The following is a 56,601-nucleotide window of genomic DNA, read 5'->3' as shown; positions in this document are numbered from 1 at the left end:
CACGCTGGAGGGCCTCGGCGAGCTGAAGCCCTCGTTCGCGGGCATCGGCGAGATGGGCGGCTTCGACGCGGTGGCGCTGCAGAAGTACCACTGGGTGGAGCGCATCAACCACGTGCACACCGCCGGCAACTCCTCGGGCATCGTGGACGGCGCGGCGCTGGTGGCGATCGGCAGCGAGCAGATCGGCAAGGACTTCGGCCTCACGCCGAGGGCCCGCATCGTGGCCACGGCGGTCAGCGGCGCGGACCCGACGATCATGCTGACCGGCCCGGCCCCGGCCTGCCGCAAGGCGCTGGCCAAGGCCGGGCTGACGGTGGACGACATCGACCTGGTCGAGATGAACGAGGCGTTCGCGGCGGTGGTGCTGCGCTTCATGCGGGACATGGACATCCCGTGGGAGAAGGTCAACGTCAACGGCGGCGCGATCGCGCTGGGCCACCCGCTGGGCGCGACCGGCGCGATGATCCTGAGCACGGTCGTGGACGAGCTGGAGCGCCGCGAGCTGCGGTACGGAATGGTCACCCTGTGCATCGGCGGCGGCATGGGCCTCGCCACCATCGTCGAGCGCATCTGAGGGACGAGGTCATGAGCGAGTACTTCCAGTGGGACAAGGACTCTGACGGCATCGTCACGCTGACGATGGACGCGCCGGGCCAGTCGGCCAACACCATGAACCCGGAGTTCACGGCGGCGGTCACCAAGGTCGTGGAGCGGCTGCGCCGCGAGCGTGACGACATCACGGGCGTGGTGGTGGCCTCGGCCAAGAAGACCTTCTTCGCCGGCGGCGACCTGAACGACCTGCGCCGCGTGACGCCGGCCGACGGCGACACCTTCATGGCCACGCTGACCAGCACCAAGGCCGCCCTGCGCGGCCTGGAGACGCTCGGCCGGCCGGTCGTGGCGGCGCTGAACGGCTCGGCGCTGGGCGGCGGCCTGGAGATCGCGCTGTCCTGCCACCACCGGGTGGCGCTGGACAACCCCAAGTCCCGCTTCGGTTTCCCCGAGGTGACGCTGGGCCTGCTGCCCGGCGCGGGGGGCGTGGTGCGCACGGTCCGCATGCTCGGCATCGCCGACGCGCTGCTGAAGCTGCTGTTGCAGGGCCAGCAGTTGGCCCCGGCAGCGGCCAAGGAGACCGGCATCGTCGACGAGATCGTGGCGACGCCGGAGGAGATGGTCGCCCGGGCCAAGCAGTGGATCAAGGACAACCCGGACGCCGTGCAGCCGTGGGACGTCAAGGGCTACCGGATTCCCGGCGGCACGCCGTCGGTGCCGAAGTTCGCGGCCAACCTGCCGGCCTTCCCGGCCAACCTGCGCAAGCAGCTCAAGGGCGCGCCGATGCCGGCGCCGAAGGCGATCCTGTCGGCCGCGGTCGAGGGCAGCCAGGTCGACTTCGAGTCGGCCCTGCGCATCGAGTCCCGCTACATGCTCCAGCTGTCGGCCGGCCAGGTCTCGAAGAACATGATCAAGGCGTTCTTCTTCGACCTCCAGACGATCAACAAGGGCGGCAGCCGCCCGCAGGGCGTGCCGCAGTACACGGCCCGCAAGGTCGCCGTGCTGGGCGCCGGCATGATGGGCGCGGGCATCGCCTACTCCGCGGCCCGCTCGGGCATGCAGGTCGTGCTCAAGGACGTCTCCGCGGAGGCGGCGGAGAAGGGCAAGAACTACTCGGTCGGCCTGCTGGACAAGGCGATCAGCCGCGGCAAGATGACCCAGGAGAAGCGGGACGAGATCCTGGCCCGCATCACGCCCACCGCGGACGCCGCCGACCTGGCCGGCTGCGACCTGGTGATCGAGGCGGTCTTCGAGAACACCGAGCTCAAGCACAAGGTGTTCGCCGAGATCGAGAACGTCGTCGAGCCGGACGCCCTGCTGTGCTCCAACACCTCCACGCTGCCGATCACCGGCCTGGCCGAGGGCGTCAAGCGGCAGGCCGACTTCGTGGGCCTGCACTTCTTCTCGCCGGTGGACAAGATGCCGCTGGTGGAGATCATCCGCGGCGCCAACACGAGCGACGAGGCCCTGGCCAAGGCGTTCGACGTGGTGCTGCAGCTGAAGAAGACGCCGATCGTGGTCAACGACAGCCGCGGCTTCTTCACCAGCCGCGTCATCGGCACGTTCATCAACGAGGGCGTGGCCATGCTCGGCGAGGGCCTGCCGGCTCCGTCCATCGAGCAGGCCAGCATGCAGGCCGGCTACCCGGCCCCGGTGCTGTCGCTGATGGACGAGCTGACGCTGACCCTGCCGCGCAAGATCCGCGACGAGTCCCGCAAGGCGGTGGAGGCGGCCGGCGGCACGTGGGTGTCACACCCGGCCGAGCAGGTCATCGACCGCATGGTGGTGGACTTCGACCGCGGCGGCCGCGCCTACGGCAAGGGCTTCTACGACTACGCCGACGGCAAGCGCGCCGGCCTGTGGTCGGGTCTGGTCGAGAACTTCGGCAAGCCCGGCATCATCCGTGAAGGCGATGACATTCCCTTCAAGGACATGCAGGAGCGCATGCTGTTCGCCGAGGCCATCGAGACGGTGAAGTGCGTCGAGGAGGGCGTGATCACCGCCGTCGCCGACGCCAACATCGGCTCCATCTTCGGCATCGGCTTCCCGGCCTGGACCGGCGGCGTGCTCCAGTACATCAACGGCTACGAGGGCGGCCTGAACGGCTTCGTCGCCCGGGCCGAGGAGCTGGCCCAGCGCTACGGCGACCGGTTCGCCCCGCCGGAGCTGCTGCGCAAGAAGGCCGCCGCCGGCGAGACCTTCGAATAACGCTGCCCGAACCTGTAACTCGCACTGCCGGAGAGCGTGACTCATCGCAATGCGGACGATATCGCCAGTTACGCCGGTTTTGCCAACGGGCGCGCTTCCGAGTTTACCTAAGGGTGGCAATCTATATGCCACTTAGTCTGCACTGAGACGAAATCTTAGACGGAGGGCAGACGCCACTATCATCAACTCTAGCGTTACCATCGCGTCTGCGTGGCGGGCTCCGGTCGAGTAGAGTGCCCTGATAGAGAGAATCGCCTTCCGCTGATACAGCGGATAACAGCACTGGACGCTAGGTGCTACCCATCTTCAATGAACTGCAAGTCAGATTTTCCACACAAGAACGACTTTAAAGTCTCCGCACGCCTGGTGATGCGGGCGCGGCACGTTTCAAGGCTCTCACCTTGCGATAGCGTCTGCGCGGCCATACGGCATCTGGCGCCAGTAATGCCTTACAAACGGTTGGAGATTTACTTATTTCACCTCGACGCTAATTGTCTGAGTCCGGCCCGCGTATCACTCAACTTATATCACAGGGATTCGAACCTTCAGTCGAACATCTCGACATAAGTCAACGCCCGCTCGGGTTGGCGTTGCTCCTAAAAAGGCTTAATCTCTGAGACAAAGCTAGGAGTATCTAAGAACGTGCCTTGATGCGTAGCTGTGGGTCTTATTCCTATATGGTGAAATCGAAAAGGGCACAACTCGGCCTAACAGGAGCCAGACAGGAACGTCAGCTCCCCCGGCGCGACGCCGATCTTGCCGGCGATCGCCTCGTACGAAGCGACTTCGCGCTTCGGGCCGGCGGTCACGGTGTCGAAGTGCCCGGCGAAGTGCCCCAACAGGTCCCCGTGCTGGGTGTGCCGGAACCACAACCGTTGCGCCAGCTCGGATCCCGACGAGTACACGTACACCGGCACCCCGGCCGCCGACCACCGCGCGAGCACCGGCGGCACGTCGTCGTACACGTGCGCGGTGAGCTCCCCCGACGCGTAACCCTCGGCCCAGATCAAGCCCTGCAACGTCTTCAGCGGCGTGGCCTTGACGTCGGCGTCGATCCACCCGACCAGCACGGAGGCCGCCTCGTCCGGGTCGGCCGCCACCTCACGCACGACGGCCGCCGCCTCGGGGCGCCGCACCCACGAGGAGATGCGCGCCCGCGAGTACGGGAACAGCACGTCGTGCACGTGGGCGATGGAGCTGGTGGTGCCCTCGATGTCGGTGACGATCACACCAGCTCGTCCAGGGTCGGCATGCGCGTGGAGATGCCGTCACCGGTGAAGCCGGCGACCCAGCCGTCCTCCTCCTGGAAGAACCGGATGGCGCAGAACTCCGGGTTCGAGCCCATGTCGAACCAGTGCGTGGTGCCGGCCGGCACCGACATCAGGTCGCCGCGCTCGCACACCACGGCGTACACCTTGCCGTCCAGGTGCAGGTAGAAGCAGCCCTTGCCCTCGACGAAAAAGCGGACCTCGTCCTCGTCGTGGGTGTGCTCGTTGAGGAACTTCTCCCTGGCGCCCTTGGCCAACGCCTTCCACTCCGGGTCGTCCGACGGCTTCATCCGGACGACGTCGACCAGCCGGAAGTCGCCCTCCTTGGACACCTTCTCCACGTCCGCCCTGTACGCCTCCAGGACCTCGTCCTGCCCGGCGCTGTCGGACAGCTCGACGGTGTCCCACTGCTCCAGGGTGATGTCGAACGGCGCCAGCTCGGCGGCGATGGTCGCGAGGTCGGTGGTGCGCAGCAACACCTCGTCGCGGTCGCCGTCGGCCATGACCTGCAACAGCGTCATCAGGATTCTCCTAGTTCGTGAGCAGGTGCAGCCGGCAGAGGGCCTCGATGCACTCCACGCGGTTGCGGGCGATCTCCAGCGTAGGTCCCCAGGCTGTGACGCCGTGATGGCCGATCAGCAGCACGGGCACCGATCCGTCGAGACGCTTGCCCACTTCGGCGGCGATGCGGGGCACGTCCGACCAGTTGGTGAAGACGGGCACGTCCAGCGCGCTCGGGTCGGCGACGCCGAAGCCCTTGATGATCTCGAAGTCGGTGAAGCGCACGGAGTCCTGCCCGGCCGCCATGGCCTTGGCCGCGACAGCAGTGGCATACGGCGGGTGTGCGTGCACAACCGCGCCGCAGTCCGGGAATGCCTGGTAGATCGCGGCGTGGATGGACGTCTCGGCCGACGGCTTGGGGCCCGAGATCCGCACCCCGGTCTCCGCCTCCACCAGCACCACATCGGCGTTGGTGAGCTCGCCTTTGCTGCGCCCGCTGGCCGTGATCAGCGCCTGGGCCCCGATGCGCACGGACAGGTTGCCGGCGGTGCCGTCCAGCCAACCGCGCTGGTACAGGCCCCGCGCGACCTCGGCCAGATGCCCGGCCGGCCGCTGCGGCCACACGCGGTCCTCGGTGACGATCGCCGTCACGAGGTCGTTCGGCGTGACGTCGAAGGCCGGGTTGAACACCGGCGTCTCCGCCGGCGCCACCGGGTGCCCGTGGAAGGCGATCACCTCGTCGGCGTGCCGCTGCTCGATGACGATCTGTGAACCGTCGGCAATGGACACGTCCACAGTGGACTCAGGGGCGACGACGACAAAGGGAATCCCGCTGCGGTGCGCGGCAACGGCCAGCGAGTAGGTGCCGACCTTGTTGGCCACGTCGCCGTTGGCGGTGATCCGATCCGCGCCGACCATCACCACGTCGACCAGGCCGGCGGCGATGGCCGCGGGACCGGCGGAGTCGACGCACAGCCGGAACGGAATCCCCGCCTGCGTCAGCTCCCACGCCGTCAGCCGTGCGCCTTGCAGCAACGGCCGCGTCTCGCCGGCGAGCACGGACTCGACCAGTCCACGCTCGGCCAATTCCTTGATACCGCCCAAAGCCGTGCCCACCGCCACCGCGGCCAGGGCCCCGGTGTTGCAGTGGGTCAGGATCCGCAGCGGGCGCCGGCTCGTGAGCCCGAGCACGGCATCGGCGGCGCGGGCGGCCATGGCGCGATTGGTCTGCTCGTCCTCCTCCAGCATCGCGAGGCCTCGTCCAGCACGCCCCGCGCCGCCGGGCAGTTTTGTCAGGACTCTGCGCACCGCCCAGCTCAGGTTCACCGCGGTCGGTCCGGGGCGTGCTGCGCTCGGCGTCCTCAACGGGCCTGCTCGTCGCCGTCGCTGAGCTGTGCCGACAGCGCGACCGCCAGCGCCCCGGCCACCCCGATCGCGGGTGCCCCGCGAATGGCCAGGCGCTTGATCGCGTCGATGACCTCGTCCGGTGTCGTCAGGCGTAGCACGGTCCGCTCGTGCGGCAGCGCGCACTGGTCCACGGCCACGACGGCGGCCCCGTCCCAGGCCAGTGTCCGCTCCAATGGTCCTCCAGCCGACGGTGGGCAGAGCAGTCCCCAGTCTGCATGCTCACCCGCCCGGGCGTTAGCCGTCTTCCAGTGGACGAGAACACTTGACAGTGACATGGCGCCGCCTTCGGCGTCGCGGCTCGGCCCCCGGGTAGCCGACGCCTCGCCCTTGCCGGATTTAGCCCGCCGCATCGGCCCAGGTGGGTGCGCGCGTCAGGTGGCGGCGGCCGAAATCCGCCAACCGGGCGAAGCATCGGCGGGGCCTCGCATCAGTGTGCGGCCTGACCAGCGCGGATCGCCCGTGTGTCAGGGACGACCCTCGGTCAACCCGGCCAAGGCTCGCCACTCGGCGCGCGGCAGCGGGTCGTTGAGCACCTGGATGGCCACGTGGTCGGCGCCGGCGTCGAGGTGCCGCTGCACCCACTCGTCGACGACGTTCTCGTCGCCGATGGCCACGGTCCCGTTCACGAACCGGTCGCTGCCACCGTCGGTGAGGTCGGCCTCGTCGAAGCCGAGGGTGCGCAGGTTGTTCACGTAGTTCGGCAGCTTCAGATAGATCGACAGGTGCTCGCGGGCGATCTCGCGACCCTCGGCCGGGTCGTTGGTCAGCGCCACCTTCAGCTCGGGCACCAGCAGGGGACCGGCGCCGAGAATGTCGCGGGCCCGGGCGGTGTGCTCGGGCGTGGTCAGGTACGGCACGGCCCCGGCGGCTTCAGTGGCCGACAGCTCCAGCATCTTCGGCCCGAGGGCCGCCAGCACGCGCTTCTCCCTGGGGTGCCCGGCCGCCTCCAGGCCGGCCAGGAACTCGCGCATCTTGGACAGCGGCTTGGCGTAGTTGGCCACCGCCGGCCCGTGGCTGGCGCCGAGGCCCAGCACGAAGCGGTCGTTGTACTTCTCGTTGGCGGCCTGGGACTGCGCCGCCACGTCGGCCGGCTCGTGCTGCCAGATGTTGAGGATGGACGTGCCGACGACGATCCGTTCGGTGGCGGCGAGCACGTTCTCGGCCATGGACACCGGCGGGCTGCCGCCGATCCACACCGCGCCGTACCCGAGCTCCTCCAGCTCGGCGGCGGCCTCGGCCGAGTCCGGCCGCCCCTCCGCGACCACCCGGTTCCAGATGCCTACCCGACCCAGCTCCACGCCGACCTCCCGTTGGCACGACCGTCACCGCACATTGGTACGACGCACATCGTACAACCGCCGGACGGCGTCCGCCATGAGGACGGCCAGCGCCAGCCAGACCAGGCCGAATCCGACCCACCGGGTCACGGTCATCTGCTCGTGGTTGATCACCACACCGACCAGGAACTGGAGCACCGGACCCAGGTACTGCACCAGGCCCAGCGTCGACAGCGGCAGCCGGGTGGCCGACGCGCCGAAGCAGACGAGCGGGACGACCGTGAGCAGACCGGTCAGGACGAGCAGCAGCGAGTGGCCGGCGCCATGACCGAGGAACGTGCCGACGCCGATCGCCTCCAGCACGACCAGGTACACCAGCGCCGGCACGGTCAGCACCGCCGTCTCGGCCGCCAGGCCTTCGAGCGCGGGCAGGTTGACCTGCTTCTTGACGAAGCCGTAGATCGCGAAGGCGACGGCCAGGACGAGGGCGATCCACGGCGGCCGGCCGTAACCGAACGTGAGCACCAGCACGGCGACCAGGCCGATGCCGACCGCGATCCACTGGGCCGCCCCGAGCCGCTCACGCAGCACCACCACGCCGAGCGCGATCGTCAGCAGCGGGTTGATGAAGTAGCCGAGCGAGGTCTCCACCACGTCGCCGGAGTTCACGCCGTAGATGTAGGTGCCCCAGTTGACCGCGATCATCACCGCGGCCAGCGACAGCATGCCGAGCTGGCGGGGTTGGCGCAGGAGCCGGCCGGCCCACGCCCAACGGCGGCGAATCAGCAGGATCACGAGGATCAGGGCCAGCGACCAGACGATGCGCTGGGCCAGGATCTCGACCGCGCCGGCCGGTTCGAGCAGCGGGAAGTAGAGCGGGAACACGCCCCACATGCCGTACGCGGCGATCGCGAGCCACAGGCCCTCCCGGGACCGGTCGGCGGTGATGGGCGTTTCGACCTGAGTTGACCGGGATGTGACCACGCAGTCAGCTAACCTCGGTCGACTGCGAACCTCTATTAATAATTTCTGCACGGTTCTTGAAGTTCGGCTTCACGATCTCACGGCGTGTGACCGAGGCGCTCACTCCAACAGGCTAGTGACGATCGCCGCCCGCCACCGGATCCTGGGCCGATGGCCGACACCATTGAGCTTTCCGCCGAGTTCACCGACCGGCTCGGTCCGACCGAGCAGGTGCGTGCCGTTCTGTCCGGCCCCGGCATCACGCTGGTGGCCACCGACTTCCGTGTGCTGGCCGAAGGCATGCACATTCCGTTGACCGAGGTCGTGTCCGTGGCCACGGCCGGCAATTCGCTGTCCGGCGGCGCGCTGTCGATCCGGGCCGAGCACACCGAACTCCGCTGCACCGGCGTGCCCTTCGAGCAGGCCCAGCGCTTCGCCGCCGCCGTACGCAGCGGCCTGGCCCGAGTGCAGGCCGCCGCCTGGATGCCTGTTCAGCGCAGCAACTGACGCCGGTAGCCCACCGGCGACGTGCCGTAGGCCGCCCGGAACAGGCGGCTCACGTGCGTCGGATCCAGCACGCCCCAGCGTGCGGCGATGACCGCGACCGGGACGGTCATCTGCCCCGGGTCGGCCAGGTCGTCGCGAATCCGTTGCAGGCGGCGGGTTCTGATCAGGGCGGCGATGGTGGTGCCGGTGCCGGCGAACACCTTGTGCAGGTACCGCGCGGAAACCCCGTGTGCCTGGGCGATGCTCTCCACGGACAGGCCGGGATCGCCGAGATTGGCCTCGCAGTAGGCCAGAACCCGTTCGCGCGTGGACGTTCGGGGATCCGTCAGCTCGACGTCGCCGGTGAAAACCTTTCCCAGCAAGGAAAGCAAGGCGTCGGCCAGCTGCGTGCCGCCCTCGGCCACCGTGCCGTCAAGGTCCTCGGCCAGGCCGTTGAGCATGCCGGCGACCACTCGCCGCAGGCCGCCGTCGGTGCGGGTCGGCCTCGCGATGGCTTGGCGCAACGCCGATGCCTGGCCGGCCAGGCGTTCCCGTGGCACGCCGACGACCACCGTGCGATAAGCGGTGCCGTAGACGAGGCCGTACGGTCGGGTCGTGTCGTAGACCACGAGATCGCCGGGGTTGATCGCCGCGTGCCGGCCGTCCTGTCCCAGCGCGCAGGATCCGCTCAGGTGCAAGGAGAACTTGTACAGCTCGCTGTCGGTGGACGTGATCAGCCGCTGAGGCCGCCACACCCCGCCCGGGTTGCCGGTGATGTCCGCGACCAGCAGCCCGCCCGCGCTCGCGTACCGGATAGACCCGTCGAAGTCGAAGTCCTCTGTGGTCAGTCGAAGCGGCGCGAAGGCCACCGATGCGGCTTCCTGCATGGCTTCCAGGCGCTCATTGCGCTGCACAGGCGTGACGCTAGCGATCCGTGCGTGCGATGGCGAGGTGACGTGCGCCCGATGGCGAAACGAGGCCCCGCCGTGCTTTTAGCCTCGGCGGCATGACCGGTCCGTTCATCTGGTGGCACAGCCGCTACGACGACCAGGTGCACGCCTTTCCCCTGGCCCAGATCACCCAGGTCGGAAGCCGCACTCTCGCCGCCCGCTGCTCCCACTCCGCCCACCGCGACCTCATCCTCGACACGGCCGACGGCATGCGCTGCTTCCGCTGCGTGCTCCTGGTCAACTGCCCCGAATCCCCCGCCCGGGCTACCCCCATCTGGTGAATCCCCACCACCACCCCCACTCTCTGCCACCAGGTTTTGCCACATGTGGTCCACATGTGGGCCCCAGAGTCGAATGTGGTCCACATGTGGAAAAACCGTTGGGCCGAAAGGGTGACGGTCAGGGGCGAAGGAGGGTGCGCGGAGCCGATGGAGCTGAAGGAGCCGACGGGGCGGCCAGGGAGCGGGCGGCCGTCGAGCGGGAGGCCGTGGGGTTGGGCTGGGGGTGGCCGGCGCAGTTGACGTCGGCGGCGGGGACGGTGCCGTTGAGCCAGTACGCGGTGGCGTAGCCGTCGATGCAGGTGTTGCCGACCCACGGGGAGTTGTACAGGCCGTGGGAGCCGCCGCCCTGCTCGATGATCATCCGCGAGCTGGGCAGGAGCTGGTGGGTGCGCAGCGCGCCCTGGTACGGGGTGGCGGCGTCCTGGGTGCCCTGGAGCATCAGGATGGGCGGCAGGCCGGCGCCGGTGATGCGCATGGCGGAGGACTGCGACGAGGTCCAGAAGGCGCAGGGCAGGTTCATCCAGGCGTTGGACCAAGTCTCCAAAGGAGCCTGCCGGGCCACGGCGATGTTGTCGTGGTTCCACACCGACCAACTGCGCGGCCACCGGGCGTCGTTGCACTCGACGGCGGTGTAGACGGCGTTGCCGTTCTCACTGTCGGCGGTGGCGGGGTCGTTGGCCCGCGTATACGACACGAGACCGGAAGCGTCGCCCTTGGTCACGAAGGCGCTCAGGGCCTTGGCGTTGCTGACCCAGTTGATGTCGTAGTACCCGGAGTTCACGACGATCGAGTCCAGCTCGGCCGGACCTACCGGCCCGGCGGCCTTGGCGGCGAGCCCGGAACGGGCCTTGAGATAGGTGGCGTACACGGCCTGTCCGCCGACACCGAGGTGGAAAACGCTGTCGTAGCGCCCGATCCAGTCGAACCAGATGTCGGTCCGCTTCTGGAACGCCACGTCCTGGTCGAGGTTGTCCTGGTACCAGACGGAGGCGGGATCGGCGTTGACGCTGCTGTCGAGCATCATCCGCCGCACGCTGCCCGGGAACATCTGCCCGTACACGGCGCCGAGATAGGTCCCGTACGAAACGCCGAAGTACGAGATCCGGGTCTCGCCGATGGCCTTGCGGATCTCGTCGATGTCGCGAGCGGTGTTGGCGGTGTTGATGTACGGCAGCTCCGCGCCGGAGCGGGCGGCGCAACCGTCCGCATAGGACCGTGCCCGCTTGACGAACGGGACCTTGGCGGCCTCGGTCGCCGGCGTGGGATCGGCCGCGGGGGTGGCGAAGAAGGACGGGTCGACGCAGCTGATGGGGCTGCTCTCGCCGACGCCGCGCGGGTCGAAGCCGATGAAGTCGTAGGCGGCACGCACGCTGGCCGGCACCGCGCCGGCGTCGAACAGACCGCTGCCGCCGGGACCGCCGGGGTTGAACACGATCACGCCCTGGCGCGCACTGCCAGTGGCCTTGAACCGGGACACCGCGATGGTCAGTTTGAGACCGGACGGCCGCGAGTAGTCCATCGGCACGGTGATCGTGCCGCAGTCGTACCGCGGGTACTTCTCGCAGCGATGCGTGAACACCTTGTCGGAGGCGGCGGGGCGGGGTGTGGACGGTGTGTCGGCCGATGCCGGCACGGCCCCGACCAACGAGCCCAACAGGACAACGACCAGCGCCAAGGTCGATTTCACAGTGAGGTCCCCTCGCTTTCCCGCAACCGACGCCAGAGTTGATCGCGAACCCCGGCCGAGCCCCCAGCGCGACGGGCCGCGCGTTACGAAAGCGTTATCCCCGATCGGGTCCTTTTCGTGCTGGGGTGCAGTCATGCCCGATCCGCTGGTGATCCACTGCTCGCCGACCAATCCGCGTGTGTTGTCCGTGATCGTCCTGATGGGACTGTTGTCCCTGGCCACCCTGATCGCCGGACTCACCACGGTCACCACGCTCGGCCCGCTCCAGATCGTGATCTGGCTGCTGATCGTCGCCGTCTTCGCCCTGATCCCGGTGGCCTACCTGCGCCGGACCCGGCTCGAACTGGACGACCGCCAGCTGCGTGTGCACGTGCTGATCGGCCCCACCAGCAAGATCGACCGGGAGCGGATCGGGGCGATCACCATGGCCCGCCGCGGCACGCACTTCGTGCTCGACACCGACGGCCGCCGGCTCACCGCGTTCCGGGACCTGTGGTCCTACCGGCAACTGGAGGCGCTGCGCGAGGAACTTCGCGCGGACCTGATCGAGTGACGGGGATAATCGACGCCGTGACCGACGACGGGCTCGGCTGGTACGGGGTGCGCTGCGTGTTCCGCTGGAACGACCGCGAGCACCGACCGTACGAGGAGCGGATCACCCTGTGGCGCGCGGCATCCGCCGCCCAGGCGATCGAGCTCGCCGAGCGCGAGGGCCGCGACTACGCCCGGGACAACCGCTTCGAGCAGCTGAACTTCGCGCAGGCCTACTCGCTCTCGGAGGACCGGATCACCCAGGGCACCGAGGTGTTCTCGCTGTTACGGGACAGCGAGCTCAAACCGGACGCGTATCTGGACAACTACTTCGACACCGGCGGCGAGCACCAAGCCCGGTGATGAGTTCATGACGGTGATGGTCTGGCCGGCCGGAAGCGCGGACCGGCTTAATTCACGCAGGTCACGCCATCTGCCGTGATCGTGTCACTGGCCGGCGCGGCGGGGGTGGTCGTCGGGGCGAGGGCGTAGGCGTGGGGGCCGGTGAAGCCCTGGGCGCCGGGGCCGTCGTAGGCCGTGGACACGAAGAGCCGCACGTGGCCGGGCTCGATGCCGTCGGCGTCGTCCTGCTCGGTGTCGTAGCCACCGCCCAGCGCCGCGGACACCTTCTCAGCATCGGCGGCGCCGCCCTTGGGGTACCGGATGACCGACTTGGACCGCTTGGTGGCGTTGCCGGTGTCGCCCTGGGTGAAGCCCTTGGCCACCAGCGCCGACATCACGGCGTCGGCCAGGCCGGGGGTGCCGTTGGCGTTGCGCACCTCGACGGTGATGCCGTTGCCCGTGGTGGAGCCGCTGGTCGGGGCGCCGGCGGAGCCGGTGGGCTTGGTCCCGGTCAGCTGCTGCACGAAGGCCTTGACCTCCGACGGCGTCACCTCGACGGCCTGGCCGTCGTTGGGGGTGGGCAGGTCGGGCCGTCCGGTGGGAATGGTCTGGAAGTGCAGGCCACCGCCGGTCATGCCCTTGAGCTGGGTGGCGAAACCGAGCAGGTCCCAGCCCTGGTCCAGCACCACGGCGTTCTTGATGGCGTTGATCAGGCCGGCCAGCTTGCCGGGGTTGGTCAGCGTGCCGCCGGACAGCACGGTGCTGGCCAGGCCGGCCATGAACACCTGCTGGCGCTTGATCCGGTCCAGGTCGCCGTTGGGCAGCTCGTGGCGCTGGCGCACGAACTTCAGCGCGTTGACGCCGGAGACGGTCTGCACGCCGGCCGGGAAGTCGGCGCCGGAGAAGCTGTCCTTGGTGGCCGCCTTGAGGCACACCTTGACGCCGCCGATGGCCTGGGTGATCTCGCTGAAGCCGAACAGGTTGATCTCGGCGTAGTGGTCGATGCTGGCCCCGGTGAGCTGCTCGATGGTGGCGATCAGCTCCTTGCGCCCGGCCGACTGGGACTGCTGGGCGATCTGCTTGGTGTCGGTCACGCCCTTGTTGCGCAGGTCGGAGGCCTCGTCGTTCATGGCGCGGGCGTAGGCCGAGTTGATCTTGTGCTTGCCGTAGCCGCCGGGGATGTCGACGTAGGAGTCGCGCGGGATGGACAGCAGCGCGGCCGGCTTGCTGGTGTCGTTGGGGATGTGCACCAGGATCAGCGTGTCGGTGTTCAGCTCGCCGTCGTCGCCGCCGGCGTTGAGCTGGGCCAGCAGCTTGGGGTCCAGCGGGTTGCCGTGCGCGTCGGTCCGGCTGTCCAGGCCGACCAGCAGCACGTCGATGGCGCCGTCGGCCGGCTTCTCGGCCTTGATCACGTTGTCGGTGGCCAGGCCGGAGGTGAGGCTGTCCAGGGTCGCGTAGCCGTAGCCGGTGACCAATAACACCACCGTGGACACGACGGCGAGCGTGACCAGGCCGGCCCGCTTGGCCACGGTGCCCCCGCCCAGCGTGGGGCGCGACGGGGCTTGCTTACGAGCGAGCGGCTTCTCGGCAGCGGACTTGGCCGGGGCCGACTTCGGCTGCGGCTTGGCGGCCGGGGGCTTCTGAGCGGCGGCCTTCGGACCGGCCGGCTGCTGAGCGGAAGCCTTCGGCACCTGGGCATTCCGGCCGGGAGACTTCTGGGCCGGCGGCTTCGGGGGCGAGGCCTGCGGGGCCGGCGGCTTCTGAGCAGCACTCGGCGGTGCCGGCTTGCGGGCCGGCGGCTGCTGCCCCGCCGCACGCGGAGGCTGCGGGGGCTGCGGCCGGCCGCCGGGCTGGCGCGGCGGTTGCGGGCGTCCACCCGCGCCCGCCGGAGGTCCGGGGCGTCGGGGCGGCTGGCTCCCGAAATTGCTGTCCACAGGCGTCCACCTCCCGGCGATCTCAGCGTCCACCCGCGTGCCCACAGCAGGTAGTCACGCGGGATTTGTCGATGCCGGAACTCCCCAGCCCAGCGATTTTCCGGCCGTACCGTAGCCCAGTTCGCCGACGCGACCGGACACCAGGGGGCACGAACGGCGGTTGATGACCTAGCGTGCCGGCCTTAGCATCCTGCGTGACGACGGCTGGTCCCACCCGGGAACGCGCACCCAGCACCCGCGTCTAAGGAGTGCCGATGCGCAGATTCGCTAGTGTGTTCGTCGTCCTGCTGGCCGCTTTGTCGGTCTTCACCCTGCCGGCCGCGGCCGCGCCGGACGGCGGCTGGCACCGGAAGTCGCCGCCGCTGTCGACGCCGTGGACCAACCAGGTCGGCCCGGACAACGCGCTGCCGGAGTACCCGCGGCCGCAGCTGGTCCGCCACGACTGGCGCAGCCTCAACGGGGTCTGGCAGTTCGGGACCACACCGCCGGACGGACATTCCCTGCCGGAACGGATTCTCGTGCCGTACCCGGTGGAATCCGCCCTCTCCGGCATCATGCGACACGAAAGCACCATGTGGTACCGGCGCACCTTCACCGTGCCGCAGGCCTGGCGCGGACAGCGCGTGGTGCTCAACTTCGGCGCCGTCGACTACCAGGCCACGGTCTCGGTCAACGGCCACGAGCTGGCCACGCACAAGGGCGGCTACGACGCGTTCAGCGTGGATGTGACGGATGCGCTGAACCGGCACGGCGACCAGGAGCTCGTGGTCGGCGTGGTGGATCCCACCGAGGCCGGCGGCCAGCCGATCGGCAAGCAGCGGGTGAATCCGGTCAACAGCATCGTGTACACGCCGAGCTCCGGTATCTGGCAGTCGGTGTGGATGGAGCCCGTGCCGACGACCCACGTCACCGCGCTGGACGCCGTGCCGGATCTGGCCACGAACTCGCTGAAGCTGACCGTGCACACCGCCGGCACGCCGGGGCAGCCGGTCCAGGTCGAGGCCAGTGATCACGGCCGAACCGTGGCCCGCGCCACCGGCACGGCCGACACGCAGCTGACCATCCCGATCAAGCGCCCGCACCTGTGGAGCCCGGACGACCCGTTCCTCTACGACCTGTCCGTCCGCGTCGGCGGCGACCGCGTGACCAGCTACTTCGGCATGCGCTCGGTGTCCATCGGCAAGGGCCCCGACGGCAAGCTGCGCACGCTGCTCAACGGCCAGTTCACGTTCAGCCTGGGCACGCTGGACCAGGGCTTCTGGCCGGACGGGATCTACACCGCCCCAACGGATTCCGCGCTGCGCTTCGACCTGGCCGAGCAGAAGTCGTTGGGCTTCAACACGGTCCGCAAGCACATCAAGGTGGAGCCGGACCGCTGGTACTACTGGGCCGACAAGCTGGGCCTGATGGTGTGGCAGGACATGCCGTCGATGAACGCCGACTTCGGGCCGACGGTGCCCAGCACGCCGCGCCCGACGCCCGAGGCCCAGCAGCAGTTCACCGTCGAGCTGCACAGCATGATCACCCAGCACCTGAGCCACCCGTCGATCGTGGAGTGGGTGCCGTTCAACGAGGGCTGGGGCGAGTTCTCCCCGGCGGCCATCGCCGACCAGGTCAAGGCCTGGGACCCGAGCCGCCTCGTCAACAACAACAGCGGCCTGAACTGCTGCTACTCGTTCGACGGCGGCAACGGCGACGTCTACGACAACCACGCCTACGTCGGCCCCGGCAGCCCCGTACCGACCGACACGCGGGCCGCGGTGGACGGCGAGTTCGGCGGCCTCGGCCTGATCGAGCCCGGCCACGAGTGGCAGCCGGGCAAGGGCGGCAGCTACGAGATGGAACCGGACAAGGCCACGCTGACCAGCCGTTATGTGCAGATCCTCAACCAGGTCAAGGACTGCGAGGTCAAGTGCGGGCTGTCGGCGGCCATCTACACCCAGGCCACCGACGTGGAGAACGAGGTCAACGGCCTGTTCACCTACGACCGCAAGGTGCTCAAGCCCGACCTGGCCCAGGTCCGGGCGGTCAACCGGGCCGTGATCGCCGCCTCCGGGCAGGCCACGCAGCCGCCGCCCCCGCCGCAGTGAAGGAGTAACGCTCGTTGCCGTGATACTGCCTCACGGAGGCAAAGGTCAAGGTAGGCACTCTGGTTACTGACTACCGCGGCAACATTCTCCAATGTTTAGCATAACCGGTATTCAAAACTCGTCGCACAATGCTGCAAAGTACTCGTCGAATTTACCAGCACTCAGTAGTGCTAACGTGAATTTGTATTGCTTACAGAAATTGGTGTCGGCGCACTTCTGTACGAGGTGTTCGCACATGGCTAGTCGGGCACCCTCAGAGCAATCAACTGTCCTTAACGGGGTTTTCTCCGGCGCTGCACTAGATGAATGGGAGCTCGTGACACTCACGCGCCCCATCAGTTATCGGGACAAGAGCCGGTTCAAGCCCGCTCAAACGGTGATTGTCAATGTTTTTCAAGGGGTGGTAAGTGGTCAGGATGTGCGGAAGCGCTAACGACGGCCAAGAGCCCTAAAGGAGACCCACGGAGTGAATACACCTCGGGCCACGGCCACTCGGTCGCGCTGCAGAACGGTCCGTTGTGGACACCCGGCCACAGCGGGCAGGCGCTGGAGTTCAACGGCGTCAACCAGTGGGCCGACACCAATGCGTCCATTCTGGACACGACCACGGACTACTCGGTGGCGGCCTGGGTGCGGCTGGACCAGCTCGGCCGGTTCGCGACGGCGGTCAGCCAGGACCGCTCCGACGGCGTGAGCGAGTTCTTCCTCCAGTACTCGGCCCAGGACAACCGGTTCGCCTTCAGCACGCCGACGGTGCGGGCGGTGGGGCCGATCCCGCAGACCGGGGTCTGGTACCACCTGGTCGGCGAGTACGACTCGGTGCACTCGCAGATCAGGCTGTACGTGAACGGCCAGGCCGCGGGCACCGCGCCGTACTGTCCGGGCCGCGCCGCCGCCGGGCACACGGTGCTCGGGCGCGCCCTCTACAACAAGGCGCAGGTGGATTTCTGGCACGGCTCGCTGGACTCCGTGCACGTGTACGACCGGGCGCTGTCACCGGCGGAGATCGATCAGCTGTACCGGTCGGACACCTGATCGGACAAACATTGCGTGACCGCTTGACAGCGAAACGAAGTTTTCCGTTAGTTTGGTGCGAAGCGGGTAGGAGGGTGTTGACGATGAAGTCTTCCCTTGGGGCGGCCGTCGCGGTAGCCGCGTTGCTGGTGGTCAGCGGGTGTGCCAACCCGGAGGGCAGCGGTAGCGGCGGGCCGGGGAGCACATCCGGCGGCGGGCAGCAGACCGCGTCCAACGCGGCCGGACCCACCTGCACGATCGACGCCTACGGCGCGACCAAGGTGGACTTCAGCAAGGCGATCGTGGGCTTCTCGCAGTCCGAGGCCGAGGCCAACCCGTTCCGGATCACCGAGACCCAGTCGATCACCGACGAGGCCCAGAAGCAGGGCGTGCAGCTGCTCAAGCGCAACGCCAACTCCAACCTGAGCCAGCAGATCTCCGACATCCAGGGCCTGCTGGCGCAGGGCGCGAACCTGCTCATCGTGGCCCCGCTGAACTCGGAGGGGCTGGAGCCGGCGCTGCAGGCGGCCCGGGACAAGCACGTGCCGGTGGTGACCATCGACCGCAAGCTGTCCTCGGCCACGGCCTGCAAGGACTACCTCACGTTCATCGGCTCGGACTTCGTGACCCAGGGCAAGCGGGCCGCGACCCAGCTGGTGAAGGCCACCAACGGCACGGCCAAGGTGGCGATCCTGCTCGGCGCCACCGGCAACAACGTGACCACGGACCGCACCAGCGGCTTCACCGACTACCTCAAGGCCAACGCCCCGAACGTGCAGGTCGTCGCCCAGCAGACCGGCGACTTCACCCGGGAGAAGGGCCAGTCGGTGACCGAGCAGCTGCTGCAGGCCCACCCGGAGATCACCGCGATCTACGCCGAGAACGACGAGATGGCCCTGGGCGCGGTGACCGCGATCAACGGCGCCGGCAAGAAGGCCGGCACCGACATCAAGGTGTTCTCGGTGGACGGCACCAAGAACGTGGTGCAGGACATCGTCAGCGGCACGATCAACGGGGACGTGGAGTCCAACCCGCGGTTCGGCCCGCTGGCCCTGTCCACGCTGAAGGACTTCCTCGACGGCAAGGCCATCCCGCAGACGATCACCATCCAGGACAAGGAGTACGACAGCTCCAACGCCGCCGCCCAGGTCGGCAACGCGTATTGAATGGCGCCGCCTTCGGCGTCGCGGCTCGACCGCTCGTGACCGGTGCCTTCCCTGGCCGCATTTCGATCGCCCGCGTCAGCTCACGCAGTGCGCGCGTCGGGTGGCGGGCGATCGAAATGCGGCGACGGTCCAGGCACCGGCGCGGCCTCGCACTCTGGGGGTTGGCGGTCGTTCAGTGGCTACTACAGGGAGGTCCGATTGCTGCAGGCAGTCGGGGTGAGCAAGCACTTCGCGGGCGTGCAGGCGCTGCGGGAGGTGGATTTCGAGCTGCGCCCCGGCCAGGTGCACACCCTGGTCGGCGAGAACGGCGCCGGCAAGTCGACCCTGATCAAGGTGCTCACCGGCGTCTACCAGCCCGATGCCGGCGAGCTGCTGCTGGACGGCGAGCCGGTGGCGTTCGGGCGTCCGCTGGACGCGCAGGCGGCCGGCATCAGCACGGTGTACCAGGAGGTCAACCTGGTGCCGTCGATGTCGGTGGCGCAGAACCTGTTCCTGGGCCACGAGCCGCGCAACCGGGTGGGGCTCATCGACTTCCCGGGCATGCAGGCGCAGGCCAGGCAGCTGCTGTCGGAGCTGGGCATCAGCGTGGATCCCCGGCGGGCGCTGCGCACGCTGGGCCTGGGCGTGCAGCAGATGATCGCGGTGGCCCGGGCGGTACGGGCCAGGGCCAAGGTCGTGATCATGGACGAGCCCAGCTCGTCGCTCGAACCCCGTGAGGTGGAAACCCTTTTCGACGTGATCCGGCGGCTGCACGAGCGCGACGTGGCCGTGCTCTACGTCAGCCACCGCCTGGAAGAGCTGTACCAGATCTGCGACACCGTCACTGTTCTGCGTGACGGCCGCGTTGTCCACAGTGGACCGCTGGCCGAGATCGGCCGGCTGGAGCTGGTGGCCACCATGCTCGGCCGCGAGCTGTCCGGGGAGCGCACGGTGTTCGCCGGCGAGCACGACAGCCGCGAGGCGACGGTGTTGAGCGGCAAGGATTTGCGCCGCCGGACCGTGCTCGACGGGGTGGACCTGACCGTGCATCCCGGCGAGGTCGTCGGCCTGGGCGGCCTGCTGGGCTCCGGCCGCACCGAGACGATGAAGGCCCTGGTCGGGCTGCAACCGCTGGACTCCGGCGAGATCGAGGTGGCCGGCAAGAAGATCCGCGCGGGCTCGACACCGGCGGCCATCCGGGCCGGCCTGGTGCTGGTGCCGGAGGACCGCAAGGCCGAGGGCATCATCCCCACGCTGTCCGTGCGGGAGAACATCGTGCTGGCCGCGCTGCCCCGGCTGTCGGTGGCCGGCATTGTGTCCAAACGAAAGCAGCGCGAGATCGTCGACACGTTCATGCGGCGGCTGCGGATCAAGGCCGCCAGCCCCGAGCAGAAGGTGGGCGAGCTGTCCGGCGGCAACCAGCAGAAGGTGATGCTGGCCCGCTGGTTGGCCATGAGCCCCAAGGTGTTGCTGCTGGACGAGCCGACGCGGGGCATCGACGTCGGCGCGAAGGCCGAGGTGCAGGCGCTGGTGGACGAGCTGGCCGGGCAGGGCCTGGGCATCGTGATGGTGTCCAGCGACCTGGAGGAGCTGGTGGAGGGCGCGGACCGGGTGATCGTGCTGCGGGAAGGGGCGTCGGTGGCCGAGCTGACCGGCGACCAGGTCACGGTGGACGGCGTGATGGCGGTGATCGCCGATGACCATTAGCCCCCTGCTCAGAAGAACCGCCATCCGGGACTACGGCGTCTACCTGGCGCTGCTGGTCCTGGTCGTCATCAACGTCGTGATCACCCCCAACTTCCTGACCGGCGACAATCTCCGCACCCAGTTGGTGCAGGTGGTGCCGACGCTGGTGGTGGCGCTGGGCATGGCCCTGGTGATCGGCACCGAGGGCATCGACCTGTCGGTCGGCTCGGTGATGGCGATCGCCGCCGCGCTGCTGCCGCTCTATCTGGGCTACGGCGTGGTGGCGTCGATCCTGGTCTGCCTCATCGCCGGTGCCCTGGCCGGGCTCCTGAACGGATCACTGGTCACTTTTGCCGGCGTGCAACCGATTGTGGCGACGCTGGCGCTGCTCGTCGGCGGACGAGGGCTGGCGCTGGTGATCGCCAACGGGCAGCTCAAGCAGCTCTACAACCCGGACCTGCTGGCGCTGGGCTCGTCCTCGGTGGTCGGCATCCCGCTGACCGTCCTGGTCGCGCTGGTGCTGGTGGTCGTCGTGGCGTTGCTGGTCGAGCGCACGACCTTCGGCCGGCAGTTGGTCGCGGTGGGCGGCAACCGCCGGGCGGCGGAGTTCGCCGGCCTGCCGGTGAAACGAACGCTGCTGTCGGTGTACATGCTATCCGGGGTGTTCGCGGCAATCGCGGGCGTGCTGGCCAGCGCCCGGCTGACCGCGAGCGACCCGTCCAGCCTCGGCCTGCTGATCGAGCTCTCCGCGATCACCGCCGTCGTGGTCGGCGGCACGCCGCTGACCGGCGGCCGGGTGCGGGTGATCGGCACCGTGGCCGGCGCGCTGCTGATGCAGCTGATCGCCGCCACGCTGATCAAGCACGACGTGCCGGCCTCGGTGACCCAGATGCTGGAGGCGGCGCTGATCGCCGCGGCCGTGCTGGTGCAGCGGGAAAGGAGGACCGGGAAGTGATCGTCCGGCTGCAACGCCAGGGCGCGCTGGTCGTGCTCGTGATCCTGCTGGCCCTCGGCGGCCTGCTGTTCCGCACCTTCCTCACCACCTACACGCTGGGCAACCTGGCCGTGCAGGCCAGTTTCCTGGCCATGATCGCGCTCGGCATGACGCTGGTGATCATCAGCGGCGGCATCGACCTGTCGGTCGGCTCGGTGTACGCGCTGTCCGGCGTGCTGGCGGCGTACGGCTCGACGCGCTGGGGTCTGGCCGGCGCGCTGATCCTGCCGCTGGTGGTCAGCGCCGTGATCGGGCTCATCCAGGGCACGCTGATCGCGCGGCTGCGGATGGCGCCGTTCATCGTGACGCTGTGCGGGCTGCTGTTCGCCCGCGGCCTGCTCCAGCTGATCACCAGCGAGGGCTCCACCACCTACCTGGTGCCGGCCGGCTCCGCGTTCCGCTGGCTGGGCGACGGCACCGTGCTGGTGGTGATCGCCGTCGTCGCCTATCTGGTCGGAGGCCTTGTGCTGCAACGCACACCGTTCGGCATGCGGCTGTTCGCGGTGGGCGGCAACGAGGACGCGGCCTCGCTGATGGGATTGCCGGTGGCCCGCACCAAGATCAGCGTGTACGTGATCTCCGGGCTGCTGGCCGGCTGCGCCGGCGTGATGTCCGCCGCACAGCTGGGCTCCGGCGTGACGGTGATCGGGGTGGGCCTTGAGCTCAACGCCATCGCCGCGGTGGTGATCGGCGGCACGATGCTGACCGGCGGCAGCGGCGCGGTCAGCGGCACGCTGGCCGGGGTGGCCCTGCTGTTCGTGATCCAGGAGCTGATCAACCAGCTCGGGCGGTTCAACTCGAACATGCAGAACGTGGTCAGCGGCGCGGTGCTGGTGGTTGTCGTGGTGCTGCAGACCCTGTTGTCCCGGGCCCGGCGGTAACGCGGCGATGTGCCGGGTGTCAGCCGCGCAGCAGCATCAGTTCGATCGGGTCCACCCGGTCGAAGTTGGCGCTGGCCGAGCGGCCCAGCTCGTCGGCCAGGGCCTGGTCGCCGCGGCCCGCCGCGCGCAGCGCCTCGGCCGCCAGGGCCAGGCCGTTCAGCAGCTCGATGCGGCTCTCGGCCGTGCCCTCATCGGCCGGAACCAGAGCGTCGAGCAGCACGTCCACCACGAGATCAGCGGCGTCGGCAGCCTCGTGGAAGGTGGTCGCCATCACAGGACTCCCTCAGAAATGACCGGAGCCCCGCACGGGGGTGAGCGGGGCTCCGGCACTAGGCCCGCCGCTCAGGGGGGAGGGAGCGGCGGGAGTCTCGGTACGCGTTCCACGATACGACCGATCGGCCGCCATGGGCCAAAACATGGAGTAAATCACTGTGACCGGCGGCCCGGTTCCACATCGAGGGATCGGCTGACGGAGTCCGGGCTCGCGTGATGGGGTTGTCACGCGGTGTGCGCCAAGGGAATTCCAACGAAGGGGTGGACGTGATGCGCGGGTACAGCCGGCGTGGATTCCTCGGGATGGCGGGCGGCGTCACAGCGGCCGGCCTGCTTGCGGCCTGCGGTTCGAACACGGGACGCGGCGGCGGAAGCGGCGGCGACACGATCGAGCAGTGGTACCACGCCTACGGCGAGACCGGGGTCCAGCAGGCGGTCGAGCGCTACGCCAAGGCGTACGACAAGGGCACGGTCCACGTGCAGTGGAATCCCGGCGACTACGACTCGAAGATCGCCAGCGCGCTGGCCGCCAGCAGCGGCCCGGACGTGTTCGAGTCCACGCTGCGGGTGGACATGGTGCGCAGCAAGCAGATCGTGTCCCTGGACGACCTGCTGGGCGACGCCCGCAGCGACTTCACCGAGTCGGTGCTGGCCAGCCACACCGTGGACGGGCAGGTCTACGGCATCCCGCAGGCGGTGGACATGCAGATGCTGTTCTACCGCAAGAGCCTGCTCCAGAAGGCCGGGCTCCAGCCGCCGCGCAGCGTGGACGAGCTGATCGACGCGGCCCACAAACTGACCACCGGCAAGGTGAAGGGCCTGTTCCTCGGCAACGACGGCGGCGTCGGCGTGCTGGCCGGGCCGGCGCTGTGGTCGGCCGGCCTCGACTACCTCACCCCCGACAACAAGGTCGGCTTCGACGACCCGCTGGCCGCGGAGTCCGTCGGCAAGCTGCGGACCCTGTTCACCAGCAACAGCCTGCTGCTCGGCGCCCCGGCCGACTGGTCGGACCCGTCGGCGTTCACGCAGGGCCTGACCGCCATGCAGTGGACCGGACTGTGGACCGTGCCGGCCGTGCAGAAGGCCCTGGGCGACGACTTCGGCGTGCTGCCCTGGCCGGCTTTGAACGGCGCCGGCAAGGCGTCGGTGCCGTTCGGCGCGTACGGGTCGATGGTCAACGCCAAGAGCAAGAAGATCGACGCGGCCAAGGCCTACGTGAAGTGGCTGTGGATCGAGCGCGGCGACTACCAGCAGGACTTCGACCTCAGCTACGGCTTCCACATCCCGGCCCGCAAGAGCCTGGCGGCCAAGGCCGACAAGCTCAAGTCGGGGCCGGCCGCCGACGCCGTGCGCTTCGTGCAGGACCTGGGCAAGCCTTCCAACCCGCCGCCGTGGACGGCCAAGATGCAGCTGGCGCTGAGCGACTCCCTGAACAAGATCGTGCGCAGCGGCGGCAACGCGACCACCGAGCTGAAGAACACGGTGACCCAGGTCCAGGACGAGCTGAAGCGACTCAACGGATGACCAGGCGCCAGCGCCTTTTCCGCGCGTTCCGCGCGGGTGCGGATCGCTCTGAGCCGATGCCTTCGCCTGGTCCGGAAAGATCGCTCGACAGTGCCGACATGCGCCTTCCGCGCGGCAGCGATCTTTCCGGCCTGCGGCTCCAGGCATCGGCGCGATCCGCCGCGTTCTGGCTGTTCGTGGCCCCGTTCCTGATCGGGTTGCTGATCTTCAACTACATCCCGATCGGCTGGAGCGCCTACCTCAGCTTCTTCGACGCGCAGGGCACCGTCACCCCGGACACCTTCGTCGGCCTGAGCAACTACGCGGACATGCTGACCGGCCCGTTCGCGCAGAGCCTGCTGACCTTCAGCGTGTTCGCCCTGTTCATCGTGCCGCTGACGTTTGCCCTGGCCCTGGGCCTGGCGGTGGCGGTCAACCGGATCCGCTTCGCCCGGACGTTCTTCCGCTCGGTGTTCTTCCTGCCCACCGCCTGCTCGTACGTGGTGGCGGCGATGGTGTGGAAGCTGTCGCTGTTCAGCGGCGTGCGGTTCGGGCTGGCCAACACCGTGCTGGACTGGTTCGGGCAGGACCCGGTGGCCTGGCTGTCCAACCCCGATCCGCCCTGGTACTGGGTGGTGCTGGTGACGGCCCGGCTGTGGCTGCAGGTCGGCTTCTACATGATCCTGTTCATCGCCGGCCTCCAGCGCATCCCCGACTCGCTGTACGAGGCGGCCTTCGTGGACGGGGCCAAACCGGGCTGGCAGGTATTCCGGCACGTCACCTTCCCGCAGCTGCGGCCCACCTCCATCGCGGTGCTGCTGCTCAGCTTGATCGCCGCGTACCAGGCGTTCGACGAGTTCTACAACCTGCTCGGCACCGCCCGCGGCTACCCCGACTTCGGCCGGCCGCCGCTGGTCTACCTGTACTACCTGGCGCTGGGGCAGACCCAGGACTACGGGCACGGCAGCGCCGGCGCGCTGATCCTGGCGCTGCTGATCGCCCTGGTCACGCTGGCGCAGGGGCGGCTGCTCGGCTTCGGACGACAGGAGGCCTGAGGCGTGGACAAGCAACCGGTCGGCCTGCGCCCCGGCGTCGTCGGCACCTCGCTGCGGTACCTGGCGCTGACCGTGGCGGCGCTGCTGTTCCTGCTGCCGTTCTACCTGATCGTCCGCAATGGACTGTCCACAGAGGCCGATATCACCTCGCCGGAATGGTCCCTGTTCCCGAGTTCCCTGCACTGGGAGAACATCACCGAGCTGTTCGACGACCCCAGCGTGCCGATGGCCCACGCGCTGTGGAACTCGCTGGTGATCGCCGTATTGCAGACCGGAGGGCAGCTGCTGCTGGGGTCGCTGTGCGGCTACGGCCTGGCCCGCATCCCGTACAAGCACGCGAACAAGATCTTCTACCTGATCGTGGCCACGCTCATGGTGCCGGCCGCGGTGACCTTCGTGCCGAGCTTCGTGCTGGTCTCGTCACTCGGCTGGGTGAGCTCGCTGCGCGGCCTGGTGATCCCGGGTCTGTTCGCCGGCTTCACGGCGTTCATGTTCCGGCAGTACTTCCTGTCCTTCCCCCGTGAGCTGGAGGAGGCCGCCCGCATCGACGGCCTCGGCTACTGGGGCACGTACTGGCGGATCGTGGTGCCCAACTCCTGCGGCTTCTTCGCGGCCGTGGCGGTGATCCAGTTCATCGGCAGCTGGAATGCCTTCCTCTGGCCGCTGGTGATAGGCCAGGACGAGGATGCCTGGACCGTCCAGGTGGCCATGTCCACGTTCCTCACGGCACAGAACGTGAACATCCATGAGCTTTTCGTGGCCGCCGCCGTGGGCATCCTGCCGTTGGTGCTGGTTTTCGTGGTCTTGCAGCGCTTCCTCGTTCGAGGCGTGGCCGAGACCGGCATCAAGGGCTGACCATGGCAGAGTAGGACCGAGCGCGTCGCCCCGAGGGCCGGTGGACACGATGACGATTCGGATCGACTCACCCGAGACGGTGGCGGCCGCCTTCACCCGGATCCGCCGTGAGCGCCCCGACCAGCCGATCCTCACCTACGTGGCCGACGACGGCGTGGCCGAGACGACCTGGACCGCCGGCCAGCTGGGCCACCAGGCCGACCGGGTGGCGGCCGAGCTGCGGGCCCGCGGGCTGGAGCCCGGCGACCGGGCGCTGCTGGTGCACCTGCCGTCCCCCGACTTCGCGATCACCCTGCTCGGCTGTCTGGCCGCCGGCGTGGTGCCGGTGCCGGCCGCGCCGCCCAACCCCTTCACCATGCGGCACGACCTGGAGGCGTTCACTGCGATCGCCGGCAGCTCGGGCGCGCGGGCGGTGCTGACCCACGGGGCCTACGACCGGATCCGCACGACGGTCGGCGCCGGCCAGCTGTGGCCGGCGCTGCCCTGGCACCGAACGGACCGGGACAGACCCGAGGCCGACCGCGAGACCACCTGGCACCAACCGTCCACACTGGACAAACCGGCGCTGCTGACCTACACCTCCGGCTCCACCGGCTCCCCGCGCGGAGTCCTTGTCTCCCACCGAAACCTGCACTGCGAGCTGGCCCAGAACCTGGCCGACACCGACCTGCGCGGCCCGGCCACCCGGGCGGTGTCATGGCTGCCGCACTTCCACGACCAGGGCCTGATCTCCATGACGCTGGGCGCGCTGGTCGGCAGCGGGCACGTGTACATGATGTCCCCCTTGACCTTCCTGCACCGGCCCACCGTGTGGCTGGACGTGGTGTCCCGGGTCGGCGCCACCCACACCGCGGCCCCGAACTTCGCCTACGACCTGATCGTGCGCAAGACCACCGAGCAGCAGCGGGCGTCGTGGGACCTGTCCGCCCTGCGGGTGGCCATGTGCGCCGCCGAGCCCATCCGAGCCTCCACAGTGGACGCTTTCGTGAAGGCGTTCGCCGTCTCCGGCCTTGCGCCCCATGCCTTCTACCCCGCGTACGGGCTGGCCGAGAACTCCGGCAGCATCACCATGGGCGGCGGCAGCGTGCTCCGCGTCGACCGGGACGCCCTGGACGGCAACTGGGTGGTGCCGGTGGCCGAGGGCTCGGTGACCCGCAGCGCCCGCTACGTCGGCTGCGGTCCCGTCACCAAGCCGGACACCACCCTGCTGATCGTCGATCCGGAGACGCGGCTGCCGTGCGCGCCCAACCGGGTCGGGGAGATCTGGGTCGACGGCCCGAGCAAGGCGCTGGGCTACTACGAGCTGCCCGACGAGACCGCCGAGACGTTCCGGGCCACCCTGGCCGATGACAGTGAGGGCGAGTTCCTGCGCACCGGCGATCTCGGCTTCCTGCACGACGGCGAGCTCTTCGTCACCGGGCGGCTCAAGGACCTGATCATCGTCCACGGCCTCAACCACTACCCCCAGGACATCGAGGACAGCGTCCGCGGCTGCCACGCGGCGGTGCGGGCCGGTGGCGTCGCCGCGTTCGCCGTGACCACCGGGGAGGACGAGCCCACCGGGGAACGCCTGGTGCTGTTCGTCGAGCTCAGGCAGCGGCGGCCGAGCGAGGCCGTGATCGACGAGGTGGTGCGGGCCGTGCGGCGGGCCGTGTACGGGGACCACCGGCTGGCCTGTCACACCGTGGTGCTCGGGTTGAACGGCCTGGTCAGGAAGACCACCAGCGGCAAGGTGCGGCGGCAGGCGTGCCGCGAGGCGTTCGAATCCGGCCTGGTGCACGGCGAGCCGACGACCGTGATCGTCTCCACCCTGCACTAGGGTCGCTCGGTCGAGTGATTTTTTGGGAGGCGGGCGGATGGAGCGGCCTACGTGGGCCCCGGGCGAGGTCGACCTGGAGCGGCCGAGCGCGGCCCGGGTCTACGACTACTACCTCGGCGGCTACCACAACCTCGCCGTCGACCGGGAGTTCGCCGAACAGGCCATGCTCGCCATGCCCGAACTGCCGCTGATCATGCGCACCAACCGGGCCTTCCTGCGGCGCTCCGTGCGACACCTGGTGGCACAGGGCGTCCGGCAGTTCCTCGACCTCGGCTCCGGCATCCCCACCGTCGGCAACGTGCACGAGATCGCCCAGGGGGCCGCCCCCGAGTCACGCGTCGTCTACGTGGACAAGGACCCCGTCGCCGTGGCGCACAGCCAGGTGATGTTGGAAGGCAACGCCGGCGCCGCCGTGCTGCTGGCCGACATGCGTGACGTGCAGTCCGTGCTGGCCGACGAGGCCGTCGCCCGGCTCATCGACCCGGCCGAGCCCGTCGGTGTGCTGATGTTCGCGGTGCTGCACTTCGTCGACACCGACAAGCTGGCCCGCGACACCGTGCGGGGCTACATGGCCGCCGTGCCCTCGGGCAGCTACCTCGTGGTCTCCCACGGCACGCACGAGGTCGTCGGCGAGCGGGGCAAGCAGGTGGAACGCCTCTACACCCGCACCGACAACCCGTTCTACCCCCGCAACCAGGCCCAGGTCAGCGCCCTGGCCGACGGCCTGGAGCTGATCGAGCCCGGCGTGGTCTACCTGCCGTCCTGGCGCCCGGACTCCCCTGAAGAGGTCGAGGACCACCCCGAGAAGTCCAGCACCTACGCCATGGTCGCCCGCAAGCCGTAAGGCCCGGTTCGCGCCCGGGCCGGCCTCGCTGCCGCCCTCTGCCGCACGCACCCCCACCCCCGATTTTTTGCCACATGTGGTCCACATGTGGCGCTGGGAGTCGAATGTGGCGCACATGTGGCGATCGGGTGTGCGCGAAAGCGTGTTTCGGTGTGACGCTGGGCGGGACTCGCGGGGGTTTACGCAGTTCGGCCGAGGTGGACGGGGCGGTGCTCGGCCATGAGGCGCTCCATCTTGTCGAGGGCGCGGCTGGCGGTGGACTTCACGGCGCCCTGGGAGATGCTGGTGGCGCGGGCGATCTCAGCCTCGGTCATGCCGCCGTAGTAGCGCAGCACCAGCACCTCACGCTGCCGGGGCGCGAGCTGGGCCAAGGCGTCCATCACGGCCTGCTGGTCGGTGGTCAGCATGGCCAGCGACTCGGCGGAACGGGCCGGCACCTCGTGCGGCGGCACGTAGTCGCGGGCGCGCTTGCGGCGGCGGAGCATGGACCGGCTGCCGTTGACCACGGCGGCCGACAGGTACGCGGCAGCCGACGACTCGTCGCGCAGGCCGCCCCAGTTGCGGTGCAGTGCCGCGAACGCGTCCTGGACGACGTCCTCGGCGCTGGCCATGTCGTCGACCAGCTTGCGGGCCAGACCGAGCAGACGGACCCGGTGCTGCCGGTACAGGTCTTCCAGCGTCAGCGGCTGTCGGATGGACGAAACGGACCTGAGCTGCGTTTGCTGCATGGCCCAAACGATCGCCGACCGGTGTCCGCATCCCATGCTGACTGTGTCACAGCCGTGTCACAGTGCTTAATTTCCCCGCCTTCGGCGGGGGCTCGGCCCCCCTTAAGCCCCTGCCTCGCCCTTGCTGGATTTTTCGAGGCCCGCAGCGGCTCGGGTGGTGGGGCGAGTTGGGTGGCGGGCCTCGAAAAATCCAGCAACCGGGCGAAGCAGGGGCGGGGCCGAGCGGTTCTCTGGTCGGACGGCAGAAAGGGGGCAGGTGGGGCGATTTATCGGTTGGATGGGGAAAGGCGCAGGTGAGGGGGGCTCAGCCGCTCGTGTGGTGGGCGCAGCCGTTCGTGGTGAGCGCAGCCGATGGGGGCTCAGCCGCCCGGGGTGGGGCGCATGGGGGGCTGGCGGCCGGTGCCGCGGTATTCGGGCCAGTACTCGAAGTGCCACCATTCGTTGGCATATGTCCGATACAGGCCGAAGCGGTCGCCGTTGCGCTCCAGCCAGCGGGCGCCCTCGGTCGGCCGGACGTCCAGTGCCCGGCCCCGCACATGCGAGGACTCCTCGGGTGGCAGCACCCACTGCCGGGCGGCGCTCTCGGACCCGTAGCTGCGCACCGCTTCCTCGAACAGTTCGCGCTGCTCGGCGTACATTCGGTGACCGGAGGTGAGGCCGATGAGCTCGGCGTCATGCCACAGCGCGGCGCAGCGGGCCGCGATGAACGCCGCCCGGGTGCCGGGCGTAAGTCCGGTCAGATCCTCGAACGGATACCGCACCCGAAAGGCCCATTCACATGCCCGTTCGCGCACTCTGCCGCCGCCGGTGACCAGGGCGGCCAGCGGCAGCAGCACCGTCGCCACCAGCACGGTCAGGTGGCGATAGGCATGATCGCGGCGGCGAACCGGCATCTGCCCGACCAGTTGCTCGCCCCCACGTCGGCGGCGCACGTACGTCACTCCCACGTCCTCGGCACGTCATGGTTTCGCTACAAGAGCCCGCGGCAAAGGCTTACGGCCAGCGTCGCCGCGACCATAACCGAATAATCTTCGATCGTGTCCAGGGTTCTGTTGATAGAGGACGACCGTGCAGTGCGCGAGGGCTTGCAGCTGGCCCTGCGCCGGCAGGGCCACACCATCCACGCCGCCGAGTCCGGTGAGGAAGGTCTCACCCGGCTGCGGGCGGAGGCGCCGGACATCGTCGTGCTCGACCTGATGCTGCCGGGTATCGACGGCTTCGAGGTGTGCCGGCGGATCAGGGCGCTGGGCGACACCCCGATCATCATGCTGACCGCACGCAGCGACGACTTCGACATCGTCGGCGGCCTGGAGGCCGGCGCGGACGACTACGTGGTCAAGCCGGTGCAGCCGCGGGTGCTGGACGCCCGCATCCGCGCGGTGCTGCGTCGCACCGGCGCCGAGCGCTCCGAGCAGGAGAAGCACGGAAAACTGGTCATCGACCGGGCGGCGCTGGTGGTCACCAAGGACGGCGCGCAGATCGGCCTGACCCCGACCGAGCTGCGGCTGCTGCTGGAGCTGTCCGGCACGCCGGGCCGCGTGCTCAGTCGCCAACAGCTGCTGGAAGCGGTCTGGGAGCACGACTACCTGGGCGACTCCCGCCTGGTCGACGCCTGCGTGCAGCGGCTGCGGTCCAAGATCGAGGACAACGCGGCCGACCCGCTCTACGTGCAGACCGTGCGCGGCTTCGGCTACCGGTTCGGCCCGGTATGAGCCGGCTGCGGCGGTTCCTCGGGGTGGCGTGGGGCCTGCGCCCGCGCCTGGTCGTCGCGTTCGTGCTGATCGCCGCCATCAGCGCCGCGGCGGCGTCCGGCGCGATCTACGTGGCCGCCCGGCGCACGATCGAGACCGACGCCACCAACTCCGTGGTGCTGCCGATGATCGACCGGATGAAGCAGTGGACCCACCAGAAGCTGCCGCCGCGGCAGGACGACCTGAACGGCATGGCCAACTCCGCCAACAGCGACGCCATCGCGATCTACCAGGACATGCGCTCCCAGAACAGCTACTTCGACATGTCCGCGGTCACGCCGGAGATGCGCGACGAGATGCGCAACGGCCACGCGGTGCTCTGGCAGCGCATCGACTACAAGGGCCTGCCGATGATGGTGGTCGGCATCCCGATCCTGGCCTGGCAGACCGACAACACGTGGAAGTCCTCCGGCCTTGAGGTCTACGCCCTGGTCAGCATGAGCGACCAGCAGACGGCCGTCGAGGAGCTGGCCACCAGCGCCTGGTTGTACGGCTCGCTGGCCGCCCTGTTCGCGGTGATCGTCGCGCTGGTGGCCGCCCGTGGTGTGCTGCGGCCGGTCCGCCGGCTGGGCATCACCGCGCGCCAGCTCGGCGAGGGCGACCTGTCGGCCCGGCTGACCGTGCGCGGCAACGACGAGATGGCCGAGCTGGCCCGGACGTTCAACGACACCGCCGCCGCGCTGGAGCAGCACGTCGGTCAGCTGCGGCGAATGGAGGCCGACGCGCGGCGCTTCGTCGCTGACGTGTCGCATGAGCTGCGCACGCCGCTGGCCGCGATGACCGCCGTCACCGACGTGCTGGACGAGGAGGCCCCGCAGCTCGGCGACGACGCCGGGCAGGCGGCGCGGCTGGTCAGCCAGGAGACCCGCAAGCTGACCCGGCTGGTCGAGGACCTGATGGAGGTCTCCCGGTTCGACGCCGGCGCGGCCAAGCTGGCGTTGGACGACATCGACGTGGCCAGCGCGATCGGGGCGACGCTACGGGCGCGGGGCTGGCTGGGCCGGGTCCACGCCGAGCTGCCGGCCGGCGTCATCGCCCGGCTCGACCCGCGCCGGCTGGACGTGATCGTGGCCAATCTCGTCGGCAACGCGCTCAAGCACGGCGCGCCGCCGGTGCAGATGCGGCTGTGGGCCAACCACGACTGGATCGAGCTGCGGGTCGCCGACAACGGCCCCGGCCTGCCCCCGGAGGTGCTGCCGCACGTGTTCGACCGGTTCTACAAGGCCGACTTCTCCCGGGCCCGGTCCGAGGGCAGCGGCCTGGGCCTGGCCATCGCCTGGGAGAACGCGCGACTGCACAGCGTCGGCCACCTCCATGGCAGTCTGGAGGCGGCCAATCGTCCGGAAGGAGGCGCGGTGTTCACCCTCCGCCTGCCCCGCGTGATGGATGAGGAACCGGTGTGACGCGCAGGAACGGCCTGGTCAGCCTGGCCTCGCTGGCGGTGACCGGCGCGGTCGTCGGCCTGCTCGTGGCGGGCTGCGGCATCCGGCCGACCGCGGTGATCCGCGGCCAGGACGCGCCGCAGGGCGCGATCACCAGCCTGGTCGTCTACCTGATCGACCACGGCACGCTGCGGGCCGTGGCCCGGCCGCTGCCGCCGACCTCGACGACGAACCCGGACGGCACCAACAAGGTCATTCCCTACGTGCCGCCCGAGCAACAGGCGCTCAGCGAGCTCGTGCGGGGGCCGAGCGCCACCGAGGCGGCGGCCGGCATGACCAGCGAGGTGCCGAACAACGTGTTCGCCACCGTCGGCCAGAACCAGGGCCAGAGCCCGGGCAACGTCGTCCCCGTGTTCGTCAAGACGGCCTCCGGGGAGTCGCTGTCCAAGCACGCGGTGGACCAGATCGCCTGCACCGTGATCACCTCCCTGGCCGTCAACAGCTACAGCGACACCAAGCCCAGGTACCAGGTGGCGGTGTTCGACAGCGGCGGCGAGCCGCGGCCGCCCCAGGGCTGCCCGCTCGACACCCCGTAACCTGGAAGTCGTGCCGAAGATCACCGGCAGGTCGTTGGGCGAACACCGGGAACGCACCCGGGAACGGATCTTCGCGGCGCTGTCGACACTGATGTACCAGCGCGGCTTCGACGCGATCTCGCTCGCCGACATCGCGGCGGCGGCCGAGGTGGGCCGGACGGCGATGTACAACTACTTCGCCGACAAGGAGTCGCTGCTGCTGGCCTACGCCGAGCACGCCACCGAGCAGTACATGGCCGAGCTGGTCTCGGCGCTGTCCGGGGTGCGCGATCCGGTCGACGGCCTGGCCACCTACGTGCGCAGCCAGCTGCGGCACGTCGCCCGCAACCACCTGCCGCCCGGCACCGCCCTGCGGTCGCTGATGTCCGAGCAGACCTACCGGCACATGATCGAGCACGTCAGCGCGCTGGAGCTGATCCTGCGCGGCATCCTGGCCGCCGGCATCCGCGAGGGCCTGCTGCCCGACGACGACGTGGACACCCTGGTCGGGCTGGTCACCGCCTGCATCAGCGGCCGCACCGTCGCCGAGCTGTCCGGTCCCGAGCTCGACCACGCCGTCGAGTCGACCGTGCGCTTCGTGCTACGCGGAGTGGGCGCTTTTTATGACGACCTGTCGTCACAATCTTGACGACACCGCGTCGGCATCAGCAGACTCGCAGGCGTGACCTTCTCCGCGACCCTCCGGGCCGAGACGATGGCCGACCACCAGGTGGCCAACGGCGCCGAATTCGTGCGCGTGCTGTTCGACAAGCAGCTGAGCCTCGCCGGCTTCGCCGCCCTCGTGGCTCAGCACTACTTCATCTACCGGGTGTTGGAAGAGGCCACCGACGCGATGGCCGACGACCCGGTGGCCGGTCCCTTCGCCCGTCCCGAGCTGAGGCGACTGCCCTCGTTGGAGCAGGACCTCGCCCATCTCTACGGCCCGGACTGGGCGAGCATCGTGGAGCCCGGCCCGGCCACCGTCGCCTACACCGACCGGCTGCGTGAGGTCGCCTTCACCTGGCCCGGCGGCTTCGTGGCCCACCACTACACCCGCTACCTCGGCGACATCTCCGGCGGCCAAGCCGTCGGCGCGGTCACCGAGCGTCAGCACGGCCTCGTCGACCACGCCGGCACACGGTTCTACGTCTTCGACCAGATCCCCGACCGCAAGGCCTTCAAGGCCCGGTACCACGAGCTGCTCGACACCGCCCCGTGGGACGAGGCCGAGCGCGAGCGGGTCATCGAGGAGTCCCGCATCGCCTACCGCCACAACGCCGCGGTCTTCACCGACCTGGAGCGCCACCTGCCCCAGTACCTGGTCAACGCCTGACCTCGGCCCTTGATGCACCCCCTGATGCGGGGAAGGACGCCTTACCCGCGTTGAACGAGGGTAAGGCGTCCTTCCCCGCATCAAGGAGGGCGGCGGTCACGCTGCTTTCAGTCGGTCACGCGGCTTTTGGGTGGGGGCGGTAGCTGTCCACGTATTCCTGGCCGGTGAGCTCCAGGATGGCGTACATGATCTCGTCGGTGACGGCACGGTGGATCATGGTCGACTCGGCCATGCCCTCGTAGCGGGAGAAGTCCAGCGGCTTGCCGAACCGGATGGTCATCGGACGGATGCGGGGCAGGCCCCGACCGTTCTTCTGGACCTGGTCGGTGCCGATCACGCCGACGGGGATCACCGGGGCGCCGGTCGCGAGGGCGATCCGGGCCACGCCGGCGTGGCCGCGGTAGAGCCGGCCGTCCGGCGAGCGGGTGCCCTCGGGGTAGATGGCGAAGGCGCCGCCCTTGTTCAGCACCTCCTCGGCGGTGTCCAGGGCCGCCCGCGCCGCGCGGCCGCTGCCGCGCTGGACGGGGATGTGCCCGAGGCCGCCGAAGAAGCCGCGCATCAGCGCGCCCTTGACGCCCTTGCCCTCGAAGTACTCGGCCTTGGCCAGGAAGTTCACCCGACGGGGAACCACCATCGGGATGACGATGCTGTCCACGAACGCCAGGTGGTTGCTGGCAAGCATCACCGCGCCGGTGGCCGGAATGTTCTCCAGACCCTCGACCTTGGGGCGGTAGACCGCCCGGCCCAACCGTCCCGCAACCCGTTTCATGAACCAGTACAGCAAAACACGACCTCCGCGCCGCCGCCCACGATGCCGCATGGATTTTGTCATGTTCAACGCTGGTGAAGGCACGACAGTGCCAGTGCTGTCCGTCACGGGGTACCCCAGTACTGGTTTTGGAACCCGCCCGCGGCCCGGACTTCGCAAACTGGCAACCGACCAGGGCCCCCGGGCGTAACCTTCGGCGACAACCACTTGGCGAAGGGTGGTCGGCACATGGGCCACTGGGATCCAGGACACGAGCGCCTGCTCTGGTTCTTCCTCGGCCTGGTCATCGCGTTCGTGCTGATCAGGATCAGCGTGCGGATGATCAGAGCGAAGGTGCGCTGGTGGCCGGGGAACGTGTCGTCCGGTGGCACCCACATCCACCACGTGGTGTTCGGCGTCGTGGCGATGATGCTGGGCGGCGTGATCGGCCTGGCCACCCCGGACGACGCCGGCGACTGGCGACTGTGGTCGGCGGGCCTGTTCGGCGTGGGCACGGCCCTCGTGCTCGACGAGTTCGCGCTCATCCTGCATCTGCGTGACGTCTACTGGACGCAGGCCGGCCGGCTGTCGGTGGACGCCGTGTTCCTGGCCGTCGGCCTGACGGGACTGTTACTGCTCGGCGCCAAGCCCCTGGACTACGGCCTGCTGCCGGACTTCAACCTGCCGCCGCACGTGGCCACCGGCCTGGTGGCGCTGGTTGACCTTGGCTTCGCGGTGGTCGCCCTGCTCAAGGGCAAGATCTGGACCGGGCTGCTCGGGCTGTTGCTGCCGCCGCTGGCCGAGATCGGCGCGCTGCGGCTGGCCCGCCCGAACTCGCCGTGGGCCCGCTGGCGCTACCGCGCGGGGTCGCGCAAGCTCAGCGTGGCGATCCGGCGGGAGGCCCGCTACCGACAGCCCCTGATCCTGCTCAAGATCCGCATCCAGGAGTTCATCTCCGGCCGGCACGACCTGCTCGAAGAGCCGCTGGTGCACGTGGCCGAGCAGCGGGAACCGGCCGTGGAGGAAAAAGCCGGCGCCCCCGCACGGGGGTGAGCGGGGGCGCCGGGGTAACCCGCCATGTCGAGGGGGGAGGAACACGGCGGGAGCTTCGTACCGACCTCACTGTAGTACCCGGGTTCGGCGCACCGAAACCCTCAGTGTCGCCAATCGTAGTCGGGCGACTACAGGACCGGATCTTGAGCCCCGGACCCTACAGGCCCAGATCGCGAGCGATGAGCATGCGCTGCACCTCGCTCGTACCCTCCCCGACCTCGAGAATCTTGGCGTCACGGTAGAAGCGCCCGACCGGGTACTCGTTCATGAAGCCGTAGCCGCCGAAGATCTGGGTGGCGTCCCGCGAGTTGTCCATGGCCGCGTTGGACGACACCAGTTTGGCGATGGACGCCTCCCGCTTGAACGGCTCGCCGCGCAGCATCTTGTCGGCCGCGTGGTGGTAGGCCAGCCGCGCGGTGTGGGCCCGGGTCTCCATGTCGGCGATCTTGAACTGGATCGCCTGGTAGGTGCCGATCTTGTGGCCGAACGCCTCGCGCTCCTTGACGTAGCGCAGGCACTCGTCGACGCAGCCCTGGGCCAGGCCCACACCGAGCGCGGCGATGGCGATGCGGCCCTCGTCGAGGATGCGCAGGAACTGGGCGTAGCCCCGGCCGCGCTCGCCGAGCAGGTTGGCGGCCGGCACGCGGACGTCGGAGAAGGACAGCTCACGGGTGTCGGAGGCGTTCCAGCCGACCTTGGAGTACTTCTTCGACACGGTGAAGCCGGGCGTCCCGGACGGCACGATGATCGAGGAGATCTCCTTGCCGCCGTCGGCCCGCTGCCCGGTCACGGCGGTGACCGTGACCGCGGCGGTGATGTCGGTGCCGGAGTTGGTGATGAAGCACTTGGAGCCGTTGATCACCCAGGTGTCGCCGTCGAGTTTGGCGGTGGTCCGGGTGGCGCCGGCGTCGGAGCCGCCGCCGGCCTCGGTCAGTCCGAAGCCGGCCAGCGCCTCGCCCGAGGTCAGGCGGGGCAGCCACTCCCGCTTCTGCTCCTCGGTGCCGAAGCGGAAGATCGGCATGGCGCCCAGCGAGACGCCGGCCTCCAGCGTGACCGCGACCGAGGAGTCGACCCGGGCCAGCTCCTCCAGGACCAGGCAGAGGGCGAAGTAGTCGCCGCCCATGCCGCCGTGCTCCTCGGGGAACGGCAGGCCGAACAGGCCCATCCGGCCCATCTTGGCCACGATCTCGTACGGGAACTCCTCCCGCTCGTAGAAGTCGCCGATGACCGGCGCGACCTCCTCGCGGGCGAACTCCTCGACCGTCTTGCGCAGCGCCTCGTGCTCGGGGCTGATCCTGGTGTCCATCTCGTCACTCCTGTAGGGGTGCAACCACCGCGAGCTGCTGACCGAGCCGAACCTGTTGGCCCGCGTGCACCGCCAGCTCCGCGACCGCGCCATCGATGGGCGCGACGACCGTGTGTTCCATCTTCATGGCCTCGACGACCAGCAGCGGCTGGCCGGCGTTGACCCGTTCGCCCGCGGCCACCTTGAGCAGCAGCACCGTGCCCGGCATGGGGCTGGTGACCGCGCCGCCGGCCGCGCCGGCCGCGCCCTTGCGGGACAGCTGTTCCGGCTCCTGGAGCGGCCAGTTGCCGATCCAGGTGATCTCGCCGTCACGGGCGTGCCGGTACGACCGGGTCACACCCGCGCAGCGGACGTGGAGACGATTGCCGTCGCGCCAGGCGCCGGCCTTGACCGGCTCGCCGTCGCCGACGACGACTTCGGCGTCGGATGCCCGCCCGCGCAGGCGTACGCGCGCCGGCTCGTCGCCGGGCGCGCCGATCAGCCAGGTCGTCCAGGCCGGCTCGCCCATCCGCCACCCGCCGGGAATGTCCCACGGGTCGACGGTTTCACCCTGCGGCTCCAGCGCCAGCGCCCGCTCCAGGGCCGCCGCGACGAGCACGTCCTCGGGCATCGGGTTGGCGACGAGGGCTTCCAGCTTGCGTTCCACCAGGCCGGTGTCGAGGCGTCCGGCGACGACGTCCTCGTCACCCAGCAGGGCCCGCAGGAACGGGATGTTCGTGGTGACGCCCTGGATCGTGACGTCGCCGAGGGCCGACCGCAGCCGGCGCAGCGCATCGTCTCGTGTGGACGCGTACGCGATGTGCTTGGCCAGCATGGGGTCGTAGTCGCTGCCGACGACCGAGCCCTCGGAAACCCCGGAATCCACGCGAATCCGGCCGGTCGGCTCCTCCAGCGCCAGCAGCGTGCCGCCGGTGGGCAGGAAGCCGTGAGATGGGTCCTCGGCGTAGATGCGGGCCTCGACGGCGTGGCCGGTGAGCCGGATGTCCTCCTGTGTAAGGGAAAGCTTCTCCCCGGCGGCCACCCGCAGCTGCTGCTCGACGAGGTCGACGCCGGTGACCAGCTCGGTCACCGGGTGCTCGACCTGGAGCCGGGTGTTCATCTCCATGAAGAAGAACTCGTCGGGCCGGTCGGCGGAGACGATGAACTCCACGGTGCCGGCGCCGCTGTAGCCGACCGACGCGGCGGCGTCGGCGGCCGACTTCCCCATGCGCGCACGGGTTTTTTCGTCCAGGAGCGGCGAGGGCGCCTCTTCGATGATCTTCTGGTGCCGGCGCTGGAGGCTGCACTCCCGCTCGCCCAGATGCAGCACCGTGCCGTGGTTGTCGGCCAGGACCTGGATCTCGATGTGCCGCGGGTTGAGCACGAAGCGCTCGGCCAGCAGCGTGTCGTCGCCGAAGGAGTTCCGGGCCTCGCGCTGGGCCGACTCGATGGCAGCCGGCAGCTCGTCGAGCGAGTGCACCAGCCGCATGCCCTTGCCGCCGCCGCCGGCGGAAGGCTTGAGCAGCACGGGAAAGCCGATCTCGGCCACCGCGTGCTCGATGTCGTCGCCGAAGGCGCCCGGCACCACGGGCACGCCGGCGGCGGTCACGGTCTGCTTGGCGCGGATCTTGTCGCCCATGGCGTCGATCGCCGACGGCGGCGGGCCGACGAACACCAGCCCCGCCTCGGCGCAGGCCCGGGCGAAGGCCGCATTCTCGGCCAGGAAGCCATATCCGGGGTGCACGGCCTGGGCCCCGGTTCGGAGAGCGGCGTCGATGATGCGCTCGATCGACAGGTAGCTCTCGCGCGCGGCGGCCGGCCCGATGCGCACGGCGACGTCGGCCTCGCGCACGTGCCGGGCGCCCTCGTCGGCGTCGCTGTACACGGCGACGCTGCGAATCCCCATGCGTCGCAAGGAGTTCGTGACGCGGACGGCGATCTCGCCGCGGTTGGCGATCAGTACGGTGTCGAACATGCTCACATCCTGAAGACGCCGTAGCGGACGGGAGGCAGCGGCTCGTTGGCCGCGGCGGACAACGCCAGACCCAACACGGTCCTGGTGTCCTTGGGGTCGATCACGCCGTCGTCCCACAGCCGGGCGGTCGAGTAGTACGGGTTGCCCTGGCTCTCGTACTGGTCCCGGATCGGCTGCTTGAACGCCTCTTCGTCCTGCATGGACCATTCGTCGCCGAGCTGGTCGCGGCGGACCGTGGCCAACACGGATGCCGCCTGTTCGCCGCCCATGACCGAGATCCGGGCGTTGGGCCACATCCACATGAACCGGGGCGAGTAGGCCCGGCCGCACATCGAGTAGTTGCCGGCGCCGAACGAGCCGCCGATGACCACCGTGAACTTGGGCACCCGGGCGCAGGCCACCGCGGTGACCATCTTCGCGCCGTGCTTGGCGATGCCGCCGGCCTCGTACTCGCGGCCGACCATGAAGCCGGAGATGTTCTGCAGGAACACCAGCGGGATGCCGCGCTGGTCACACAGCTCGATGAAGTGCGCGCCCTTGACCGCCGACTCGCCGAACAGGATGCCGTTGTTGGCGATGATGCCGACCGGGTGGCCGTGGATCCGGGCGAACCCGGTGACCAGCGTGGTGCCGTACTCCGACTTGAACTCCGCGAACCGGCTGCCATCGACCACGCGGGCGATGACCTCGCGCACGTCGTAGGGGGTGCGGGTGTCGATCGGGACCACGCCGTAGAGCTGCTCGGGGTCGACGGCCGGCGCCTCGGTCGGCGTGACCTCCCACGGCTTGGCCACGCGCGGGCCGAAGGTGCCGACGATCTGCCGCATGATCCGCAGCGCGTGCGCGTCGTCCTCGGCGAGGTGGTCGGTCACTCCGGAGGTGCGCGAGTGCAGCTCGCCGCCGCCCAGCTCCTCGGCCGTGACGATCTCGCCGGTGGCCGCCTTCACCAGCGGCGGGCCGCCGAGGAAGATCGTGCCCTGGCCGCGCACGATGATCGCCTCGTCGCTCATCGCCGGCACGTACGCGCCGCCCGCGGTGCAGGAGCCCAGCACGGCGGCGATCTGCGGGATGCCCCGGGCGGACATGGTGGCCTGGTTGAAGAAGATCCGGCCGAAGTGCTCGCGGTCCGGGAACACGTCGTCTTGCCGGGGCAGGAACGCGCCGCCGGAGTCCACCAGGTAGAGGCACGGAAGGTTGTTGTGCAGCGCCACTTCCTGGGCGCGCAGGTGCTTCTTGACGGTGATCGGGTAGTAGGTGCCACCCTTGACCGTCGCGTCGTTGGCGACGATCACGCACTCGCGGCCCTCGACCCGGCCGACGCCGGTGATGATGCCGGCGGCCGGGGCCTGGTCGTCGTACATGCCGTTGGCGGCCAGCGGGGAGAGCTCCAGGAACGGCGAGCCGGGGTCGAGCAGCGAGTCCACGCGGTCGCGCGGCAGCAGCTTGCCCCGTTCCACATGGCGGATGCGCGACTTCTCGGGGCCGCCCAGCGCGGTGTCGGCCAGCCGCGACCGCAACTGCGCTACCAGCTCGGCGTGTTCTTTGACGTTGCGCTGGTAGCCCGGATCGGTCGGATCCGCGGCGCTGGCCAGTGCCGGCGCGACCATGACGCTCCTCAGCTGTTAGCGACCGTTAACCCAGGTCTCCAGGTTAGCGGTCGCTAACAGCTTCGTCCAGTCAGGCCACTCAGCCGGTCACGGCCGTGAGCGCCGGCAGGTAGCCGCTGGCGTAGCCCGACGAGTTCGGGTGGTAGGAGTTGACCACCGGCCAGGTCACGCTGTTCAACCACGCCGCCGACGAGCAGATGCCGTGGTTGGCGAACGCGGTGCGGACGTCGACGAACCGGAAGCCGTGCCGGCTCGCTGCGGCCGAGATGGCCGTGTCCAGGGCGTCCGCGCCGCTGTTGATGTAGCCGCGGGAGGTGTCGCTCAGGCCCACGCTGCACGAGCCGCCGAGCTGGTAGAAGCGCGGGTAGCCCACCACGTAGACCGTCGCGTTGGGGGCGTGGCCGCGGATCGCGTTGTAGGTGTTGTCCAGCAGGCCGGGCAGGGTGCTGCTGACGTAGGCCTTGGCCTTGTTGACCGCCGTGTTGCAGCCCGAGTCGCCGCCGACGATGCAGGACTCCATGGTGCTGGAGAAGCCCGCGTCGTTGCCGCCGATGGTCACCGTGACCACGGTGTTGGCCGAGCTCAGCGAGCCGACCTGGCTGCTGATCACGTCGCTGGTTTTTGCGCCCGAGCAGGCGACGTCCGTGAACGCGGACGCCGAGTGCGCGGCCGCCCACAAGCTCGGGTAGCCCTTGCTGCTGCGGTCGCAGCTGTTGTCGTACGAGCTCTGGGTGCCGACACCGGACGCGTAGGAGTCGCCGACGGCGGCGTAGTTGACGGCAGCCGGCGCCGCATGGGCGACGGCTGTTGTGGACAGTGCGGCCGCGACGGCGACCGCAAGGCAGGGGAGGGCACGAGACAGGCGCATGGCAGGGAGGCCTCTCCGTTGAGGTGTGCCGGGGCCGGATAATCGTTGCAGCAACAAGGTTTCCACCGGAAGAGTTCCGTCAAGAGTTGATGACATATTCGCCTTTTGGGCACGAAACTCCCCCGGTCACTCCACCGTTCGATACCGCGGTTAGCGATCGTTAACTTGCTCGTCTACCATCGGTGGCGTGCCGTTCGCCGAACAGACCGCGCCGCCGAGCCGGCGGGAGCAGATCCTGGCCGCCGCCGCCGAGCTGTTCGCCCGGCACGGCTTCCACGGCGTCGGCATCAACGACATCGGCGCGGCCGTCGGCATCTCCGGGCCCGCCCTCTACCGGCACTTCCGCAGCAAGGACGCCGTGCTCGGCGAGATGCTCACGTCCATCAGCGAGCTGCTGCTGTCCGGCGCGCAGGCCCGCGTGCGCGAGGCCACCGACGCCGAGAACTCGATCAGCACGCTCATCCGCTGGCAGGTCGACTTCGCCCTGGACCACCCCGCTCTGATCACCGTGCAGGAGCGGGACCTCGGCAACCTGGCCGACGCCGACCGGCAGCGGGTGCGGGCCCTGCAACGCCGATACGTCGAGGTCTGGGTCACCACCATCCGCCGTGCCCGGCCCGAGGTCGGCGAGCCCGCCGCCCGCGCCGCCGCGCACGCCCTGTTCGGGCTGATCAACTCCACGCCGCACTCGGCCCACCTCGACCGGGCCCAGATGTCCGACCTGCTGGCGGCCATGGCCTACGCCGCCGTGCACTCCCTGACCTGACTCACCGGGCCACACTCAGCGCCAGGCGGCTCAGGCAACCGGCCAGCTCCACCGGCTCGGGACGGCGCAAGCTCCTCGTCGCCGTCGAGGCGGGCCGCCAGGACTCCACGAACACCCGGGTCCACGTGCGCTCCACCGGGAACTGGAGGAACAGGGTGGCCGAGAGGCTGTCGGCGACCGGCTCCACGCGGTGGATCTGGCTCACCGTCATCATCGACCGCGCGCCGACGCCGGCCATGCGTCGAACAGCTCGTGATCGGGCATGGCCTGCGTTCCTTCCAGGTCGCTGATGGTTCTGGCCACCGTGCGCACCAGCACGTCCAGGTGCTCGCGTTGGGCCAGCAGGCGCTCGCGGTGGTCACGCAGCGCCGCGAGCCGGTCGTGTTCCCCGTCGAGGATCCGGGCGATGGTCGGCAGATCCATGTCCAGCTGCCGCATCAGCAGGATCTCCTGCAGCCGCAGCAGTAGGGATTCTCGCTACAAGAGGGTCAAGTCACGCCTAGAATCGGCCGCGTGGCGGACTTCGAGCAGCACCGGGCGCGCCTGTTCGCGGTCGCCTACCGGCTGCTCGGTTCGGCCGCCGAGGCCGAGGACGCCGTGCAGGACACCTACCTCCGCTGGCATGCCGCCGTCCAGGACGAGATCCGCGAGCCCGCCGCGTGGCTGACCAAGGTGCTCACCAACCTCTGCCTGACCAGGCTGACCTCCGCGCGCGCCCGCCGTGAGAGCTATGTCGGCCCGTGGCTGCCCGAGCCGCTGCTCACCGCATACACCCCGGCCGACCCGTTGGAGCTGCGCGAATCAGTGTCGATGGCCTTCCTGCTGCTGATGGAACGCCTCACTCCGGCCGAGCGGGCCGTGTTCGTGCTGCGCGAGGCGTTCGAGTACAGCCACCGCGAGATCGCCGACGTGCTCGACCTGACCGAGGCCAACTGCCAGCAGCTCTACCACCGCGCCAAGCAGCGCGTGGCCCAGGACCGGCACCGCTACGACGCCGACGGCACCGAGAAGCTCCGCATCACCAAGAACTTCCTCGTCGCCGCGCGCAGCGGGAACATGGCCGCGCTGGAAGGCATGCTGGCCGAGAACGTCGTCGCCTGGGCCGACGGCGGCGGCAAGCGGCAGGCCGCACGCAAGCCCATCCGCGGCCGTCAGCGGGCGGCGGTGTACCTCAACTGGCTGGCCGGCAACGTCGACGGCCTGGAGATCCGCGTCGATGAGGTCAACGGCGAGCCCGCCATCCTTGCGCTCATCCACGGCGAGCTGTCGGTCGTGATCAACCTCCAGATCGTCGACGGCCTCATCACCGACTTCCGCGCCGTCGTCAACCCCGACAAGCTCACCCACGTCGCGCAGCAGGTGACGCAGCCCACATAGCCGCCCTGTCAGGAATCGGGCCGCTGCCCGGTTCAAGTCCCGTCATCACAGTTGAAGGGACTTGGACATGACCACCATCGTCGTCATCGGGGCCGGCTACTCGGGTCTCATCGCCGCCCACCGCCTGGCCCGTCGCACCGACGCTCGCGTGACCCTCGTCAACGCTTCGCCGCATTTCGTCGAGCGCATCCGCCTTCACCAGCACGCCGCAGGCGAGGGCCTTCGCGTGCGTCCGCTGGCCGAGTCCGTGCGGGGCACCGGCATCGACCTCGTCATCGGCCGGGTCCAGGCTCTCGACCCCGTTGGTAAGACGGTCGACGTCGACGGCCGTCTGATCGGCTACGACACGCTGGTCTACGCCCTCGGCAGCATCGCCGACGACCACGGCATCCCCGGCGTCGCCGAGAACGCGTTCACCGTCTCCGACCACACCGACGCCACCCGGCTTCGGGAGTCGTTGCCGCGCAAGGGCACCGTCACCGTCATCGGCGGCGGCCTCACCGCCATCGAGGCCGCCACCGAGCTCGCCGAGCAGCACCCCCACCTGCACGTCCGCATCGTCGCCGGCCACGCCCCCGGCAGCCGCCTCTCCGCCCGGGGACGCCAGCACCTGGGCCGGGTGTTCGCCCGCCTGGGCATTGAGGTCCGCACCGGCGCCCGCGTCGCCAAGGTGTTGGCCGACAGCGTCGTGTTGACGGACGGTGTTGAGCTGCCGACGGACGTTACCGTGTGGACCACGGGGTTCCGTGTTTCGCCGGTGGCTGCCGATGCCGGGGTCGAGACCGACCACAGTGGACGGATTGTGGTCGACGGCACTCAGCGGTCGGTCTCACATCCTGACATCTATGCCGTCGGGGACAGCGCGGTCGTTCGGGTGAACGGGCAGGAACTGCGCATGGCCTGCGCCACCGCCGAGCCCATGGCCGAGTACACCGCCAAGGCCATCGCTGCCCGGCTGCGCGGGCAGGAGCCTCGGGCGTTTGGTTACCGGTACCACATCCAGTGCATCAGCCTCGGACGGCGGGATGGGCTGGTGCAGGTGGTCGACGCGTTGGACCGTCCCAAGGAGAGGGTCATCACGGGGCGAGTCGGTGCGCTGATCAAGGAAGGGATTGTGCGTGGTGCTGGTTGGGCGGCGTTGAGGTAGGGGGTTGAGGGTGGGGGTTTAGGGGGTGAGGTTGAAGGGCTGGGGGGCTGGGCGGCTGGGGGTGCGGTGGTTGAACCTGGTGTTGTTGGTGTTGCGCGGTGTTGATGCGGTGGTGTGGTGGTGCGTCGGGTGTCCGCACCGCGCGGTTGCCGGTCGGCTGGTGGCCAGGTATGGCAGAGAAACGGCCGCCGTCGCCTGGAAATCGGTGGCCACACCCCTCCCTGACCGTCGCTGGCTCTTGAGCCCGGTGGTGCGTCGGGCGTCCGCACCGCGCGGTTGCCGTCTCCGCCTATACAACAATCATTCTCTCTTCGGCATGCGGTGCTGGAGTAGAGGGGCACGAGGTGGGCGTGTGAGCTGGTTGCGTTGCGCGACAAGGGTTGGGTGGGGTGCGCGCGTTTACAGAAGGCTTGGGACGGGCCGGAAGGTGGGGACTGATCTCCGTGAAGGAAGCGTTGTAACGGAGGGATGGAAGGCGCTTTCCTGTGAGGGGTCCGAAGGCCGCCACGATCGTGTATAGGTTGGTGTGTAACGGAAGTCGATCACATAAGGGTAGTAGAATGGGGGTATGTCAGCGAATCCTGAATTCCCTGTCGACACCGAAGGGTGGCAGTACGGCGAACTGGAGCTGTGGCAAGCGGGCAAGGAAGCCGAAGCCCTGTATCGGGCGCTCTACATCCAGCAGCTGGAGCGGGTGTGGGAGGTGTGGGACCGGTCGTGCAGGTCGAAGGAGGACCGGACCTCGATCGTGTCGTCGATGGTGCTCCACTGGCGGCTCACGGTCAGGGAAGCGCGTGAGCGGCTTCGGTTCGCGGAGTTGTTCCACAGCGAGGCGATCCGCGAAGCGGGTCGCGACGGGGCGTTGGATCGGCAGCATCTGAAGATCATCCACGAGACGCTGAGGACAGCGCCGGCGGTCGAGCGGGACCGGGTCGAAGCATCACTGTTGGAGAACGTCCAGTTCGACGAGGGCGAGTTCAAGAACATCGCCCAGCGGATCCTGTTCCACCTCAACCAGGACGGCAAAGCCCCGGATGACCGCGAACTGCGGGCACCGAAGCGGGAGTTCCGCTTCGAACGCAAGCTGGACGGCAGCATGGTGTTCTGGGGAAGGCTCGACCAGGAGTACGGGGCGAAGATCGCGGCGATGCTCAGTGCGCTGGCCAAGCCCACCTCGGGCACAGACCCCCGAACCACCGCCGAGCGGCAGGGAGATGCGTTCGCGGAGATCATTGAGCTGGCCTCCCGCAGTGAAGGCCTGCCGGAGCAGGGCGGCGAGCGCCCCCATCTGACGTTGTCGATGTCCTTCCAGGACTTCATGGACAACACGGGTGTGGCGAAGGTCGAGGGCGGCGGCGTGATGAGCGCGGCGGAGGCTCGTCGGATCGCCTGTGACAGCACGGTGATGCGCCTGGTGTTGGGAGCCGGTAAGGAGATCCTGAATGTGGGTCGGCAGCAGCGGACGGCTCCGAAGGGGATCCGCAAGGCGCTGATCGAGCGGGACGGCACTTGTGCGTTCCCGGGATGTCAGGCGGAGCCGGCGCGGTGTCACGCCCACCACGTGGTCGAGTGGGCTAACGGAGGGCCGACCAGCCTGGACAACATGGTGCTGCTGTGCGGGGCGCATCACCGATTGATTCACCACAGTCGGTGGACGGTGAAGATGGTGGACCACAGGCCGGTGTTCTCGGACGGGCTGGGGGAAACGGCATAGAGCTGGCGCGAAACCCGGCTCAGGCAAGGGGGAACGGCACTAGGAAGGCTTGACTTCCCAGCGCTCCTCGATGCGGCCGAAGCGCCAGACGGCCAGGGCGACGAGCCAGGTGACCACGAAGAGACCGACGATGACGTAGCCGACGACGTTGAGGTCGAGGGTGTCGATCCAGCCCAGGACGCCGGTGGTGACCTCCAGCTTCTCGGCCAGTAGCTGGAAAAGCTCGATGAGGCCGATGACGAGGGCGACCACGACGGACAAGCCGGTGACGGTGATGTTGTAGAAGACCTTGCGCACGGGCTTGGCGAAGGCCCAGCCGTAGGCGAAGTTCATGAAGCAGCCGTCGATGGAGTCGAACAGGCTCATGCCGGCGGCGAAGAGGACGGGCAGCGTCAGGATGGCGTACCAGGGCAGGGAAAACGCGGCGGCGCCGCCGGCCAGGACCAGCAGGGAGACCTCGGTGGCGGTGTCGAAGCCGAGGCCGAACAGGAGGCCGGTGGGGTACATCTGCCACGGGCGGCTGATGGCCTTGGTCAGGCCGCGCAGGATGCGGTTCATGAAGCCACGCTCGTCGAGGCGGCGCTCCAGCTCGGCCTCGTCGAACTCGCCGCCGCGCATCCTGCGGAACACCTTGATGATGTGGGCCATCACCACCAGGTTGATGACGCCGATGAGCACGAGGAAGACGCCGGAGACGAGGGTGCCGACCAGGCCGGTCCAGCTGTGCAAGGGAGAACCGTCGTCGGAGACCTCGCCGGCCAAGGCCCGCACACCCAAGGCGAGCAACACGCACAGACCGAACACGACAGAGGAATGACCGAGAGAGAACCAGAAACCGACCGACAAAGGGCGCTTGCCCTCGGACATCAGCTTCCGGGTGGTGTTGTCGATGGCGGCGATGTGGTCGGCGTCGAAAGCATGGCGCAGACCGAGCGTGTACGCGGTGAGCCCGAGCCCGATGCCGAAGACCTGGCCGTTGCCGATCTGGTAGTTGGCCGGCGAGATGAGGAAGATCAGCGAACCCCAGCCGATCACGTGCAGGGCGAGCACGAAACCCGCCATGCCGCCGATGCTGGCCCACTCCGACCGGTCGAGCGGTCGGGTCCGATCGGGCCGCAGGGTGTCCGCCATGTCGCCGCCTCTTCCAGGCTCGGGAAAACAACAGGCAAGATTCTGGTACCTGCAACCCTTTTGCGACAGCGTTCAACGGCGGAGAATTCTCACATCGGGCGGTCCGGCGCGGCGTTACCGGACCGCTGCGTCACCGTGCGATCACGGCGAGTAGCACTTGTGCGTGCTGGTGTTGAAGATCGGCGTCGTGTCCACCGTCAGGTTGGACGCCGGGTTGACGATCACCGAACCGCTGCGGGTCAGCTTGTCCTCACAGCCGAGGATCGCCGAGTTGGTCGAGTTGCCGGCCCACATGTCGATGTGGCGCTTGCCGCTCTTCCAGTCGGAGATACAGGCGGCGCAGCTGTCCTCCATGATGAAGTACTTCTTCAGGTACGAGTAGTACACCCGGGTGCCCGGCGCCAGCTCGGAGCTGCTGGTGGCGAACGTGACCGGGTTGCTGTACGTGCCCGTGCCGCCGGCCTTCGAGTGGATCTGCGGATAGGCGATGTCGGCGCTGCCGGGCGGGTCGTTGTCCAATGCGCCGTACAGCGTCACGTACATGGTGTACGTGGTGCTGTGCGGTGTAGCGGCAGCTTGGGCGGTGTTGGCTTCAGCAGGGGCGGCTCCCGCGATGAGCAAGCCGATGCCGAGCAGGGCAGCGAGCAGCTTGCTTGTCATGCACACCTCCTCGATTCACATATATGGTTAGGAAACTTCCCTAACTCAGCCGAGGGTAGGAGCGCGTCCACGGTCACGAGAAGCCCGGATCGTTCACAGTTATCCGTCCCGTCACGGACAGGATCGCGAAAATTCTTCAGATTCCTGCCCTGAACTGGTACGTCTTGCCCGGCCGTCCGCTGAGGGAAGGGTTGGGCTCATGGGCAGGAAGACGCTGGCCGCCGCGCTGGCGGTGGCGATCGCGGTGATCGTGCCGGGCTTCGCGCACGCCGACACCGGGGCCTGGGTGATCCAGGGCTCCGACCACGCGCGAGCGCTGGACGAGAGCCAAGGGCTGGCCACGGTGGTCCGGCCGAACTCCAGCTTCATCCAGTACACCGGCCTGTCCACGGTGCCGATCGGGGACTCGGTCAAGGGCTGGAACCACGTGGGCGACCCGGGTTCCCGGCTCGGCTACTACATCGAGCCGTACCAGAGCGACAACAACGGGGCCAAGATGTTCCGCGTGCAGGCCCCCGACGGCAGCTGGTCGGAGTACACGCACAAGCTGGAGTCGTGGGAGGCGCTGAACAACTCCTTCGCCGCGGTCTCGCCCGACGGGCAGTGGCTGGTGTCCGGCGAGTGGGGCACGATGGATCGCCTGCTGGTCTACCCGATGCCCGGCGTCCGGTTCACCACGCCGAGCCAGAACCTGCCGTACGGCTTCGCGATTCGCCCGGACCACCCGATTCGCGACGTCCAGGGCTGCGACTTCACCTCCCCCACCCAGCTGCTGTGCGCGTCGGACGACCCGGACGGATCGCTCTACGGCATGACAAAGCCGTTGCTGCAACTGGATCTGAGCGGCCCGCTGGGCGGCGCCGACGTGACGGCCCACGTGAGCGCTCTCGGTCAGCTGCCCCTGCAGAGCGGGTGCAGCGGCACGTTCGAGGTCGAGGGCATGGACTACGACACGCGCGACGGCACCCTGCGCGTGATCGTGATGTCGCCCGGCTTCTGCGTGCTCACCGACTCGAAGACCTGGCGTTTCAAGCACTCCTGAACCCGGACGGCCGATTGGATCACCGCCGGTCGCGGTTGTGTTGCAAGATGGGCCGGTGGACCCACAGGATCCGGACCGACGACAGCGGATGGTCAGCACGGCGGGTGAGGCGCTCGCCGCCGCCCAGGCGGGCGACGACGGCGCCGCGATCAGCCTGCTGACCACCTTCGTCGACACGTCGCCCGCGGGTGATGTGGACGGCAAGGAGCTGGTCCTGATGCTGTTCCGCGAGTGCAGCGAGATGGTCGCCGCGCTCGGCTCCGGCGGGGCCACCCCGGTCAAGATGCAGGTCTACGACGCCGATGGCCAGGAAGTCTCCATCGATGACGCCGACCCGCCGGTGCGCACCGCGGTCCGCACCCTGCTCGCCGAGGTGCACGGCGACCAGGACGCGGCCCGCGCGCAGATCGACATCGCCCTGAGCACCGCCGACCCGAGCGAGGTGGCGGCGGTGGTCATGCAGGCCCTGCGCTGGACGATCCGGCTGGCCACCGAGTGCACCAACCGCGACCTCCCGGTGGCCGCCTGGATCGCCGAGGCCCTCGAAGCGGACGAGGACCCGGCCGCCGAGGACTGAGCTTTCGCCGCGCGTTCCGCGCGGGGCTCGGCCCCCGGGTAGCCGATGCCTCGCCCTTGCCGGATTTCGCCCGCCGCATCGGCCCAGGTGGGTGCGCGCGTCAGGTGGCGGCGGCCGAAATCCGCCAACCAGGCGAAACATCGGCGGGGCCTCGCACTCTCCTATGTCGCGGGTATTTCACACCATGTCCCGGGTCATCACGTCCCGCCGATCAAGGGCTCGATCTGCATGGCGTCGTGGAGGTCGGCGGCCAGCTCCAGCAGGACCCGGCGGGTGTCGGCTACCTCGGCACGCAGCACGTCCACCTGCTCCCAGGCGCGCTCGTGCATGACGACGCTGTCGCCGGGCAGGCGGGCGGCCTCCCACTCGGCCAGGGCGGGGTGCCACTTGGTCAGCAGCGGGCGGAGCACGGTGTTGACCATCTCCACGGCGATGCCGGCGAAGGTGACGCCGCCGGCGCGGCCGCGCGGGGCGAGCTCGGGACCGTACTTGCGCAGGATGTCCCGGGTGCAGGCGAAGAGCGAGTAAATGCTGTTCAGTTCCTCCCTCACGATTCCGGCCCCCGGTTTTTGTTCCACGGTCGTAATCCTGGTGGCGAGCTCGACATACAGCTCCCACGCAGCCTCTCGTTCTCTCGGTGATGGCGTCCACACGCCGCTCACCCGGCTTCGCTGACTCACGGAGAAGCTCCTCCACTCAAAGGCCCGTGCGCGGCCGATCGATAACCGTCAACCCGTTGCTCGGGAATGGGCGTGACCGGGCCGGTGCGGGGCGGAGAGGACGGACTGGGCAGATTGTTGATCTCGTCGTTGCGGGCGCGTTCCCTGATCCGCTCGATCTCCGCGAGGTAGCGGCGACGGCGCTCGGCGTCGGAGGCGCCGAGCTGGTCGGGGTCGTCGACGAGCTTGCGGACCAGGGTGTAGACGCTGGACTCGTGCAGGCGGTACTTGCCGTAGTTCTCCTCGGCCTTGAAGGTCCTGTGCAGGCCGAACACCACCGCGCCGAACACGGACAGGGCCTGCACGAGCAGCCGCGAGCCGTTGCCGTCGGTCACGTACGGAATCAGGAACGGCAGCGACAGCGAGATCAGCACGGTCCAGCCGACGGCATAGAAGTGGGCCGCGCCGTACAGCCAGGCCCGGCGCTGCCAGACCCGCAGCACGGGCACGGTCCGCCGATAGTGGGCGGCGGCCCAGTCGCGCAGTTCCGGACCGATCAGGTCGGCGTCCGCGAACGGTCCGTCCGCGCCGCCGCCGGCCGTTGCGACGGTAAATTTCGGTCGCATGTAGGCCGCAATCGCGACCGCACTGGATATAGCCAGAACGGTCACGCCACAAAGCCCCACAACCCACGGGTCTATCACCACACACCCATCCCTGACGGTGTCAAGTGCGGGAGCGTAGCCCCTGTGCAAGTGCATTGCCCATAGTCACGCACCGCAGCCGAATCCCGTATAAGAGGGAAAGCCGACATACAGTGATCCGGCCCCGGCGAACGGTGGAGGACTGCCGACAGCAGGTCGACGACCCACCGTGACGGCATGCCATGATCCGTCACGCCGAGTAGCGCTACGGCGTGAATTATGGCAAGCAGGTGGCTTGCGATTCACCCGTCCGTCAGGCTCGACACTGTCCCCCATCGGAGTTAACCGAAGGAGGCCGGGACGGATGGCCCACGATGTGTTCCTGAGCTACTGCCGGTCGGACACCACGCCCGCCGAGGCGCTGGCCGCGGAGCTGCGCGCCCGGGGGCTGCGGGTGTTCCAGGACGAGGTCGGCGTGCACCGGTTCGACTCGGTGTCCCGGACCATCCTGGCCGAGCTGGGCCGCTCCCGACTGCTGCTCGCCTACTACTCCCAGACCTATCCCACGCGCCGCGCCTGCCAGCAGGAGCTCATCACGGCTTTCCTTGCCGGACAACGGGAAGGCGATCCGCTGCGGCGGGTGCTGGTGGTCAATCCGGAGCGCGGCACCGGGCACATCGAGCCGATCGAGCTGAGGGACGCCCGATTCTGGAGCCCGTCGGCCGAGCTGCGCCATCTCACCGAGGCCGTCACGCGCAAGGTCGACGAGCTGCCGACGACCATCGGCGCCGTGGACCACGGCCGCGTCCCGCTGTCGCTGCCGGCCCCGGGCCATCGGCCGCCGCCGAAGTTCGTCGGTCGCACGGCCGAGCTGTGGCGGCTGCACTCGGCCCTGCACCCGCAATCGGCGACGTTGACCGAAGGCGGCGGCGAGCCGGTCGCCGTGGTGCACGGTGTCGGCGGCATCGGCACGTCCTCCCTGGTCGCGGAGTACGCGCGGCAGTTCGGGGCGACCTTCCCCGGCGGCGTGTTCTGGCTGTCGGCCGGGGATCCGTGGCCGGAGCAGCTGACGGCCATCGCGGAAGCTTTAGGGGCCAACGGAAATGGTCACGCCGCCGATCGGGTGGCCTTGGCCCTGGACCGGAGCCGGGAACCCAGCCTCTGGGTGGTCGACGGCGTGCCGGCCGGGCTCGAACTGGACGAAGTCCGCCGGCTGCTGTCCCCACACCCCACCGCCGCCAGCGTGCTCACCACGACCGACGCCAGCTACGCCGAGCTCGGCACGGGCGTGCCGGTCCCGGAACTGCCGGCGGCGCAAGCGATCAAGCTCGTGCTGAACCAGGTCGAGACCTTGGCCCCGGGCGACCGCGAGTCGGCGCACAAGCTGGTGGACGCCGTCGGCGGGCACCCGGGAGCCCTGCTGGACCTGGCCGGCTCGGCCCGGTCGGCGGGCCTGGACTCGGTGCGGCGGCGGCTGTTCTCCCGGGACTGGCCGGTGTTGGAGGCGACCGCGAAGCGGCTGCTGGCCGAGGTGGACGCGGCCGGCGACGCCGGTCTTGACGTGCTGCGCGCGGTGGCGGCGTTCGCGCCGGAGCCGATGCCGTTACCCGTTCTGGATGGTCTTGGCCCGGTCGGTCTGGCGGTCGACCGGCTGGCCAGGCAGTCTGTGGTGCGGCTGGTCGGCGGAGGCGCGTTGGAGGTACCGGCGGTGGTCGCACACGTGATCGGCACAGCGATCCCGATCCGGCGCGGCACGAGCGGGTCAGCGCGGCCGCGCTGGCCGGCCGCCGCGAGCGGGACGACTTCGCGGTGGACGAACGCGAGCGGGCGGCGGCGTTCCGGGTCCAGGTCGAGCTGGCGCACCGGGTTCCCGTGCGGCCGCTGGGCGGCGGCGGCCTGCGGGAGGCGATCTCCTCCCTGCACAGCATCTTCGCGTTCACCCGGGAGCAGCTGCGGGAATGCGGCCCCGATTCGTCGCAGCGCTTCGGTGAGGTCGCGGAGCGCCTGATGGAGGAGGTGCTGCGGCCGTTCCTGTCGGAGTGGCACCCGGCGCTGCGGCGCTACGAGGACCGCACGCAGTTCGACGACACGGCCTGGGATCCGACCGCCGAACTGCGCAACGCCCTCGACGCGCTGCGGGAACCGCTGCTGGCGGTGATCCGGGACCTGAGCCGGATCAGCGGGAACCCACACGGGACTCGCTACCTGTGAACAACTCCCGCACCATCGCGGCGATCTGCTCGGTCTCGATGAGAAACGCGTCGTGCCCGTACGGCGAGTCGATCACCCGCACGCCGTCCGCGCCGGGAATGCCGGCGGCCAGTTCCTGCTGCTGCGCCAACGGATACAGCCGGTCCGTGGTCACGCCGCCGACGACCGTCCGGGCCGTCACACGACCTAAAGCGGCCTTCACGCCACCACGCCCGCGACCGACGTCGTGGGAGTTCATCGCCTCGGCCAGCACGACGTAGCTGCCGGCATCGAAGCGCCGCACCAGCTTCTCGGCATGATGGTCCAAATAGGACTCGACGGCGAAGCGGCCGTCGCCCTGCGAATCGCGGCCGAACCGAGCCGACAGCTCGGCCTCGCTCCGATACGTGATGTGCGCGATCCGCCTTGCGACGCCAAGTCCGCGGGTGGGCCCCTCTCCGCAACCGTAGTAGTCGCCGCCGTGCCACCCGGGATCGGACCGAATGGCCTCAAGCTGCGGATACGTCCACGCGATCTGGTCGGCCGAGGACTGCGCCGGACAAGCCAGCAGCAGCAACGACTCCACCCGCTCCGGCGTGGAAGCCGCCCACTCCAACGCCCGCATCCCACCCATCGAACCGCCGATCACGGCGGCCCACCGGTCGATGCCCAACGCGTCGGCCAGGGCCACCTCGGCGGCGACCTGATCTCGTACGGTCAACGACGGAAACCGGCTGCCCCAGGGCTTTCCGTCGGGGCTGACCGAGGACGGCCCGGTGCTCCCCCGGCAGCCGCCCAACACGTTGGGCGCCACTACGAAGTACCGCGACGGATCGAGAACTCCGGGCTGCACCAGGGAATCCCACCAGCCGGCGGTCGGATGCCCCGGCCCGGCGGGACCGGCGACATGGCTGTCGCCGGTCAGCGCGTGCAGGACGAGGACGGCGTTGGACCGGTCCGGGGCAGGAGCCCCCCACGTCTCATAGGCGAGTTGGACGGCGGGCAGCTCGCCTCCGCGCTCCAGCGGCAGGGGGCGGTCCAGCCGCACCCACTGCCGCCGGCCGGGCGGATCGTTCTCCGTGAGGGGAGTCAGAGCGCGGCCTTCGCGGCCCGGAACCCGGCTTCGAGGTCCGCCTTGAGATCCTCGACACCTTCCAGGCCGACCGACAGGCGCACCAGACCCGGTGTCACGCCGGTGACAAGTTGCTCCTCCTGCGTCAGCTGGGAATGAGTGGTGCTGGCCGGATGCACGATGAGGCTGCGCACGTCGCCGATGTTGGCCAGCTGGCTGAACAACTCCGTGCCGTCCACGAACGCCCGGCCGGCCTCGGCGCCGCCGCGCAGCTCCAGGGACACGATCGCCCCCGCGCCGCCCGGCAGGTACTTGCGCGCCGCCTCGTGCCACGGGCTCGACGGCAGGCCGGCGTAGTGCACGGTCTCCACCTCGTCCCGCTGCTCCAGCCACTCGGCCAGCGCCTGGGCGTTGGCCACGTGCCGCTCGATCCGCAGCGACAGCGTCTCGATGCCCTGGAGGATGAGGAAGCTGTTCTGCGGCGCGATCGCCGCGCCGGTGTCGCGCAGCAGCTGCACCCGCAGCTTGGCCGCGAACGCCCCGTGGCCGAGCGCCGGCCAGTAGCGAAGGCCGTGATAACTCGGGTCGGGCTCGTTGTAATCGGGGAAACGATCCGCGTGCGCCCCGAAATCGAACTTGCCGCCGTCCACCACCACGCCGGCGATCGCCGTGCCGTGGCCGCCGAGGAACTTGGTCGCCGAGTGCACGACGATGTCGGCGCCGTGCTCCAGCGGCCGCACCAGGTACGGCGTCGTCACCGTGCTGTCGATGACCAGCGGCACCCCGACCTCGTGCGCGACGGCGGCGACGGCCTCGATGTCGAGCACGTTGCTACGCGGGTTGCCGAGCGTCTCGGCGAAGAACAGCTTGGTGTTGGGCCGGACCGCCGCCCGCCACTCGTCCAGGTTGTCGGGGTCGTCGACGAAGCTGACCTCGATGCCCAGCTTGGGCAGCGTGTAGTGGAAGAGGTTGTACGTGCCGCCGTACAGGGACGCGCTCGACACGAAGTGGTCGCCGGCGCTGGCCAGGTTGAGGATCGCGGCCGTCTCGGCCGCCTGCCCGGACGCGAAGGCCACCGCCGCGACCCCGCCCTCCAGGGCGGCGATCCGCTGCTCCAGCACGTCCTGGGTGGGGTTGTTGATGCGGGTGTAGATGTTGCCGGCCTCGGCCAGGCTGAACAGGGCGGCCGCGTGGGCCGTATCCCTGAAGACGTAGGAGGTGGTCTGGTAGATGGGCGTGGCCCGGGCCCCGGTGGCGGGATCGGGCGCGGCGCCGGCGTGGATCTGACGGGTCTCGAACGACCAGGAAGAAGGCATGGGTGTGCTCCGGTGCGAGGGGGTGAGGTGGGGGAGGTCAGCCGTGAGCGCGACACGCCATGCTGGTGACGCGCACGTAGTCCACGTGCCGGCGGGACACCAGGAGGGCCATGGGCCCGACGCTAGACGGGCCAGGTTCACCCGAGAAGGCCCGTCACCCAGTGGGACAAGAGGGAGTAGGTTTGCCTCATGGCGCCGGCCGAGAACCGAGACATCACCCAGTCGATTCCCAGCTTCACGGTCGCCATGCGTGGCTATGACCGTATGGAGGTCGAGACCCACCTCAAGCGCATCACCTCGGAAGTGCGGCTGTTCGCCGCCGACCGGGATGCCGCGCTGCGTCAGGCCGACGAGCTGGCCAAGCAGCTCGACCAGGCCCGTGCGCGCATCGAGGAGCTCAAGGGCCAGGTCGAGCAGGTCCGGCAGGCGCCACCGCCGCCACCGCCCGCGCGTGA

55 protein-coding genes and 2 pseudogenes (1 of these 57 cut by a window edge) are annotated in these 56,601 nt (G+C 69.3%); 32 read left to right on the top strand and 25 right to left on the bottom strand.

Translation table 11 applies throughout. The features are described 5' to 3' along the window. Both KUTG_RS32515 and KUTG_RS32510 read left to right on the top strand, forming a co-directional pair. Nucleotides 1-574: the 3' end of an acetyl-CoA C-acetyltransferase gene (locus KUTG_RS32515; RefSeq protein ID WP_043722227.1), read on the top strand. The gene continues 641 nt to the left of window position 1, outside the view; 574 of the gene's 1,215 nt are visible here — the last part of the coding sequence; its start codon lies off the left edge, out of view; the stop codon is at nt 572-574. A gap of 11 nt (nt 575-585) precedes the next feature. Further along, nucleotides 586-2,760, top strand: coding sequence for a 3-hydroxyacyl-CoA dehydrogenase NAD-binding domain-containing protein (locus KUTG_RS32510; RefSeq protein ID WP_043722226.1), 2,175 nt, complete (start codon nt 586-588; stop codon nt 2,758-2,760). Between the two features lie 707 nt (nt 2,761-3,467). On the opposite strand, the gene mtnC is transcribed toward KUTG_RS32510, so the two are convergent. The 6 genes and pseudogenes from mtnC to rarD all read right to left on the bottom strand — a co-directional run bounded on the left by mtnC (nt 3,468) and on the right by rarD (nt 8,197). Next, the gene (mtnC, locus tag KUTG_RS32505) at nt 3,468-3,989 is read right to left on the bottom strand and encodes an acireductone synthase (RefSeq protein ID WP_052395662.1); all 522 of its coding nucleotides are present in this window, start codon (nt 3,987-3,989) and stop codon (nt 3,468-3,470) included. Further along, nucleotides 3,986-4,549, bottom strand: coding sequence for a 1,2-dihydroxy-3-keto-5-methylthiopentene dioxygenase (locus tag KUTG_RS32500; protein ID WP_043722223.1), 564 nt, complete (start codon nt 4,547-4,549; stop codon nt 3,986-3,988). Before KUTG_RS32500 ends, mtnC begins: the two co-directional genes overlap by 4 nt. 10 nt (nt 4,550-4,559) lie before the next feature. Next, complete coding sequence (mtnB, locus tag KUTG_RS64170) at nt 4,560-5,153, bottom strand: methylthioribulose 1-phosphate dehydratase (RefSeq protein WP_232241505.1); 594 nt, start codon at nt 5,151-5,153, stop codon at nt 4,560-4,562. Nucleotides 5,154-5,159: 6 nt separating this feature from the next. After that, nucleotides 5,160-6,109, bottom strand: a pseudogene (mtnA, locus tag KUTG_RS64165) (S-methyl-5-thioribose-1-phosphate isomerase); the annotation flags it as partial. Between the two features lie 291 nt (nt 6,110-6,400). After that, nucleotides 6,401-7,234, bottom strand: coding sequence for an LLM class F420-dependent oxidoreductase (locus tag KUTG_RS32490; protein ID WP_043722221.1), 834 nt, complete (start codon nt 7,232-7,234; stop codon nt 6,401-6,403). Nucleotides 7,235-7,258: 24 nt separating this feature from the next. Further along, on the bottom strand, nt 7,259-8,197 hold the full coding sequence (gene rarD / locus KUTG_RS32485) for an EamA family transporter RarD (protein WP_232241081.1): 939 nt from the start codon (nt 8,195-8,197) through the stop codon (nt 7,259-7,261). A gap of 150 nt (nt 8,198-8,347) precedes the next feature. On the opposite strand from rarD, the gene KUTG_RS32480 reads away from it, so the two are divergent. Then, nucleotides 8,348-8,683, top strand: a complete 336-nt coding sequence (locus KUTG_RS32480; protein WP_043722218.1) for a hypothetical protein — start codon at nt 8,348-8,350, stop codon at nt 8,681-8,683. Here the strand turns inward: KUTG_RS32480 and KUTG_RS32475 are convergent. Next, nucleotides 8,668-9,576 (bottom strand): AraC-like ligand-binding domain-containing protein, encoded by a 909-nt coding sequence (locus KUTG_RS32475; RefSeq protein ID WP_052395661.1) that lies wholly within the window; start codon nt 9,574-9,576, stop codon nt 8,668-8,670. The genes KUTG_RS32480 and KUTG_RS32475 overlap by 16 nt on opposite strands. A gap of 92 nt (nt 9,577-9,668) precedes the next feature. Here KUTG_RS32475 and KUTG_RS32470 point away from each other — a divergent pair, with 92 nt between their 5' ends. Then, on the top strand, nt 9,669-9,893 hold the full coding sequence (locus KUTG_RS32470) for a hypothetical protein (RefSeq protein ID WP_043722213.1): 225 nt from the start codon (nt 9,669-9,671) through the stop codon (nt 9,891-9,893). 118 nt (nt 9,894-10,011) lie between these two features. Here the strand turns inward: KUTG_RS32470 and KUTG_RS32465 are convergent, their stop codons facing one another. Beyond that, on the bottom strand, nt 10,012-11,580 hold the full coding sequence (locus KUTG_RS32465; RefSeq protein WP_052395660.1) for an alpha/beta hydrolase: 1,569 nt from the start codon (nt 11,578-11,580) through the stop codon (nt 10,012-10,014). Nucleotides 11,581-11,713: 133 nt separating this feature from the next. Here KUTG_RS32465 and KUTG_RS32460 point away from each other — a divergent pair, with 133 nt between their 5' ends. Together KUTG_RS32460 and KUTG_RS32455 are read left to right on the top strand one after the other, a co-directional pair. Beyond that, nucleotides 11,714-12,133, top strand: a complete 420-nt coding sequence (locus KUTG_RS32460) for a hypothetical protein (protein WP_043722210.1) — start codon at nt 11,714-11,716, stop codon at nt 12,131-12,133. A 17-nt stretch (nt 12,134-12,150) separates the two neighbouring features. Next, entirely contained in the window at nt 12,151-12,474 is a 324-nt protein-coding gene (locus KUTG_RS32455) for a hypothetical protein (RefSeq protein ID WP_043722207.1), read from the top strand. Between the two features lie 47 nt (nt 12,475-12,521). Here the strand turns inward: KUTG_RS32455 and KUTG_RS32450 are convergent, their stop codons facing one another. Beyond that, nucleotides 12,522-14,144, bottom strand: coding sequence for an LCP family protein (locus KUTG_RS32450; protein ID WP_232241504.1), 1,623 nt, complete (start codon nt 14,142-14,144; stop codon nt 12,522-12,524). Nucleotides 14,145-14,641: 497 nt separating this feature from the next. Between KUTG_RS32450 and KUTG_RS32445 the strand changes: the two genes are divergently transcribed. The 6 genes from KUTG_RS32445 to KUTG_RS32420 all read left to right on the top strand — a co-directional run bounded on the left by KUTG_RS32445 (nt 14,642) and on the right by KUTG_RS32420 (nt 22,197). Next, a complete protein-coding gene (locus KUTG_RS32445) occupies nt 14,642-16,477 on the top strand; it encodes a glycoside hydrolase family 2 protein (protein ID WP_084580034.1) in 1,836 nt (611 codons plus the stop codon). Nucleotides 16,478-16,993: 516 nt separating this feature from the next. Then, nucleotides 16,994-17,512 (top strand): LamG domain-containing protein, encoded by a 519-nt coding sequence (locus tag KUTG_RS32440; RefSeq protein WP_043722205.1) that lies wholly within the window; start codon nt 16,994-16,996, stop codon nt 17,510-17,512. 83 nt (nt 17,513-17,595) lie between these two features. Then, nucleotides 17,596-18,657, top strand: a complete 1,062-nt coding sequence (locus KUTG_RS32435) for an ABC transporter substrate-binding protein (protein WP_043722203.1) — start codon at nt 17,596-17,598, stop codon at nt 18,655-18,657. Between the two features lie 198 nt (nt 18,658-18,855). Then, a complete protein-coding gene (locus KUTG_RS32430; protein WP_043722200.1) occupies nt 18,856-20,343 on the top strand; it encodes a sugar ABC transporter ATP-binding protein in 1,488 nt (495 codons plus the stop codon). Beyond that, the gene (locus KUTG_RS32425) at nt 20,333-21,277 is read left to right on the top strand and encodes an ABC transporter permease (protein WP_043722199.1); all 945 of its coding nucleotides are present in this window, start codon (nt 20,333-20,335) and stop codon (nt 21,275-21,277) included. Before KUTG_RS32430 ends, KUTG_RS32425 begins: the two co-directional genes overlap by 11 nt. Then, the gene (locus tag KUTG_RS32420) at nt 21,274-22,197 is read left to right on the top strand and encodes an ABC transporter permease (protein WP_052395658.1); all 924 of its coding nucleotides are present in this window, start codon (nt 21,274-21,276) and stop codon (nt 22,195-22,197) included. Before KUTG_RS32425 ends, KUTG_RS32420 begins: the two co-directional genes overlap by 4 nt. A gap of 19 nt (nt 22,198-22,216) precedes the next feature. On the opposite strand, the gene KUTG_RS32415 is transcribed toward KUTG_RS32420, so the two are convergent. Beyond that, the gene (locus KUTG_RS32415; protein WP_043722196.1) at nt 22,217-22,468 is read right to left on the bottom strand and encodes a hypothetical protein; all 252 of its coding nucleotides are present in this window, start codon (nt 22,466-22,468) and stop codon (nt 22,217-22,219) included. A 272-nt stretch (nt 22,469-22,740) separates the two neighbouring features. On the opposite strand from KUTG_RS32415, the gene KUTG_RS32410 reads away from it, so the two are divergent. The 5 genes from KUTG_RS32410 to KUTG_RS32390 all read left to right on the top strand — a co-directional run bounded on the left by KUTG_RS32410 (nt 22,741) and on the right by KUTG_RS32390 (nt 28,546). Then, a complete protein-coding gene (locus KUTG_RS32410; protein ID WP_043731375.1) occupies nt 22,741-23,994 on the top strand; it encodes an ABC transporter substrate-binding protein in 1,254 nt (417 codons plus the stop codon). A 98-nt stretch (nt 23,995-24,092) separates the two neighbouring features. Beyond that, complete coding sequence (locus tag KUTG_RS32405; protein ID WP_052395657.1) at nt 24,093-25,028, top strand: carbohydrate ABC transporter permease; 936 nt, start codon at nt 24,093-24,095, stop codon at nt 25,026-25,028. A 72-nt stretch (nt 25,029-25,100) separates the two neighbouring features. Further along, nucleotides 25,101-25,883, top strand: coding sequence for a carbohydrate ABC transporter permease (locus KUTG_RS32400; RefSeq protein WP_198047825.1), 783 nt, complete (start codon nt 25,101-25,103; stop codon nt 25,881-25,883). Between the two features lie 49 nt (nt 25,884-25,932). Then, on the top strand, nt 25,933-27,702 hold the full coding sequence (locus tag KUTG_RS32395; RefSeq protein WP_052395656.1) for a fatty acyl-AMP ligase: 1,770 nt from the start codon (nt 25,933-25,935) through the stop codon (nt 27,700-27,702). Nucleotides 27,703-27,739: 37 nt separating this feature from the next. Next, complete coding sequence (locus KUTG_RS32390) at nt 27,740-28,546, top strand: SAM-dependent methyltransferase (protein ID WP_043722192.1); 807 nt, start codon at nt 27,740-27,742, stop codon at nt 28,544-28,546. Nucleotides 28,547-28,725: 179 nt separating this feature from the next. Here the strand turns inward: KUTG_RS32390 and KUTG_RS32385 are convergent, their stop codons facing one another. Together KUTG_RS32385 and KUTG_RS32380 are read right to left on the bottom strand one after the other, a co-directional pair. Further along, nucleotides 28,726-29,274, bottom strand: coding sequence for an RNA polymerase sigma factor (locus tag KUTG_RS32385; protein WP_052395655.1), 549 nt, complete (start codon nt 29,272-29,274; stop codon nt 28,726-28,728). A gap of 359 nt (nt 29,275-29,633) precedes the next feature. Beyond that, entirely contained in the window at nt 29,634-30,215 is a 582-nt protein-coding gene (locus KUTG_RS32380; RefSeq protein WP_232241079.1) for a D-alanyl-D-alanine carboxypeptidase family protein, read from the bottom strand. Between the two features lie 96 nt (nt 30,216-30,311). Here KUTG_RS32380 and KUTG_RS32375 point away from each other — a divergent pair, with 96 nt between their 5' ends. Genes KUTG_RS32375 through KUTG_RS32355 form a run of 5 tightly spaced genes read left to right on the top strand, consistent with a single transcriptional unit; the run spans nt 30,312 to nt 34,315 of the window. Continuing rightward, entirely contained in the window at nt 30,312-30,986 is a 675-nt protein-coding gene (locus KUTG_RS32375) for a response regulator transcription factor (protein ID WP_198047380.1), read from the top strand. After that, nucleotides 30,983-32,428, top strand: a complete 1,446-nt coding sequence (locus KUTG_RS32370; RefSeq protein WP_043722183.1) for a sensor histidine kinase — start codon at nt 30,983-30,985, stop codon at nt 32,426-32,428. Before KUTG_RS32375 ends, KUTG_RS32370 begins: the two co-directional genes overlap by 4 nt. Further along, nucleotides 32,425-33,003: a hypothetical protein gene (locus KUTG_RS32365; RefSeq protein WP_043722180.1), complete on the top strand. Its 579-nt coding sequence runs from the start codon at nt 32,425-32,427 to the stop codon at nt 33,001-33,003. The genes KUTG_RS32370 and KUTG_RS32365 overlap by 4 nt, the downstream gene beginning before the upstream one ends. A gap of 10 nt (nt 33,004-33,013) precedes the next feature. Continuing rightward, the gene (locus tag KUTG_RS32360) at nt 33,014-33,631 is read left to right on the top strand and encodes a TetR/AcrR family transcriptional regulator (protein WP_043722177.1); all 618 of its coding nucleotides are present in this window, start codon (nt 33,014-33,016) and stop codon (nt 33,629-33,631) included. A 33-nt stretch (nt 33,632-33,664) separates the two neighbouring features. Continuing rightward, entirely contained in the window at nt 33,665-34,315 is a 651-nt protein-coding gene (locus KUTG_RS32355) for a biliverdin-producing heme oxygenase (protein ID WP_084580024.1), read from the top strand. A gap of 115 nt (nt 34,316-34,430) precedes the next feature. Here KUTG_RS32355 and KUTG_RS32350 read toward each other — a convergent pair whose 3' ends face one another. Next, nucleotides 34,431-35,099, bottom strand: coding sequence for a lysophospholipid acyltransferase family protein (locus tag KUTG_RS32350; RefSeq protein WP_043722171.1), 669 nt, complete (start codon nt 35,097-35,099; stop codon nt 34,431-34,433). 213 nt (nt 35,100-35,312) lie between these two features. Here KUTG_RS32350 and KUTG_RS32345 point away from each other — a divergent pair, with 213 nt between their 5' ends. Next, nucleotides 35,313-36,116 (top strand): hypothetical protein, encoded by an 804-nt coding sequence (locus KUTG_RS32345; protein WP_052395654.1) that lies wholly within the window; start codon nt 35,313-35,315, stop codon nt 36,114-36,116. Nucleotides 36,117-36,273: 157 nt separating this feature from the next. Here the strand turns inward: KUTG_RS32345 and KUTG_RS32340 are convergent, their stop codons facing one another. The 4 genes from KUTG_RS32340 to KUTG_RS32325 all read right to left on the bottom strand — a co-directional run bounded on the left by KUTG_RS32340 (nt 36,274) and on the right by KUTG_RS32325 (nt 41,851). Then, complete coding sequence (locus KUTG_RS32340) at nt 36,274-37,422, bottom strand: acyl-CoA dehydrogenase family protein (protein WP_043722169.1); 1,149 nt, start codon at nt 37,420-37,422, stop codon at nt 36,274-36,276. 4 nt (nt 37,423-37,426) lie between these two features. Continuing rightward, nucleotides 37,427-39,376, bottom strand: coding sequence for an acetyl-CoA carboxylase biotin carboxylase subunit (locus tag KUTG_RS32335; protein ID WP_043722166.1), 1,950 nt, complete (start codon nt 39,374-39,376; stop codon nt 37,427-37,429). Between the two features lie 2 nt (nt 39,377-39,378). Further along, nucleotides 39,379-40,983 carry a carboxyl transferase domain-containing protein gene (locus KUTG_RS32330; protein ID WP_043722163.1) on the bottom strand — a complete coding sequence of 535 codons (1,605 nt, stop codon included), beginning with the start codon at nt 40,981-40,983 and terminating at the stop codon, nt 39,379-39,381. 79 nt (nt 40,984-41,062) lie between these two features. Beyond that, nucleotides 41,063-41,851: an SGNH/GDSL hydrolase family protein gene (locus KUTG_RS32325; protein ID WP_043722161.1), complete on the bottom strand. Its 789-nt coding sequence runs from the start codon at nt 41,849-41,851 to the stop codon at nt 41,063-41,065. Nucleotides 41,852-42,029: 178 nt separating this feature from the next. Here KUTG_RS32325 and KUTG_RS32320 point away from each other — a divergent pair, with 178 nt between their 5' ends. Next, entirely contained in the window at nt 42,030-42,617 is a 588-nt protein-coding gene (locus KUTG_RS32320; RefSeq protein ID WP_052395653.1) for an SACE_7040 family transcriptional regulator, read from the top strand. A gap of 1 nt (nt 42,618) precedes the next feature. Here KUTG_RS32320 and KUTG_RS32315 read toward each other — a convergent pair whose 3' ends face one another. Together KUTG_RS32315 and KUTG_RS32310 are read right to left on the bottom strand one after the other, a co-directional pair. Beyond that, nucleotides 42,619-42,855, bottom strand: coding sequence for a hypothetical protein (locus KUTG_RS32315; protein ID WP_043722156.1), 237 nt, complete (start codon nt 42,853-42,855; stop codon nt 42,619-42,621). Then, nucleotides 42,828-43,055, bottom strand: coding sequence for a hypothetical protein (locus KUTG_RS32310; protein WP_052395652.1), 228 nt, complete (start codon nt 43,053-43,055; stop codon nt 42,828-42,830). Before KUTG_RS32310 ends, KUTG_RS32315 begins: the two co-directional genes overlap by 28 nt. 75 nt (nt 43,056-43,130) lie before the next feature. Between KUTG_RS32310 and KUTG_RS32305 the strand changes: the two genes are divergently transcribed. From KUTG_RS32305 to KUTG_RS54140, 3 genes are all read left to right on the top strand, one after another. Continuing rightward, on the top strand, nt 43,131-43,994 hold the full coding sequence (locus tag KUTG_RS32305; protein WP_369794537.1) for an RNA polymerase sigma-70 factor: 864 nt from the start codon (nt 43,131-43,133) through the stop codon (nt 43,992-43,994). Between the two features lie 67 nt (nt 43,995-44,061). Beyond that, nucleotides 44,062-45,141, top strand: a complete 1,080-nt coding sequence (locus tag KUTG_RS32300; protein WP_043722153.1) for an NAD(P)/FAD-dependent oxidoreductase — start codon at nt 44,062-44,064, stop codon at nt 45,139-45,141. A gap of 568 nt (nt 45,142-45,709) precedes the next feature. Continuing rightward, a complete protein-coding gene (locus KUTG_RS54140; protein ID WP_052395651.1) occupies nt 45,710-46,855 on the top strand; it encodes an HNH endonuclease signature motif containing protein in 1,146 nt (381 codons plus the stop codon). Nucleotides 46,856-46,894: 39 nt separating this feature from the next. On the opposite strand, the gene KUTG_RS32290 is transcribed toward KUTG_RS54140, so the two are convergent. Continuing rightward, nucleotides 46,895-47,986 (bottom strand): Nickel transporter NicT, encoded by a 1,092-nt coding sequence (locus tag KUTG_RS32290; protein WP_043722150.1) that lies wholly within the window; start codon nt 47,984-47,986, stop codon nt 46,895-46,897. A 141-nt stretch (nt 47,987-48,127) separates the two neighbouring features. Beyond that, nucleotides 48,128-48,646, bottom strand: coding sequence for a hypothetical protein (locus KUTG_RS54135; protein ID WP_052395650.1), 519 nt, complete (start codon nt 48,644-48,646; stop codon nt 48,128-48,130). Between the two features lie 199 nt (nt 48,647-48,845). Between KUTG_RS54135 and KUTG_RS32280 the strand changes: the two genes are divergently transcribed. Then, the gene (locus KUTG_RS32280; protein ID WP_043722148.1) at nt 48,846-49,688 is read left to right on the top strand and encodes a hypothetical protein; all 843 of its coding nucleotides are present in this window, start codon (nt 48,846-48,848) and stop codon (nt 49,686-49,688) included. A 55-nt stretch (nt 49,689-49,743) separates the two neighbouring features. Next, nucleotides 49,744-50,265 carry a hypothetical protein gene (locus KUTG_RS32275; RefSeq protein ID WP_043722146.1) on the top strand — a complete coding sequence of 174 codons (522 nt, stop codon included), beginning with the start codon at nt 49,744-49,746 and terminating at the stop codon, nt 50,263-50,265. 197 nt (nt 50,266-50,462) lie between these two features. On the opposite strand, the gene KUTG_RS32270 is transcribed toward KUTG_RS32275, so the two are convergent. Further along, nucleotides 50,463-50,816 carry a hypothetical protein gene (locus tag KUTG_RS32270; protein WP_052395649.1) on the bottom strand — a complete coding sequence of 118 codons (354 nt, stop codon included), beginning with the start codon at nt 50,814-50,816 and terminating at the stop codon, nt 50,463-50,465. 125 nt (nt 50,817-50,941) lie between these two features. After that, nucleotides 50,942-51,550 carry a hypothetical protein gene (locus KUTG_RS32265; RefSeq protein WP_043722144.1) on the bottom strand — a complete coding sequence of 203 codons (609 nt, stop codon included), beginning with the start codon at nt 51,548-51,550 and terminating at the stop codon, nt 50,942-50,944. A gap of 382 nt (nt 51,551-51,932) precedes the next feature. Between KUTG_RS32265 and KUTG_RS54130 the strand changes: the two genes are divergently transcribed. Both KUTG_RS54130 and KUTG_RS61890 read left to right on the top strand, forming a co-directional pair. Beyond that, nucleotides 51,933-53,576, top strand: a complete 1,644-nt coding sequence (locus KUTG_RS54130; protein ID WP_052395648.1) for a TIR and AAA domain-containing protein — start codon at nt 51,933-51,935, stop codon at nt 53,574-53,576. Next, entirely contained in the window at nt 53,576-53,779 is a 204-nt protein-coding gene (locus KUTG_RS61890) for a hypothetical protein (protein WP_052395647.1), read from the top strand. Before KUTG_RS54130 ends, KUTG_RS61890 begins: the two co-directional genes overlap by 1 nt. On the opposite strand, the gene KUTG_RS32250 is transcribed toward KUTG_RS61890, so the two are convergent. Further along, nucleotides 53,745-54,806, bottom strand: a complete 1,062-nt coding sequence (locus KUTG_RS32250; RefSeq protein WP_232241077.1) for a homoserine O-acetyltransferase MetX — start codon at nt 54,804-54,806, stop codon at nt 53,745-53,747. The genes KUTG_RS61890 and KUTG_RS32250 overlap by 35 nt on opposite strands. 41 nt (nt 54,807-54,847) lie before the next feature. Further along, nucleotides 54,848-56,146: a bifunctional o-acetylhomoserine/o-acetylserine sulfhydrylase gene (locus KUTG_RS32245; protein WP_043722141.1), complete on the bottom strand. Its 1,299-nt coding sequence runs from the start codon at nt 56,144-56,146 to the stop codon at nt 54,848-54,850. Between the two features lie 189 nt (nt 56,147-56,335). Between KUTG_RS32245 and KUTG_RS61885 the strand changes: the two are divergent. Next, a pseudogene (locus tag KUTG_RS61885) lies at nt 56,336-56,601 on the top strand (DivIVA domain-containing protein); the annotation flags it as partial.

This window comes from Kutzneria sp. 744 (assembly GCF_000568255.1).
GTDB lineage: Bacteria > Actinomycetota > Actinomycetes > Mycobacteriales > Pseudonocardiaceae > Kutzneria.
The sequence above is the reverse complement of the archived record's forward strand: the minus strand, read 5'-3'. Positions and strand labels throughout refer to the sequence as shown.

Coding starts and splice junctions, on each gene's coding strand:
- KUTG_RS32245 (WP_043722141.1), bottom strand. CDS start 56,146: ATGCCTTCTTCCTGGTCGTTCGAGACCCGTCAGATCCACGCCGGCGCC.
- KUTG_RS32340 (WP_043722169.1), bottom strand. CDS start 37,422: ATGGACACCAGGATCAGCCCCGAGCACGAGGCGCTGCGCAAGACGGTC.
- KUTG_RS32435 (WP_043722203.1), top strand. CDS start 17,596: ATGAAGTCTTCCCTTGGGGCGGCCGTCGCGGTAGCCGCGTTGCTGGTG.
- KUTG_RS32470 (WP_043722213.1), top strand. CDS start 9,669: ATGACCGGTCCGTTCATCTGGTGGCACAGCCGCTACGACGACCAGGTG.
- KUTG_RS32370 (WP_043722183.1), top strand. CDS start 30,983: ATGAGCCGGCTGCGGCGGTTCCTCGGGGTGGCGTGGGGCCTGCGCCCG.
- KUTG_RS32460 (WP_043722210.1), top strand. CDS start 11,714: ATGCCCGATCCGCTGGTGATCCACTGCTCGCCGACCAATCCGCGTGTG.
- KUTG_RS32445 (WP_084580034.1), top strand. CDS start 14,642: ATGCGCAGATTCGCTAGTGTGTTCGTCGTCCTGCTGGCCGCTTTGTCG.
- KUTG_RS32335 (WP_043722166.1), bottom strand. CDS start 39,376: ATGTTCGACACCGTACTGATCGCCAACCGCGGCGAGATCGCCGTCCGC.
- KUTG_RS32290 (WP_043722150.1), bottom strand. CDS start 47,986: ATGGCGGACACCCTGCGGCCCGATCGGACCCGACCGCTCGACCGGTCG.
- KUTG_RS32410 (WP_043731375.1), top strand. CDS start 22,741: ATGCGCGGGTACAGCCGGCGTGGATTCCTCGGGATGGCGGGCGGCGTC.
- KUTG_RS32325 (WP_043722161.1), bottom strand. CDS start 41,851: ATGCGCCTGTCTCGTGCCCTCCCCTGCCTTGCGGTCGCCGTCGCGGCC.
- KUTG_RS32280 (WP_043722148.1), top strand. CDS start 48,846: ATGGGCAGGAAGACGCTGGCCGCCGCGCTGGCGGTGGCGATCGCGGTG.
- KUTG_RS32300 (WP_043722153.1), top strand. CDS start 44,062: ATGACCACCATCGTCGTCATCGGGGCCGGCTACTCGGGTCTCATCGCC.
- KUTG_RS32390 (WP_043722192.1), top strand. CDS start 27,740: ATGGAGCGGCCTACGTGGGCCCCGGGCGAGGTCGACCTGGAGCGGCCG.
- KUTG_RS32315 (WP_043722156.1), bottom strand. CDS start 42,855: ATGGCCGGCGTCGGCGCGCGGTCGATGATGACGGTGAGCCAGATCCAC.
- KUTG_RS32425 (WP_043722199.1), top strand. CDS start 20,333: ATGACCATTAGCCCCCTGCTCAGAAGAACCGCCATCCGGGACTACGGC.
- KUTG_RS32480 (WP_043722218.1), top strand. CDS start 8,348: ATGGCCGACACCATTGAGCTTTCCGCCGAGTTCACCGACCGGCTCGGT.
- KUTG_RS32265 (WP_043722144.1), bottom strand. CDS start 51,550: ATGCGACCGAAATTTACCGTCGCAACGGCCGGCGGCGGCGCGGACGGA.
- KUTG_RS54140 (WP_052395651.1), top strand. CDS start 45,710: ATGTCAGCGAATCCTGAATTCCCTGTCGACACCGAAGGGTGGCAGTAC.
- KUTG_RS32415 (WP_043722196.1), bottom strand. CDS start 22,468: ATGGCGACCACCTTCCACGAGGCTGCCGACGCCGCTGATCTCGTGGTG.
- KUTG_RS32395 (WP_052395656.1), top strand. CDS start 25,933: ATGACGATTCGGATCGACTCACCCGAGACGGTGGCGGCCGCCTTCACC.
- KUTG_RS32500 (WP_043722223.1), bottom strand. CDS start 4,549: ATGACGCTGTTGCAGGTCATGGCCGACGGCGACCGCGACGAGGTGTTG.
- KUTG_RS32345 (WP_052395654.1), top strand. CDS start 35,313: ATGGGCCACTGGGATCCAGGACACGAGCGCCTGCTCTGGTTCTTCCTC.
- KUTG_RS32310 (WP_052395652.1), bottom strand. CDS start 43,055: ATGCGGCAGCTGGACATGGATCTGCCGACCATCGCCCGGATCCTCGAC.
- KUTG_RS32510 (WP_043722226.1), top strand. CDS start 586: ATGAGCGAGTACTTCCAGTGGGACAAGGACTCTGACGGCATCGTCACG.
- KUTG_RS54130 (WP_052395648.1), top strand. CDS start 51,933: ATGGCCCACGATGTGTTCCTGAGCTACTGCCGGTCGGACACCACGCCC.
- KUTG_RS61890 (WP_052395647.1), top strand. CDS start 53,576: ATGGAGGAGGTGCTGCGGCCGTTCCTGTCGGAGTGGCACCCGGCGCTG.
- KUTG_RS54135 (WP_052395650.1), bottom strand. CDS start 48,646: ATGACAAGCAAGCTGCTCGCTGCCCTGCTCGGCATCGGCTTGCTCATC.
- KUTG_RS32405 (WP_052395657.1), top strand. CDS start 24,093: ATGCGCCTTCCGCGCGGCAGCGATCTTTCCGGCCTGCGGCTCCAGGCA.
- KUTG_RS32330 (WP_043722163.1), bottom strand. CDS start 40,983: ATGGTCGCGCCGGCACTGGCCAGCGCCGCGGATCCGACCGATCCGGGC.
- KUTG_RS32385 (WP_052395655.1), bottom strand. CDS start 29,274: ATGCAGCAAACGCAGCTCAGGTCCGTTTCGTCCATCCGACAGCCGCTG.